The 57671-nt window shown below is 73.7% G+C and carries 51 protein-coding genes and 1 pseudogene (1 of these 52 only partly in view); 42 read left to right on the top strand and 10 right to left on the bottom strand.

The features are described 5' to 3' along the window. The 14 genes and pseudogenes from ACFQ8E_RS09790 to ACFQ8E_RS09725 form a co-directional block, all read left to right on the top strand. On the top strand, positions 1-821 hold the 3' portion of the coding sequence (locus ACFQ8E_RS09790; protein ID WP_430550368.1) for a DUF6986 family protein. Its footprint begins 436 nt before the window's first position; 821 of the gene's 1257 nt are visible here — the last part of the coding sequence; its start codon lies beyond the left edge, outside the window; it ends in the stop codon at positions 819-821. Between the two features lie 203 nt (positions 822-1024). Further along, on the top strand, positions 1025-1828 hold the full coding sequence (locus tag ACFQ8E_RS09785; RefSeq protein WP_430550386.1) for a hydroxypyruvate isomerase family protein: 804 nt from the start codon (positions 1025-1027) through the stop codon (positions 1826-1828). A 49-nt stretch (positions 1829-1877) separates the two neighbouring features. Then, a pseudogene (locus ACFQ8E_RS09780) lies at positions 1878-2768 on the top strand (2-hydroxy-3-oxopropionate reductase); the annotation flags it as partial. A gap of 38 nt (positions 2769-2806) precedes the next feature. Further along, entirely contained in the window at positions 2807-4594 is a 1788-nt protein-coding gene (gene gcl / locus ACFQ8E_RS09775) for a glyoxylate carboligase (RefSeq protein WP_430550367.1), read from the top strand. Positions 4595-4681: 87 nt separating this feature from the next. After that, entirely contained in the window at positions 4682-5848 is a 1167-nt protein-coding gene (locus ACFQ8E_RS09770) for a glycerate kinase (RefSeq protein ID WP_430550366.1), read from the top strand. Further along, the gene (allB, locus tag ACFQ8E_RS09765; protein WP_430550365.1) at positions 5845-7176 is read left to right on the top strand and encodes an allantoinase AllB; all 1332 of its coding nucleotides are present in this window, start codon (positions 5845-5847) and stop codon (positions 7174-7176) included. The genes ACFQ8E_RS09770 and allB overlap by 4 nt, the downstream gene beginning before the upstream one ends. A 62-nt stretch (positions 7177-7238) precedes the next feature. Continuing rightward, positions 7239-7715 (top strand): thioredoxin-dependent thiol peroxidase, encoded by a 477-nt coding sequence (gene bcp, locus ACFQ8E_RS09760; protein WP_430550364.1) that lies wholly within the window; start codon positions 7239-7241, stop codon positions 7713-7715. 62 nt (positions 7716-7777) lie between these two features. After that, positions 7778-9400 carry a malate synthase A gene (aceB, locus tag ACFQ8E_RS09755; RefSeq protein WP_430550363.1) on the top strand — a complete coding sequence of 541 codons (1623 nt, stop codon included), beginning with the start codon at positions 7778-7780 and terminating at the stop codon, positions 9398-9400. A gap of 171 nt (positions 9401-9571) precedes the next feature. Beyond that, positions 9572-9868, top strand: a complete 297-nt coding sequence (gatC, locus tag ACFQ8E_RS09750; protein ID WP_429731461.1) for an Asp-tRNA(Asn)/Glu-tRNA(Gln) amidotransferase subunit GatC — start codon at positions 9572-9574, stop codon at positions 9866-9868. A 1-nt stretch (position 9869) separates the two neighbouring features. After that, positions 9870-11375, top strand: coding sequence for an Asp-tRNA(Asn)/Glu-tRNA(Gln) amidotransferase subunit GatA (gene gatA, locus ACFQ8E_RS09745; RefSeq protein WP_430550362.1), 1506 nt, complete (start codon positions 9870-9872; stop codon positions 11373-11375). 22 nt (positions 11376-11397) lie between these two features. Beyond that, a complete protein-coding gene (gene gatB / locus ACFQ8E_RS09740) occupies positions 11398-12912 on the top strand; it encodes an Asp-tRNA(Asn)/Glu-tRNA(Gln) amidotransferase subunit GatB (protein WP_430550361.1) in 1515 nt (504 codons plus the stop codon). Then, positions 12912-13496 (top strand): GNAT family N-acetyltransferase, encoded by a 585-nt coding sequence (locus tag ACFQ8E_RS09735; protein ID WP_430550360.1) that lies wholly within the window; start codon positions 12912-12914, stop codon positions 13494-13496. Before gatB ends, ACFQ8E_RS09735 begins: the two co-directional genes overlap by 1 nt. 146 nt (positions 13497-13642) lie before the next feature. Next, positions 13643-14476 (top strand): bifunctional allantoicase/(S)-ureidoglycine aminohydrolase, encoded by an 834-nt coding sequence (locus tag ACFQ8E_RS09730; protein ID WP_430550359.1) that lies wholly within the window; start codon positions 13643-13645, stop codon positions 14474-14476. 88 nt (positions 14477-14564) lie between these two features. Then, positions 14565-16085 (top strand): peptide MFS transporter, encoded by a 1521-nt coding sequence (locus ACFQ8E_RS09725; RefSeq protein ID WP_430550358.1) that lies wholly within the window; start codon positions 14565-14567, stop codon positions 16083-16085. A gap of 46 nt (positions 16086-16131) precedes the next feature. Here ACFQ8E_RS09725 and ACFQ8E_RS09720 read toward each other — a convergent pair whose 3' ends face one another. Beyond that, positions 16132-16707, bottom strand: coding sequence for a DoxX family protein (locus tag ACFQ8E_RS09720; protein ID WP_430550357.1), 576 nt, complete (start codon positions 16705-16707; stop codon positions 16132-16134). A gap of 259 nt (positions 16708-16966) precedes the next feature. On the opposite strand from ACFQ8E_RS09720, the gene ilvD (ACFQ8E_RS09715) reads away from it, so the two are divergent. The 14 genes from ilvD (ACFQ8E_RS09715) to ilvC all read left to right on the top strand — a co-directional run bounded on the left by ilvD (ACFQ8E_RS09715) (position 16967) and on the right by ilvC (position 32832). Continuing rightward, positions 16967-18829 carry a dihydroxy-acid dehydratase gene (gene ilvD / locus ACFQ8E_RS09715; protein WP_430550356.1) on the top strand — a complete coding sequence of 621 codons (1863 nt, stop codon included), beginning with the start codon at positions 16967-16969 and terminating at the stop codon, positions 18827-18829. Between the two features lie 85 nt (positions 18830-18914). Beyond that, the gene (locus ACFQ8E_RS09710; protein ID WP_430550355.1) at positions 18915-19823 is read left to right on the top strand and encodes a tryptophan 2,3-dioxygenase; all 909 of its coding nucleotides are present in this window, start codon (positions 18915-18917) and stop codon (positions 19821-19823) included. Then, on the top strand, positions 19820-20872 hold the full coding sequence (locus ACFQ8E_RS09705) for an amidohydrolase (protein WP_430550354.1): 1053 nt from the start codon (positions 19820-19822) through the stop codon (positions 20870-20872). Before ACFQ8E_RS09710 ends, ACFQ8E_RS09705 begins: the two co-directional genes overlap by 4 nt. After that, a complete protein-coding gene (locus ACFQ8E_RS09700) occupies positions 20869-22131 on the top strand; it encodes a kynureninase (protein WP_430550353.1) in 1263 nt (420 codons plus the stop codon). The genes ACFQ8E_RS09705 and ACFQ8E_RS09700 overlap by 4 nt, the downstream gene beginning before the upstream one ends. Positions 22132-22174: 43 nt before the next feature. Then, positions 22175-22618, top strand: coding sequence for a hypothetical protein (locus ACFQ8E_RS09695; protein ID WP_430550352.1), 444 nt, complete (start codon positions 22175-22177; stop codon positions 22616-22618). A gap of 51 nt (positions 22619-22669) precedes the next feature. Next, entirely contained in the window at positions 22670-24406 is a 1737-nt protein-coding gene (ilvD, locus tag ACFQ8E_RS09690; RefSeq protein WP_430550351.1) for a dihydroxy-acid dehydratase, read from the top strand. A 58-nt stretch (positions 24407-24464) separates the two neighbouring features. Then, entirely contained in the window at positions 24465-25031 is a 567-nt protein-coding gene (locus ACFQ8E_RS09685) for a pyridoxamine 5'-phosphate oxidase family protein (RefSeq protein WP_430550350.1), read from the top strand. Positions 25032-25070: 39 nt separating this feature from the next. Next, positions 25071-25385 (top strand): 4a-hydroxytetrahydrobiopterin dehydratase, encoded by a 315-nt coding sequence (locus ACFQ8E_RS09680; RefSeq protein WP_430550349.1) that lies wholly within the window; start codon positions 25071-25073, stop codon positions 25383-25385. A gap of 45 nt (positions 25386-25430) precedes the next feature. Further along, positions 25431-26759: a VOC family protein gene (locus tag ACFQ8E_RS09675; protein ID WP_430550348.1), complete on the top strand. Its 1329-nt coding sequence runs from the start codon at positions 25431-25433 to the stop codon at positions 26757-26759. Between the two features lie 132 nt (positions 26760-26891). Continuing rightward, on the top strand, positions 26892-27953 hold the full coding sequence (locus ACFQ8E_RS09670; RefSeq protein ID WP_430550347.1) for an ABC transporter ATP-binding protein: 1062 nt from the start codon (positions 26892-26894) through the stop codon (positions 27951-27953). Then, a complete protein-coding gene (locus ACFQ8E_RS09665; RefSeq protein ID WP_430550346.1) occupies positions 27950-29038 on the top strand; it encodes an ABC transporter permease subunit in 1089 nt (362 codons plus the stop codon). Before ACFQ8E_RS09670 ends, ACFQ8E_RS09665 begins: the two co-directional genes overlap by 4 nt. 289 nt (positions 29039-29327) lie before the next feature. After that, the gene (locus tag ACFQ8E_RS09660; RefSeq protein ID WP_430550345.1) at positions 29328-31166 is read left to right on the top strand and encodes an acetolactate synthase large subunit; all 1839 of its coding nucleotides are present in this window, start codon (positions 29328-29330) and stop codon (positions 31164-31166) included. A gap of 29 nt (positions 31167-31195) precedes the next feature. After that, complete coding sequence (ilvN, locus tag ACFQ8E_RS09655; RefSeq protein WP_430550344.1) at positions 31196-31717, top strand: acetolactate synthase small subunit; 522 nt, start codon at positions 31196-31198, stop codon at positions 31715-31717. Positions 31718-31803: 86 nt separating this feature from the next. Further along, positions 31804-32832, top strand: coding sequence for a ketol-acid reductoisomerase (gene ilvC / locus ACFQ8E_RS09650; protein ID WP_429763836.1), 1029 nt, complete (start codon positions 31804-31806; stop codon positions 32830-32832). Between the two features lie 169 nt (positions 32833-33001). On the opposite strand, the gene ACFQ8E_RS09645 is transcribed toward ilvC, so the two are convergent. Continuing rightward, positions 33002-33436, bottom strand: a complete 435-nt coding sequence (locus ACFQ8E_RS09645; protein ID WP_430550385.1) for an NUDIX hydrolase — start codon at positions 33434-33436, stop codon at positions 33002-33004. Positions 33437-33463: 27 nt separating this feature from the next. On the opposite strand from ACFQ8E_RS09645, the gene ACFQ8E_RS09640 reads away from it, so the two are divergent. The 4 genes from ACFQ8E_RS09640 to ACFQ8E_RS09625 all read left to right on the top strand — a co-directional run bounded on the left by ACFQ8E_RS09640 (position 33464) and on the right by ACFQ8E_RS09625 (position 37740). Further along, a complete protein-coding gene (locus tag ACFQ8E_RS09640; RefSeq protein WP_430550343.1) occupies positions 33464-33991 on the top strand; it encodes an ASCH domain-containing protein in 528 nt (175 codons plus the stop codon). A 101-nt stretch (positions 33992-34092) separates the two neighbouring features. Next, positions 34093-35136 (top strand): 3-isopropylmalate dehydrogenase, encoded by a 1044-nt coding sequence (locus ACFQ8E_RS09635; protein ID WP_430550342.1) that lies wholly within the window; start codon positions 34093-34095, stop codon positions 35134-35136. 216 nt (positions 35137-35352) lie between these two features. After that, positions 35353-36540, top strand: coding sequence for a branched-chain amino acid aminotransferase (locus tag ACFQ8E_RS09630; RefSeq protein ID WP_430550384.1), 1188 nt, complete (start codon positions 35353-35355; stop codon positions 36538-36540). Between the two features lie 21 nt (positions 36541-36561). Then, positions 36562-37740 carry a winged helix DNA-binding domain-containing protein gene (locus tag ACFQ8E_RS09625; RefSeq protein WP_430550341.1) on the top strand — a complete coding sequence of 393 codons (1179 nt, stop codon included), beginning with the start codon at positions 36562-36564 and terminating at the stop codon, positions 37738-37740. Here the strand turns inward: ACFQ8E_RS09625 and ACFQ8E_RS09620 are convergent. Further along, on the bottom strand, positions 37688-38176 hold the full coding sequence (locus ACFQ8E_RS09620; RefSeq protein ID WP_430550340.1) for a DUF6069 family protein: 489 nt from the start codon (positions 38174-38176) through the stop codon (positions 37688-37690). The two genes, ACFQ8E_RS09625 and ACFQ8E_RS09620, sit on opposite strands and share 53 nt — an antisense overlap. A gap of 382 nt (positions 38177-38558) precedes the next feature. On the opposite strand from ACFQ8E_RS09620, the gene cimA reads away from it, so the two are divergent. Next, positions 38559-40208 (top strand): citramalate synthase, encoded by a 1650-nt coding sequence (gene cimA / locus ACFQ8E_RS09615; protein WP_430550339.1) that lies wholly within the window; start codon positions 38559-38561, stop codon positions 40206-40208. Positions 40209-40220: 12 nt separating this feature from the next. Here the strand turns inward: cimA and ACFQ8E_RS09610 are convergent, their stop codons facing one another. After that, positions 40221-41108 carry a MurR/RpiR family transcriptional regulator gene (locus ACFQ8E_RS09610; protein ID WP_430550338.1) on the bottom strand — a complete coding sequence of 296 codons (888 nt, stop codon included), beginning with the start codon at positions 41106-41108 and terminating at the stop codon, positions 40221-40223. Further along, positions 41105-42145, bottom strand: coding sequence for an N-acetylglucosamine kinase (locus ACFQ8E_RS09605; protein WP_430550337.1), 1041 nt, complete (start codon positions 42143-42145; stop codon positions 41105-41107). The genes ACFQ8E_RS09610 and ACFQ8E_RS09605 overlap by 4 nt, the downstream gene beginning before the upstream one ends. Positions 42146-42283: 138 nt before the next feature. Between ACFQ8E_RS09605 and ACFQ8E_RS09600 the strand changes: the two genes are divergently transcribed. From ACFQ8E_RS09600 to murQ, 7 genes are all read left to right on the top strand, one after another. After that, positions 42284-43360 carry a lipoate--protein ligase family protein gene (locus ACFQ8E_RS09600; protein ID WP_430550336.1) on the top strand — a complete coding sequence of 359 codons (1077 nt, stop codon included), beginning with the start codon at positions 42284-42286 and terminating at the stop codon, positions 43358-43360. Positions 43361-43768: 408 nt separating this feature from the next. After that, complete coding sequence (locus tag ACFQ8E_RS09595) at positions 43769-45076, top strand: sugar ABC transporter substrate-binding protein (protein ID WP_430550335.1); 1308 nt, start codon at positions 43769-43771, stop codon at positions 45074-45076. A gap of 3 nt (positions 45077-45079) precedes the next feature. Continuing rightward, positions 45080-46051, top strand: coding sequence for a carbohydrate ABC transporter permease (locus tag ACFQ8E_RS09590; protein ID WP_430550334.1), 972 nt, complete (start codon positions 45080-45082; stop codon positions 46049-46051). After that, positions 46048-46875, top strand: a complete 828-nt coding sequence (locus ACFQ8E_RS09585) for a carbohydrate ABC transporter permease (protein ID WP_430550333.1) — start codon at positions 46048-46050, stop codon at positions 46873-46875. The genes ACFQ8E_RS09590 and ACFQ8E_RS09585 overlap by 4 nt, the downstream gene beginning before the upstream one ends. Next, positions 46872-48461 carry a glycoside hydrolase family 3 N-terminal domain-containing protein gene (locus ACFQ8E_RS09580; protein ID WP_430550332.1) on the top strand — a complete coding sequence of 530 codons (1590 nt, stop codon included), beginning with the start codon at positions 46872-46874 and terminating at the stop codon, positions 48459-48461. The genes ACFQ8E_RS09585 and ACFQ8E_RS09580 overlap by 4 nt, the downstream gene beginning before the upstream one ends. Next, positions 48458-49756, top strand: a complete 1299-nt coding sequence (locus ACFQ8E_RS09575) for an anhydro-N-acetylmuramic acid kinase (protein ID WP_430550331.1) — start codon at positions 48458-48460, stop codon at positions 49754-49756. The genes ACFQ8E_RS09580 and ACFQ8E_RS09575 overlap by 4 nt, the downstream gene beginning before the upstream one ends. Beyond that, a complete protein-coding gene (murQ, locus tag ACFQ8E_RS09570; protein WP_430550330.1) occupies positions 49753-50727 on the top strand; it encodes an N-acetylmuramic acid 6-phosphate etherase in 975 nt (324 codons plus the stop codon). The genes ACFQ8E_RS09575 and murQ overlap by 4 nt, the downstream gene beginning before the upstream one ends. A 38-nt stretch (positions 50728-50765) precedes the next feature. On the opposite strand, the gene ACFQ8E_RS09565 is transcribed toward murQ, so the two are convergent. Beyond that, positions 50766-51539: a YggS family pyridoxal phosphate-dependent enzyme gene (locus ACFQ8E_RS09565; protein WP_430550329.1), complete on the bottom strand. Its 774-nt coding sequence runs from the start codon at positions 51537-51539 to the stop codon at positions 50766-50768. A 92-nt stretch (positions 51540-51631) separates the two neighbouring features. Here ACFQ8E_RS09565 and ACFQ8E_RS09560 point away from each other — a divergent pair, with 92 nt between their 5' ends. After that, the gene (locus ACFQ8E_RS09560) at positions 51632-52030 is read left to right on the top strand and encodes a YccF domain-containing protein (protein ID WP_430550328.1); all 399 of its coding nucleotides are present in this window, start codon (positions 51632-51634) and stop codon (positions 52028-52030) included. Positions 52031-52051: 21 nt separating this feature from the next. Here the strand turns inward: ACFQ8E_RS09560 and ybaK are convergent, their stop codons facing one another. Beyond that, positions 52052-52552, bottom strand: coding sequence for a Cys-tRNA(Pro) deacylase (ybaK, locus tag ACFQ8E_RS09555; RefSeq protein WP_430550327.1), 501 nt, complete (start codon positions 52550-52552; stop codon positions 52052-52054). A gap of 41 nt (positions 52553-52593) precedes the next feature. On the opposite strand from ybaK, the gene ACFQ8E_RS09550 reads away from it, so the two are divergent. Further along, the gene (locus ACFQ8E_RS09550) at positions 52594-53349 is read left to right on the top strand and encodes a sulfite exporter TauE/SafE family protein (protein WP_430550326.1); all 756 of its coding nucleotides are present in this window, start codon (positions 52594-52596) and stop codon (positions 53347-53349) included. Positions 53350-53359: 10 nt separating this feature from the next. On the opposite strand, the gene ACFQ8E_RS09545 is transcribed toward ACFQ8E_RS09550, so the two are convergent. The 3 genes from ACFQ8E_RS09545 to ACFQ8E_RS09535 form a co-directional block, all read right to left on the bottom strand. Further along, on the bottom strand, positions 53360-53827 hold the full coding sequence (locus ACFQ8E_RS09545; RefSeq protein WP_430550325.1) for a hypothetical protein: 468 nt from the start codon (positions 53825-53827) through the stop codon (positions 53360-53362). Between the two features lie 89 nt (positions 53828-53916). After that, a complete protein-coding gene (locus ACFQ8E_RS09540) occupies positions 53917-56652 on the bottom strand; it encodes a DEAD/DEAH box helicase (RefSeq protein WP_430550324.1) in 2736 nt (911 codons plus the stop codon). Between the two features lie 104 nt (positions 56653-56756). After that, on the bottom strand, positions 56757-57500 hold the full coding sequence (locus ACFQ8E_RS09535) for a lytic polysaccharide monooxygenase (RefSeq protein WP_430550323.1): 744 nt from the start codon (positions 57498-57500) through the stop codon (positions 56757-56759). Between the last annotated feature and the right edge of the window lie 171 nt (positions 57501-57671).

Below are 57671 nucleotides of genomic sequence, written 5' to 3'. Positions count from 1 at the left end.
TCAAGTGCTTCGAGCGGCCCACGCGGGCCCGCGGCCTGCGCACGCTGGACGTTTTCGTCAGCACGCTCGCGGCGTCGGGGGGCCTGCCCGACGGGCTCGTGCTGACCCTGCCGAAGGTGACCGGCGTCGTGCAGGTCGAGGCGATGGTGGCGGTGTGCGAGCGGCTGGAGGAGGCGAACGGGCTGCCTGCCGGGCGCCTGCGCTTCGAGGTGCAGGTCGAGACGCCGCAGTCGATCCTCGACTCCGCGGGCACGGCGACCGTCGCGCGGATGATCCACGCCGGTGCGGGGCGCGTGAGCGGCCTGCACTACGGCACGTACGACTACTCGGCGTCGCTCGGGATCGCCGCGGCGTACCAGTCGATGGAGCACCCGGCGGCGGACCTCGCCAAGGAGGTCATGCAGCTCGCGGCGGCCGGCACCGGCGTGCGGCTGTCGGACGGTTCGACGAACGTGCTGCCGGTGGGCGACGACGCGCAGGTCCGCGCCGCCTGGGCGGGCCACGGACGCCTCGTGCGCCGCTCGCTGGAGCGCGGGTTCTACCAGGGCTGGGACCTGCACCCGGCGCAGCTGCCGAGCCGGTTCGCGGCGACGTACGCGTTCTACCGGGAGGGCTTCGAGCCCGCGGCAGAGCGGCTGTCGAACTACGTGAACGAGGTGGCGGGGGCGGTGCTCGACGAGCCCGCCACCGCCAAGGCGCTCGCGTGGTACCTCAAGCGCGGCGTCGACTGCGGTGCCCTGGGCGCCGACGAGATCGTCGAGCGCACCGGTCTGCAACCGGCCGAGCTCACGGCGATCGTGACGCGCCCGCTCGGGGGCTGACGTCCGGCATCGGCACAGCGCACGGCCACGACGGCCCGGCAGGACGACGTCCTGCCGGGCCGTCGTCGTGTGCGCGGCATCACGACCGCACCGCGGGACCGCCCCGGGCAGGGGTTGACCGATGCGGCCGACCCGGCGTAGCGTTTTCACTACAAGGAACCAAATTTCCATCTGGCGAAAGCGAGTCAGCGATGACGGACCAGATCCCCTACACCGTGAACTGCTCGATCCTCCTCACGGACCTGCCGCTCCTGGAGCGTCCGGCGGCCGCGAAGGCGGCCGGCTTCGACGGCGTCGAGTTCTGGTGGCCCTTCGCCACCCCGACGCCCGCGGCCGACGAGATCGACGCGTTCGTCGGGGCCCTGGCCGACGCCGGCGTGCAGCTCACCGGGCTCAACTTCGACGCCGGCAACATGCCCGGCGGCGACCGCGGCCTCGTCTCCTGGCCCGAGCGTTCCGCCGACCTGCGCGCCAACCTCGACGTCGTCGCCCGCATCGGCGAGCGCACCGGCTGCCGCGCGTTCAACGCGCTGTACGGCAACCGCGTCGAGGGCGAGGACCCGGCGGCGCAGGACGCGCTCGGCGCCGAGAACCTCGCGCTGGCGGCGAAGGCGGTCGAGCGGATCGGCGGCACGGTGCTGCTGGAGCCGGTGTCCGGCGCCCCCGCCTACCCGCTGAAGACGTCGGCCGACGCGGTCGCCGTCCTCGACCGCGTGCGCGACGAGCACGGCGCGGCCAACCTCGGCCTGCTGTTCGACGTCTACCACCTGTCGGTCAACGGCTCCGACGTGGACCTCGACCTCAAGACCTACGGCGACCGCATCGCGCACGTGCAGATCGCCGACGCCCCCGGCCGCGGCGCCCCGGGCAGCGGGGACCTGCCGATCCAGCGCTGGATCGGCGACCTGCGTGCCGCCGGCTACGCCGGCCCGGTCGGCCTCGAGTACAAGACGGCCGACTCCGACCCGTTCGCCTGGCTCCCGCGCGAGCAGCGCTCGGCCCGCTGAGCAGCCGGTCTGAGCAAGCCGGCACCGCGACCACCCTGACCTCCCCGGAAGGACACGACCAATGAGCACCATCGCCTTCATCGGCCTCGGCATCATGGGCAGCCCGATGGCCGTCCACCTGCAGGACGCCGGGCACTCCGTCGTCGGCTACAACCGCACGGCCGCCAAGGCCCAGCCCCTCGTCGAGGCGGGCGGCACCGCCGCCTCCTCGGTCGCCGAGGCGGTCAAGGCCGCGGACGTCGTGGCCGTCATGGTCCCGGACTCCCCGGACGTCGAGGGCGTGCTCACCGGTGACGACGGCGTCTTCGCGAACGCGCAGCCGGGCACGCTGATCGTCGACTTCTCCTCGATCCGCCCCGACGTGACGATCGCGCTGGCCGAGCAGGCGAAGGCCGCCGGCTTCCGCTACCTCGACGCGCCGGTCTCCGGCGGCGAGGCGGGCGCGAAGAACGCCGCGCTGTCGATCATGGTCGGCGGCTCCGCCGAGGACTTCGCCGCGGCGTCCGAGGTGTTCGACGCGGTCGGCAAGACCGTCGTGCACGTGGGCCCGTCGGGCTCCGGCCAGACCGTCAAGGCGGCCAACCAGCTCATCGTCGCCGGCAACATCGCCCTGCTGGCCGAGGCCGTGATCTTCCTCGAGTCGTTCGGCGTCGACACCGAGGCGGCCGTCAAGGTCCTCGGCGGCGGCCTCGCCGGCTCCGCGGTGCTGAACCAGAAGGCCGAGAAGATGCTGGGCCGCGAGTTCGCCCCCGGCTTCCGGATCGACCTGCACCACAAGGACCTGGGCATCTTCCAGGCCGCCGCCCGCGAGCAGGGCGTCGTCGCCCCCGTGGGCGCCGTCGTCGCGCAGCTCATGGCCGCGGCCCGCGCCGAGGGCGACGGGTCGCTGGACCACTCCGGCCTGTTCCACGCCATCGCGCGGCTGTCCGGTCGCGACTGACCGCCCGAAACGACCCAGAAGACTCGAAGGAGAGCACCATGCCCCGCATGCGCGCGGTCGACGCCGCGGTCGCCATCCTGGCGAAGGAGGGTGCCACCGAGGCCTTCGGCCTCCCCGGCGCCGCCATCAACCCGTTCTACGACGCCATGCGCCAGCACGGCGGGATCCACCACGTGCTCGCCCGGCACGTCGAGGGCGCGTCGCACATGGCCGACGGCTACTCGCGTGCCGAGCGCGGCAACATCGGCATCTGCATCGGCACGTCGGGCCCCGCGGGCACCGACATGATCACCGGCCTGTACGCCGCGTGGGCCGACTCGATCCCGATGCTGTGCATCACGGGCCAGGCCCCGGTGGCCAAGCTCGACAAGGAGGACTTCCAGGCCGTCGACATCGCGTCGATCGCCGCGCCGGTCACCAAGCTGGCGAAGACGGTCCTCGAGGCGTCGCAGGTGCCGGGCGTCTTCCAGCGCGCGTTCCAGCTGATGCGGTCGGGCCGCCCTGGCCCGGTCCTCATCGACCTGCCGATCGACGTGCAGATGACGGAGATCGAGTTCGACCCGGAGACCTACCAGCCGCTGGCGCCGGAGCGCCCGGAGGCGACCCGCGCGCAGGTCGCCAAGGCGATCGACATGCTGCTGGCCGCGGAGCGCCCGCTGATCGTCGCCGGCGGGGGCATCATCAACGCCGGCGCGGAGGCAGAGCTCGTCGAGCTGGCCGAGACGCTGGGCGTCCCCGTGGTCCCGACCCTCATGGGCTGGGGCGCGATCCCCGACGACCACCCGCTGACCGCGGGCATGGTCGGCATCCAGACGTCGCACCGCTACGGCAACGCGACGTTCCTGGAGTCGGACTTCGTGATCGGCGTCGGCAACCGGTGGGCCAACCGCCACACCGGTGGCCTGAAGACCTACACCGAGGGCCGGACCTTCGTGCACGTCGACATCGAGCCCACCCAGATCGGCCGCGTGTTCGCGCCCGACTACGGCGTGGTCTCCGACGCGGGCGCGTTCCTGCGCACCGCGCTCGAGGTCGCCGCCGAGCGCAAGGCCGCCGGGCAGGTGCCGGACTGGTCGGCGTGGGCCGCGTCGGCGCAGGAGCGCAAGGGGAAGCTGCAGCGCAAGACGCACTTCACCGAGATCCCGATCAAGCCGCAGCGCGTGTACGAGGAGATGAACAAGGCCTTCGGCCGCGACACGGTCTACGTCACCACGATCGGGCTGTCGCAGATCGCCGGTGCGCAGCTGCTGCACACCTACAACCCGCGGCACTGGATCAACGCCGGCCAGGCGGGCCCGCTGGGCTGGACGGGCCCGGCCGCGCTGGGCGTGTCCCGCGCGCTGCCCGAGGGCAACGTCGTCGCGCTGTCCGGCGACTACGACTTCCAGTTCATGCTGGAGGAGCTCGCCGTGGGTGCGCAGCACCACCTGCCCTACGTGCACGTGGTGGTGAACAACGCCTACCTGGGCCTGATCCGTCAGTCGCAGCGCGCGTTCGAGATGGACTTCCACGTGTCCCTCGCGTTCGACAACATCAACATGTCGAACGGCGCCGGGGAGCCCGAGGGCTACGGTGTCGACCACGTCAAGGTGGCCGAGGCGCTCGGCTGCAAGGCGATCCGCGTCAAGGACCCGGAGGACCTGGGCGCCGCGTTCGCCAAGGCGCAGGCCATGACGGCGGAGTTCCGCGTCCCCGTGGTGGTCGAGGTCATCCTCGAGCGCGTCACCAACATCGCGATGGGCGCCGAGCTCAACGGCGTGAACGAGTTCGAGGACCTGGCCATCTCGGCCGAGGACTCGCCCACGGCCATCGCGCTGCTGGACTGATCTGCTGGAGAGCAGTACCCGACGACGGCGACGGGAGAGACGATGGCGGAGACGGGCAGGCCCGGCGGACGAGGGGGTGGAGCGACGGTGGCGACGACAGGACGGACGACGGCGCGCGTGCTGCTCGCCCCGGACAAGTTCAAGGGTTCCCTGACCGCGGGCGAGGTGGCCGCGCACCTGGCGGCCGGCCTGCGGCGGGCGGCGCCCGGCGTCGTCGTCGACGAGCTCCCCGTGGCCGACGGCGGCGAGGGCACGCTGGAGGCTGCCCTCGCCGCCGGGTTCACCGCGGTGGACCTGGTGGCGACGGGGCCCCTCGGGCACCCGGCCGCCACCCGGTACGCGCGTCGCGGTGCCACCGCCGTCGTCGAGATGGCGGCCGTCACCGGCCTCGCCCAGGTGACCCCGACGCCGGGCACCGCCCTCGCCGCGACCTCCCGCGGGCTCGGCGAGGTCATCGCGCACGCCCTGGACGCCGGGGCGCGGGAGATCGTCGTCGGGGTGGGCGGCTCGGCGAGCACCGACGGCGGCGCGGGCATGCTCGCCGCGCTCGGCGCCCGGCTGGCCTCGGGCGCGGGGGACGTCGCCGACGGTGGCGGCCACCTGCACGAGCTGACCGACGTGGACCTCGCGGGGCTGCACCCCGCGCTCGCGGACACGGAGCTCGTCCTCGCGAGCGACGTCGACAACCCGCTGCTGGGCGCGCACGGCGCGTCCGCCGTGTACGGGCCGCAGAAGGGCGCCGACGCGGCGACCGTGGCGGAGCTCGAGCTCGGGCTGGAGACGTGGGTCGACGTGCTCGCCACGGTCGGCGTGACGGGCGCTCGCGGCTACGCCGCCGAGCCCGGCGCGGGGGCCGCGGGCGGCGTGGGCTTCGCCTGCCTGCTGCTCGGCGCCGAGCGCCGCCCCGGCGTCGAGGAGGTGCTGGCCCTCACGGGTTTCGCGGACCGCCTCGCCGGCGTCGACCTCGTCGTCACGGGGGAGGGCAGCCTCGACTCGCAGTCGCTGCACGGCAAGACGCCGGTCGGCGTGGCCGCCGCCGCGGCCGTGGCTGGCATCCCTACTGTCGCCGTGTGCGGCCGCACGACGCTGAGCCCCGAGAGGGCAGCCGCCGCCGGCATCACCGCCGTGCACGCCCTCACCGACGCCGAGCCGGACGTCGCCCGCTGCATCGCCCAGGCGGGCCCGCTGCTCGAGACCCTCGCGGCGCGGCTCGCCGACCACCTGCCGGCCCTGAACACCTTGGAGAACGCATGACCCACGACCTCGTCGTCCGTGCCGCCCGCGCCGTCACCCCCGAGGGGGAGCGCGCCGTCGAGGTGGGCGTGACCGACGGCCGGATCGCCGCCGTCGTGTCGCTCGGCACCGGCCTGGTCGGCGCCGAGGTGCTGGAGCTCGCCGAGGACGAGGTGCTGCTGCCCGGCCTCGTCGACTCGCACGTGCACGTCAACGAGCCCGGCCGCACCGAGTGGGAGGGCTTCGCCACCGCCACGCGCGCCGCCGCGGCCGGCGGCGTCACGACGATCGTCGACATGCCGCTCAACTCCCTGCCGCCCACGACCTCGGTCGCGAACCTGGAGGTCAAGAAGGCGCGCGCGGTGGACCAGGCGTTCGTCGACGTCGGGTTCTGGGGCGGGGCGGTGCCGGGCAACACGGCCGACCTGCGCCCCCTGCACGAGGCAGGGGTCTTCGGGTTCAAGTGCTTCCTCGCCGACTCGGGGGTGCCGGAGTTCGGGCACCTGGAGGACGCGGAGCTGCGCGGCGACCTCGCGGAGCTGACGACGTTCGGCGCCCTGATGATCGTGCACGCCGAGGACCCGGGCACCCTCGAGGACGCCCCGCAGGAGCCCGGCCCCACCTACAAGAACTTCCTCGCGTCGCGCCCCGCCAAGGCCGAGTCCACGGCGATCGCCGCGCTCATCGACGCGGCCCGCGCCACGGGCGCCCGCGCGCACGTGCTGCACCTGTCCGACGCCGACTCGCTGCCGATGATCGCGGCCGCCCGCGCGGAGGGCGTGCGCCTCACGGTCGAGACGTGCCCGCACTACCTGTCGCTGGACGCCGACCACGTGCCCGACGGCGCGACGGCCTACAAGTGCTGCCCGCCGATCCGCGAGCACGACAACCAGGACCGGCTGTGGCAAGGGCTGCGCGACGGACTGATCGACGTCGTCGTCACCGACCACTCGCCGGCCACCGCCGAGCTCAAGCAGCCGGCGTCGGGCGACTTCGCGGAGGCCTGGGGCGGCGTCGCGTCGCTGCAGCTCGGCCTCGCCGTCGTCTGGACCGAGGCGCGGCGCCGCGAGGTCCCGCTCGCCCAGGTCGTGGAGTGGATGTCCGCGGGACCGGCCGCGCTGGTCGGACTGGAGCGCAAGGGCGGCATCGCCGTGGGCAAGGACGCGGACCTGGCGATCTTCGCGCCCGAGGCGACGTTCGTCGTCGACCCGACCCGCCTGCACCACAAGAACCCGGTCACGCCGTACGCCGGCCGTGACCTCACGGGTGTCGTGCGGCGCACGCTGCTGCGCGGGCGTCCCGTGGGCGACGAGCCCGCCGGCACCTTGCTGCGCCGCGGCGAGGCCTGAGCCCCCAGGGCCGGCACCACCACGGTCCCCCCGTCACCGAGAAGAACGAACGAGGACGCACGATGACGCGACTCCAGCCGGGCGACACCGCCCCCGACTTCACCCTGACCGACTCCGCCGGCGCCGCCGTGTCCCTCGCGGACGTGCGTGCCGGGGCGGACAAGGGCGTGGTCGTGTACTTCTACCCGAAGGCGGGCACCCCCGGGTGCACCACCGAGGCGTGCGACTTCCGCGACAACCTCGCGTCGCTCGCGGGGGCGGGGTACGCCGTCGTCGGGGTCTCGGCCGACCCGGTCGAGGACATCCGCGCGTTCGTGGAGGCCGAGCACCTGACGTTCCCCCTGCTGAGCGACGCGGACCACGCCGTGGCCGACGCCTACGGCACGTGGGGCCCCAAGACGATCGGCGACCGGACGTTCGACGGGGTGCACCGCTGCACCTTCGTCGTCGAGCCGGACGGGACCCTGCGGTCCGCCGAGTACGACGTCGAGGCCACCGGGCACGTGGCCGCGCTGCGCGCGCAGCTCGTGGGTGCCTGAGCAAGGCTGGACCCGTTAGGGTTCACTCAGGCGATTCCGCTATGCGCAACCAGACTTTCACCATGCAACGCTTCGCAGAACAAGGAGGGACTGTCGTGGAGCTCCCCGACGGCCTGACCATCACCGCCGAGATCGGTGAGCGCGACACCGAGGTGCTCACCCCGGCCGCGCTCGACCTGATCGTGACCCTGCAGCGCGAGCTGGGCGCCCGCCGCCTCGAGCTGCTGGAGGCGCGGCAGCGTCGCCGCCAGGCGCTGGCCGACGGCGGCACTCTCGACTTCCTCCCGGAGACCGCGCACATCCGTGCCGACGACTCCTGGAAGGTCGCGGAGCCGGCCCCCGGGCTGGTCGACCGCCGCGTCGAGATCACCGGCCCGACCGACCGCAAGATGACCGTCAACGCGCTCAACTCCGGCGCGAAGTGCTGGCTCGCGGACCAGGAGGACGCCAACACGCCGCAGTGGAGCAGCGTGGTCGGCGGCCAGCTCAACCTGCTCGACGCGATCAACCGCACGATCGACTTCACGATCGAGGAGACCGGCAAGCGGTACGAGCTCAAGCCGGACGACGAGCTGGCGACGATCATCATGCGCCCGCGTGGGTGGCACATGAGCGAGAAGCACATCCTGGTCGACGGCGAGCAGACCTCGGGTTCCCTGGTCGACTTCGCGCTCTACGTCGCCACTGCGGGCCTGCGGCAGATCGAGAAGGGCCTCGGGCCGTACTTCTACCTGCCGAAGATGGAGTCGCACCTCGAGGCGCGGCTCTGGAACGACGCGTTCGTCCTCGCGCAGGACGCGCTCGGCATCCCGCGCGGCACCATCCGCGCCACCGTGCTCATCGAGACCATCCCGGCCGCGTTCGAGATGGAGGAGATCCTCTACGAGCTGCGCGAGCACTCCGCGGGCCTCAACGCCGGCCGCTGGGACTACCTGTTCTCCGTGGTGAAGAACTTCCGCACCCGGGGCGCGGAGTTCCTGCTGCCCGACCGCAACCAGATCACCATGACGGTGCCGTTCATGCGGGCCTACACCGAGCTGCTGGTCTCGACCTGCCACCAGCGCGGTGCGCACGCCATCGGCGGCATGGCCGCGTTCATCCCGAGCAAGGACGCCGAGGCCAACGAGCAGGCCTACGCCAAGGTGAGCGCCGACAAGGCGCGGGAGGCCGGCGACGGCTTCGACGGCTCGTGGGTGGCGCACCCCGGCATGGTCGCCACGTGCAAGGAGGCCTTCACCGCGGTGCTCGGCGACCGGCCGAACCAGATCGACCGCAAGCGCGAGGACGTGCGCGTCACGGCCGCCGACCTGCTGTCCGTCGACAAGACGCCCGGCACGGTCACCGAGGCCGGCCTGCGCAACAACGTGTCCGTCGGCATCCAGTACCTCCAGGCCTGGCTGGGCGGCCTCGGCGCCGTCGCCATCTTCGGCCTCATGGAGGACGCCGCGACCGCGGAGATCTCCCGGTCGCAGGTGTGGCAGTGGCTGCACAACGGCGTCGTCCTCGCCGACACCGGCGAGAAGGTGACGCGCGAGCTCGTCGACCGCATCGTCGAGGAGGAGGTGGCGAAGCTCCCGGGCGGCGCCGCCGCCTTCGACGAGGCGCGGACCACCTTCCAGGAGGTCGCCGTGGCCGACGAGTACATCGACTTCCTCACGACGGCCGCCTACGAGCGGATGGACTGAGGAACCCGGCACCGCTCGGCTGCGACGGGGGCGCCGAGCACCGCCGGTGCGTGACGGCCGGGACCACGTTCTGTGACGTGGTCCCGGCCGTTTCGTCCGCCCGGTTTCGTCGGCTGCGCCGACACCTGGGGACAACGTCCCCGACACATGCGTCCCACTAGACTGGCGGCCATGTCCACCATCTCCCGAGACGAGGTCGCGCGCGTCGCCGCCCTGGCCCGGATCGACCTGCGCGACGACGAGGTCGACCGGCTCGCCGGCGAGCTCGACGTCATCGTCGACTCGATCGCCCGCGTGCGCGAGGTCGCCACCCCCGACGTGCCGGCCACCAGCCACCCGCTGCCCCTGACGAACGTGTTCCGCGAGGACGTGCCCCAGCCGGCGCTGCCCGTGGCCGACGTGCTGGCCGCCGCGCCGGACGCGCAGGACGGGCGCTTCGCCGTCCCGCAGATCCTCGGGGAGGAGTGAGATGACGGACCTGACCCGCCTCAGCGCGGCGGAGCTCGCCGCGACCCTCGCGCGCAAGGAGGCCTCGAGCGTCGAGGCCACGCGCGCGCACCTGGACCGCATCGCGGCCGTCGACGGCGACGTGCACGCGTTCCTGCACGTGAGCGAGGACGACGCACTGGCCACCGCCGCCGACGTCGACTCCCGCCGTGCCGCCGGCGAGGAGCTGCACCCGCTGGCCGGCGTGCCGATCGCCGTCAAGGACGTCGTCGTGACGAAGGGCCTGCCCTCCACGGCGGGTTCCAAGATCCTCGAGGGCTGGATCCCGCCGTACGACGCGACGCTCGTCGAGAAGCTCCGTGCCGCGGGCCTGCCGATCCTCGGCAAGACGAACATGGACGAGTTCGCGATGGGCTCCTCCACCGAGCACTCCGCGTTCGGCAACACCCACAACCCGTGGGACCTCGACCGCATCCCCGGCGGCTCGGGCGGCGGCTCGGCGGCCGCCGTGGCCGCCTTCGAGGCGCCGCTCGCGATCGGCACCGACACCGGCGGCTCGATCCGTCAGCCGGGCGCCGTCACCGGCACCGTCGGCGTGAAGCCCACCTACGGCGGCGTCTCGCGCTACGGGCTCATCGCGATGGCCTCGTCGCTGGACCAGGCCGGCCCCGTCACGCGCACCGTGCTCGACTCGGCGCTGCTGCACGAGCTCATCGGCGGCCACGACCCGCGCGACTCGACGTCGATCCCCGAGCCGCTCCCGCCCCTGGTGGAGGCCGCGCGCCAGGGCGCGCTGGGCGACCTGTCGGGCCTGCGCGTCGGCGTCGTCACGCAGCTCCAGGGCGAGGGCTACCAGCCCGGCGTGCTCGCGCGGTTCCACGAGTCGCTCGAGCTGCTGACCAAGGCCGGGGCCGAGGTCGTCGAGGTCTCCTGCCCGAGCTTCGACTACGCGCTCGCGGCGTACTACCTGATCATGCCGGCGGAGGCGTCGAGCAACCTCGCGAAGTTCGACGGCATGCGCTTCGGCCTGCGCGTCGAGCCGGCCGACGGCCCCGTCACCGCGGAGCGCGTCATGGCCGCCACCCGCGGCGCCGGCTTCGGCGACGAGGTCAAGCGCCGCGTCGTGCTCGGCACCTACGCCCTGTCGGCGGGCTACTACGACGCCTACTACGGCAGCGCGCAGAAGGTCCGCACGCTCATCCAGCGCGACTTCGACGCCGCGTTCGCGCGGGCCGACGTGCTGGTCTCGCCCACCGCGCCGACGACGGCGTTCAAGCTGGGGGAGAAGCTGGACGACCCGCTGGCGATGTACCTCAACGACGTCGCGACCATCCCGGCCAACCTCGCCGGCGTGCCGGGCATCTCGGTGCCCAACGGCCTGTCCGACGACGGCCTGCCCGTCGGGTTCCAGATCCTCGCGCCCGCGAAGGCGGACGACCGCCTCTACCGCGTCGGCGCCGCGCTCGAGTCGGCCCTCGAGTCCACCTGGGGCGCCCCGCTGCTGTCGCGCGCGCCCGAGCTGGGCTGACGGAGAACAGGAGAACATCGCTGTGACCACGACCACCCACGGGACCCCTGCTCTCGTCTCCTACGACGACGCCGTGCGCCGCTACGACCCGGTGATCGGCATCGAGGTGCACGTCGAGCTCGGCACCCGCACCAAGATGTTCTGCCCGGCCGAGCAGTCGTTCGGCGCGGAGCCGAACACGCAGACCACGCCGGTGTCGCTCGGCCTGCCGGGCGCGCTGCCCGTCGTCAACGGCACCGCCGTCGAGTACGCGATCCGCATCGGCCTGGCGCTCAACTGCCAGATCGCGGAGAGCTGCCGGTTCGCCCGGAAGAACTACTTCTACCCGGACGTGCCGAAGAACTTCCAGACGTCGCAGTACGACGAGCCGATCGCCTTCGAGGGCTGGCTCGACGTCGAGCTCGAGGACGGCACGGTGCACCGCGTCGAGATCGAGCGCGCGCACATGGAGGAGGACGCCGGCAAGAACACGCACGTCGGCGGCTCCGCCGGCCGCATCCACGGCGCGGAGTACTCGCTGGTCGACTACAACCGCGCCGGCGTGCCGCTGGTGGAGATCGTCACGAAGCCGATCACCGGCGCGGGGGAGCGGGCGCCCGAGGTGGCGCGCGCCTACGTGCAGGCGCTGCGCGACATCTTCCGCGTGCTCGACGTGTCCGAGGCCCGCATGGAGCGCGGCAACGTCCGCGCCGACGTCAACCTGTCGCTGCGCGCGACCCCCGAGTCGCCGCTCGGCACACGCACGGAGACGAAGAACGTCAACTCCTTCCGTTCCGTGGAGCGGGCGGTGCGGTACGAGGTGTCGCGGCAGGCCGCGATCCTCGACGCGGGCGAGACGGTGATCCAGGAGACGCGGCACTTCCACGAGGAGGACGGCTCGACGTCGCCCGGCCGCGTGAAGTCCGACGCCGAGGACTACCGGTACTTCCCGGAGCCCGACCTCGTGCCCGTCGCGCCGTCGCGCGAGTGGGTCGAGGAGATCCGCGCGACGCTGCCCGAGCTGCCGCAGGCCAGGCGCCGCCGCCTCCACGACGAGTGGGGCTTCGCGGACGCGGAGATGCGCGACGTCGTCAACGCCGGGGCGCTCGACCTCATCGAGGCGACCGTCGCCGCCGGGGCCACGCCGGCCGCCGCGCGCAAGTGGTGGATGGGCGAGCTGGCCCGCCGGGCCAAGCAGGACGAGGTCGAGCTCGCGGACCTCGCGATCACGCCCGCGCAGATCGGTGAGCTCCAGCGGCTCGTCGACTCCGGCCGCATCAACGACAAGATCGCCCGCCAGGTGCTCGACGGCGTGCTCGCCGGCGAGGGGGACCCGGAGGCGGTCGTCGTGGCCCGCGGGCTGGAGGTCGTGTCCGACGACGGCCCGCTCCTCGAGGCCATCGACGCGGCTCTCGCGGCGCAGCCCGACATCGTCGAGAAGGTGCGCGGCGGCAACCAGGGCCCGGTCGGGGCCATCATCGGCGCGGTGATGAAGGCGACGAAGGGGCAGGCGGACGCCAAGCGCGTCCGGGAGCTGGTGCTGGAGAGGATCGGCTGATGCGGTCGCCCGTCCTGCACGGGGAGCTCGTGCGCCTGCGCCCGATCGAGGCGCGGGACGCCGACCGGCTCTGGGCGTCGCTGCGCGACCCGGACGGCGGCCGGCTGACGGGCATGGGCACGAACGCCGCGTCGTCCCGCGCCGAGGTGGACTCCTGGGCCGCGAGCGCGGCGGACCTCCCCGGCCGGTACGACTGGGCGATCACGTCCGCCGCCGTGCGGGACGGGGAGCTCGTCAGCGACGACCTGCTCGGCGAGATCTCCCTCGACCGGGTGGACCTCGAGCTGCGGTCGGCGAACCTGCGCCTGCGGATGATGCCGGACTACCGGGGCCGCGGGTACGGGCGCGAGGCCATCGGAGAGGTGCTGCGCTTCGCCTTCGACGGTGCCTCCGGCCCGGGCCTGCACCGCGTGAGCCTCGCGGTGATCAGCGTCAACCCGCGGGCCCGCGCCCTGTACGACTCGCTCGGCTTCCGGGAGGAGGGGCGCCTGCGCGACGCCTTCCGCGACGGGCAGGGCTGGGCGGACGCCGTCGTCATGAGCATCCTCGAGGACGAGTTCCGCGCGGGGGCCGGCACGGACTGAGCTCGTCGTCGGCCGATCCGTCCGGCACCTCTGCAGCGTCGAGGCCCTTGTCGGGCGGCGTTGACATGGTGCCCGCTCCGCTCTAAATTCGGATCGTAGAAACAGTATTCCGAAACATGGAATCGACGGCTCGATGAGGAGAGACGATGACGCAGCCCCAGACCACCCGCTACTACACGCCGCAGGGCGGGCTGCCCGGGCAGGAGGAGCTGCTCACCGACCGGGCGATCGTCACGGAGGCGTACACCGTCATCCCGCGCGGCGTGCTGCGCGACATCGTCACCTCCAACCTGCCCGGCTGGGACCGGACCCGCCTGTGGGTGCTCGCGCGCCCCGTCGAGGGCTTCGCGACGACCTTCGCGCAGTACGTCGTCGAGGTCTCCCCGGGCGGCGGGACCGACCGCGGCGAGGTCGAGGACACCGTGCAGTCCGTCGTCTTCGTCACGGAGGGCACGCTGACCCTCACGGTCGGCGGCGAGGAGCACACCCTCGAGCCCGGCGGCTACGCGTACCTCGCCGCCGGCGACGAGTGGTCGCTGCACAACCGCTCGGGCGCCAAGGCCGCGTTCCAGTGGGTCCGCAAGGTCTACGAGCGCGTCGACGGCTACGAGGCGAAGACCTTCGTCACCCGCGAGCAGGACATCGAGCCGCGCCCCATGCCGGACACGGACGGCGCCTGGGCCACCACGCGCTTCGTCGACCCCGACGACCTCGCGCACGACATGCACGTCAACATCGTGACGTTCCAGCCCGGCGGCTCCATCCCGTTCGCGGAGACGCACATCATGGAGCACGGCCTGTACGTGCTCGAGGGCAAGGCCGTGTACCGCCTCAACGGCGACTGGGTCGAGGTGCAGGAGGGCGACTTCATGTGGCTGCGCGCCTTCTGCCCGCAGGCCTGCTACGCCGGGGGCCCGAAGCCGTTCCGCTACCTGCTCTACAAGGACGTCAACCGCCAGGTGAAGCTCGACCGCCGCTGACCGCGGCACCACCTCACGACCGGGCGACCGGGTGCCCCTACCGGGGCGCCCGGTCGCCGTCGTCTCCCGCCGGTGCGAGAGTTTTTTCATGACCGATCAGGCAGCGGCGCCGTCGCACCCGGAGCACGAGGGCGACCGCGCGTTCTTCGGGCACCCGCGCGGCCTCATGACCCTGGCCGGCACGGAGCTGTGGGAGCGGTTCAGCTACTACGGGATGCGCGCCATCCTCCTGTACTACCTGACCGACACGGTGGCCAACGGCGGCCTCGGGATGGACGCCACCACCGGCGCCGCGTTCGTCTCGATCTACGGCACGTCGGTGTACCTGCTGTCGGTGGTCGGCGGCTGGCTCGCCGACCGGATGATCGGGGCCCGGCGCGCGGTGCTGTACGGCGGGATCGTCATCGCCGCCGGCCACGTGTCGCTCACCCTGCCCACGTACGGCTTCTCCATGCTGGGGATCGGCCTGGTCGCGTTCGGCACCGGCCTGCTCAAGCCCAACGTGTCGTCGATGGTGGGCGAGCTGTACTCGCGCGACGACGAGCGTCGCGACCCGGCGTTCTCGATCTTCTACATGGGGATCAACATCGGGTCGTTCTTCTCCCCGCTGATCGTCGGCGTCGTCGAGCAGGCGTGGGGCTACCACGCGGGCTTCGCGGTGGCGGCGATCGGGATGGCGTTCGCGCTCGTCTTCTTCGTCGGCGGCTACCGGTACCTCGGTGCCGCAGGGACGGACGTGCCGAACCCGATCACGCCCGAGGACCGCCCCGCCGTGGTGCGCCTCGGGCTCTACGTGGTCGGCGCCATCGTCGTGGCCGCCGCCCTGGCCGCGGTCGTCGCCGGGGGCTGGGCCGTCGAGACGTTCATCGACGCCGTGTCGTACCTCGCCCTCGTGACGCCGGTCGTGCTGCTCGTCGTGATGTACCGCTCGAAGCGCGTGACGGCGGCCGAGCGTCCGCGCGTCGTCGCGTACGTGCCGCTCTTCGTCGCCGCGATGCTGTTCTGGATGATCTTCGAGCAGGCGGCGACGACGCTCGCGGCGTTCGCCGCCGACCGCACCCAGCTCGAGCTGTTCGGCATCAGCCTGTCGCCCGCCTTCTTCCAGTCGGTCAACCCGGCGTCGATCATCATCCTGGCGCCGGTGTTCGCGTGGATCTGGACGAAGACGGGGGACCGGCCGCCCACGGCGTACAAGTTCGTCATCGGCCTGACGCTGGCGGCCCTGTCGTTCCTGTTCCTCGCGGGGATGTCGGCCGTCTTCGCCGACGAGCTCGCCCCGCCGTGGGTGCTCATCGGGGTCTACGTGATCCAGACGCTCGGCGAGCTGTGCCTGTCGCCGGTAGGGATCGCGGCGACGACGCTGCTGGCGCCGCGAGCGTTCCGCGGCCAGGCGATGGCCCTGTGGTTCCTGTCGTCGGCCGCCGGCCAGGCGATCACCGCGCAGACCATCGAGGCGACCGAGGGGGTCTCCGACACCGCCTACTTCGGCGGCATCGGCGTGGTGGCGCTGGCGTTCGCGGGGGTCCTCCTGCTGCTGGCCCCGTGGGTGACGCGGCACATCCGCCACGCGGACGAGCTGGAGCACACCCACAGCGCCGGCGCGTCCTGACCGCGCCGGCGCCGTGGGGGCGCCGGGTGCCTCGGGTGGCTCCGGGTCAGCGCAGCCAGCTCGCGCTGCCGGGCACCGGCGAGGCGGCCCACGCGCGGCCGAGGCCCCAGGTGTCGCCGGCGCGGGTGAGCGCGAGAGCGGCCAGCAGCGCCGTGAAGACGAGGTGCTGGTCGACCAGCGGGTTCTGCGAGCCGGCGGCGAAGGGCCACGTCGAGAGCCAGAGCGTGAGCATGAGCAGCCCGCCCGCCACGGCGGCCACGCGCAGCCCGATGCCGAGCAGGAGCGCGATCCCCGTGCCGAGCATCCCGAGCATGAACAGCCAGTCGACGGCGGGGCCGCTCAGCGCGGCGAAACCGGCGGCCAGCGGGCTCTCGATCGAGCTCAGGTAGCCCTCGGTCGGCGAGCTGCCCGCCACCCAGGCCCGCTCGTCCGGTGTGGCGTACCCGAGACCGAAGGTCTTGTCGGCCACGGGCCACAGGAACACCACGGCCAGGAGGATGCGACACAGCGCGAGGGCGCGTCGCGCGCCGGGCCGGGTGACGACGCGGTCGGCGTCCTCCCCGTTGCGGGCGTGGTCGGTGACGGTCGTGCCGGTCGTGCTGCCTGCGGCGGTCGCGGTCATGAGTGAGCTCCCTGATCGTGGTGCGCTGCGTGGTGCCTGCGAGATGGACGTGGTGCGTCCGATTTGGACGGATTACTGATGAACCTGGGACAACTTGCCAAGGTCTCCGGCGCGTCGCAACCATTTCGTGACCTTCGGATCGTTTCAGCAGGTGAACCGACCACTGGGCGGACGGATGCCCGCGATGCGGGACAGCGGGCGTAGCGTGCTCGTGCGCGTCGTCCGCGACGGCGCGGCAGAACTCGTCGAAGGAGCTGACATGAGCCGTCCCCTGCGCTCTCGGACGTCCACCCACGGCCGCAACATGTCCGGTGCCCGCGCGCTCTGGCGCGCCACCGGCATGGGCTCGGAGGACTTCGGCAAGCCGATCGTCGCGATCGCGAACTCGTACACGCAGTTCGTCCCCGGTCACGTCCACCTCAAGGACATGGGCGACCTGGTCGCCTCGGCGATCCGCGAGGCGGGCGGCGTGTCCAAGGAGTTCAACACCATCGCCGTGGACGACGGCATCGCGATGGGCCACGCCGGGATGCTCTACTCGCTGCCCAGCCGCGACCTCATCGCGGACTCGGTCGAGTACATGGTCAACGCGCACTGCGCCGACGCCCTCGTGTGCATCTCCAACTGCGACAAGATCACGCCGGGCATGCTCAACGCGGCGCTGCGGCTCAACATCCCGGTGATCTTCGTGTCGGGCGGGCCGATGGAGGCCGGCAAGGCCGTCGTCGCCGACGGCGTCGCGAAGACGCCCCTGAACCTCATCAACGCGATCAACTACTCGGCCGACGACAACGTGTCCGACGCGGCGCTGGCCCAGGTCGAGGAGAACGCCTGCCCGACGTGCGGCTCGTGCTCCGGCATGTTCACGGCGAACTCGATGAACTGCCTCACGGAGGCGCTCGGGCTGTCGCTGCCGGGCAACGGCTCCACGCTGGCCACGCACGCCGCCCGCAAGGAGCTCTTCCTCGAGGCGGGTCGCACCATCGTCGACCTCGCGAAGCGCTACTACGAGGACGAGGACGACTCCGCCGCCCCGCGCTCGATCGCCACGAAGGCGGCGTTCTCGAACGCCATGGCGCTCGACGTCGCGATGGGCGGCTCCACCAACACGGTGCTGCACATCCTGGCCGCGGCCCAGGAGGGCGAGGTCGACTTCGACCTCACGGACATCGAGACGATCAGCCGCCGCGTGCCGTGCCTGAGCAAGGTGGCGCCGAACCACCCGGACTTCCACATGGAGGACGTGCACCGCGCCGGCGGCATCCCCGCGCTGCTGGGGGAGCTGGACCGTGCGGGCCTGCTCGACCACGACGTCACCTCCGTGCACACGCCCACGCTGCGCGCGTGGCTCGACGACTGGGACGTGCGGGGCGGCAAGGCCACCGAGCGGGCGCAGGAGCTCTTCCACGCCGCCCCCGGCGGGGTCCGCACCACCCAGGCCTTCTCGACGTCCAACGTCTGGGAGAGCCTCGACACCGACGCCGCGAACGGCTGCATCCGCGACCTCGAGCACGCGTACACCGTGGAGGGCGGCCTGGCCGTGCTGCGCGGCAACCTCGCCGAGGACGGCGCGGTCTTCAAGACCGCGGGCGTCGACCCCGACGTCTTCCACTTCGTGGGGAAGGCCCTCGTCTGCGAGTCGCAGGACGACGCGGTCGAGAAGATCCTCACCAAGCAGGTCCAGCCGGGCCACGTCGTCGTCGTGCGCTATGAGGGCCCCGCCGGCGGCCCCGGCATGCAGGAGATGCTCTACCCGACGTCGTTCATCAAGGGCCGCGGCCTGGGCAAGGTCTGCGCCCTCATCACCGACGGTCGGTTCTCCGGCGGGTCGAGCGGCATCTCCGTGGGGCACGTGTCGCCCGAGGCGGCGGCCGGCGGCACGATCGGGCTGATCGAGGACGGGGACGAGATCGAGATCGACGTCGACACCCGACTGATCCGCGTCAACGTGCCGGACGAGGTGCTCGCCGAGCGGCGCGCCAAGATGGAGGCCCGCGAGAACCCGTGGCAGCCCCTGAACCGCGACCGCTACGTCTCCCCGGCGCTGCAGGCGTACGCCGCGATGGCGACGTCGGCCGACCGCGGCGCGGTGCGCGACGTGTCCCTCATCGCGCGCCGCTGACACCGGCGGACCCTCGACGGCGCCCGCCCCGACCCCGTGCCGGGGTGTGGGCGGGCGCCGCGCGCGCTGCCTTAGGCTCCGGGGCATGGTCGACCAGCCCGAGCCCCCCGCCGCGCCCCCTGCCCCGTCCAACGAGCGCGAGCTGGAACCGGGGATCGTCACGGACCTGCGCGAGCGCATGACCTACGGCTCGTACCTGCACCTGGACACGCTCCTGGCCGCGCAGGAGCCGATCAGCAGCCCCGCGCACCACGACGAGATGCTGTTCATCGTGCAGCACCAGACCACGGAGCTGTGGCTCAAGCTCGTGCTGCACGAGCTGGTCTCCGCGCGCGACCTGCTCGCCGCGGACGAGCTCGGCGCGGCGCTCAAGCGCATCGCCCGCGTCAAGCACGTGCAGCGCACGCTCACCGAGCAGTGGTCGGTGCTCGCGACGCTCACGCCCAGCGAGTACGCCCAGTTCCGTGGCTTCCTCGGGAACGCGTCCGGCTTCCAGTCGTGGCAGTACCGGGCCGTCGAGTTCCTGCTGGGCAACAAGAACGCCCGCATGCTCGCGGTGTTCGACGCCGAGCCCGAGGCGCAGGCAGAGCTCGCGCGGCTGCTCGGCGAGCCCAGCGTGTACGACGAGTTCCTGCGCTACCTCTCCCGCCACGGCCACGACGTGCCGCGACGCGTGCTCGAGCGCGATGTCACGACCGCGCACACGCTCGACGACGACCTGGTCGAGGTGTTCCGCCGGATCTACGCCGACCCCGAGTCGGACTGGTCGGCGTACGAGACGTGCGAGGAGCTCGTCGACCTCGAGGACAACTTCCAGCTCTGGCGCTTCCGCCACATGAAGACCGTGCTGCGCATCATCGGCACCAAGCGGGGCACCGGGGGCTCCAGCGGCGTCGGCTTCCTCCAGCGGGCGCTCGACCTCACCTTCTTCCCCGAGCTCTTCGCCGTGCGCACCGAGCTCGGCCCGACGGCCGGACCGGGCGCCCGGTCGTGACCGGAGCGCTGGTCGTGCCCCCGGGTGTCGCCCCGGTCGGCCTCCCTGCCGACGTCCCGCCCGAGGTGCGGCGCCGGCTGGGGGAGGGCGGCACGCTGCTGCCGCCGTTCACGGACGCGCACGTGCACCTGGGGCTGGTGGACCCGGCGCCGCTGCGTTCCCGCGGCGTCGCCGCGGTGCACGACCTGGGCTGGATCCCCGACGACGTCGCGGCCCTGGCCGCCGACCCGGCGCTGCCGCGCGTCGCGTACGCGGGCGCGTTCCTCACCGCGCCGGGCGGGTATCCGAGCGACCGGTCGTGGGCGCCCCCGGGAGCGGTCGAGGAGGTCGCCGACCCGGCCGCCGCCGTCGCGGCCGTGGACCGGCAGGTCGCGGCGGGCGCGTCGTTCGTCAAGGTCGCCCTGCACGGCGACGCCGGCCCGGTGCCCGACGACGTCACCCTGGCCGCCGTCGTCGGACGGGCGCACGAGCGCGGGACCGACGTCGTCGCGCACGCCGAGGGGCCGGGCCAGGCGGTGCGGGCGTTCGAGGCGGGCGTCGACCGGCTCGCGCACGCGCCGTTCAGCGAGCGCCTGCCCGACGAGCTGCTCGTCGCGATGGCCGCCGGCAGGGCGCCGGGTGGGCCGACGGGGCGACGGTCGATGACCTGGCTCAGCACGCTCGACATCCACGGCTGGGGCGACCCGACGCGCGAGCACGAGGTGGCGCTGGACAACGTGCGCCGCTTCGTCGCGGCCGGCGGACGGGTCCGGTACGGCACCGACCTCGGCAACGGCCCGCTGCCCGTGGGGCTGAACGCCCGCGAGCTCGCCGCGCTCGCGGCGGCCGGCCTCGGCCGGCGGTCGCTGCTCGTCGCGCTGGTCGGCGACGCGCCGCCCGCCGGCCTGGTGTCGTTCGTGCCCGGCCCGGCGCCCGCCCCGGCCGACCCGGGCGCCGTCCACGCCGCCTGGCTCGCCCGCGCGACCGTCCTCGACGTCGCCGACCTGCGGGACCCGGACTTCGTCCCGCCTGCCGACACCCACCCGCCCGCCGACGGAGGAGCCGCATGACCGAGAACGCCACCGCCCGCGCCGCCACGCTGGACGCCGCCGACCCGCTGGCGCGGTTCAAGGCCGCGTTCGTCGACTCCACGGAGGTGACCGCCTACCTCGACGGCAACTCGCTCGGCCGCCCCACGAAGGCGTCGGCCGAGCGGCTCGCCCGCTTCGCGCCCGACGTGTGGGGCGCGCGCCTTATCCGCGGCTGGGACGAGGAGTGGTACGACCTGCCCCTGCGCGTCGGTGACCGCATCGGCACGGTCGCGCTCGGCGCGGCGCCGGGCCAGACGTTCGTCGGCGACTCGACGACGGTGATCCTCTACAAGCTGGTGCGGGCCGCGCTGGCGTCCCCGCGCGTCGCCGGGCGCGACGAGATCGTGCTCGACGCCGGCAACTTCCCGACCGACCGCTTCGTCCTGGAGGGTGTCGCGCGCGAGCACGGCGCCACGCTGCGCTGGATCGCCCCGGACCACGACGGCGGCGTCACGCCCGAGCAGGTGTCCGCCGTCCTGTCCGACCGGACGGCGCTCGTGGTGCTCAGCCACGTCGCCTACCGCTCCGGGTACGTGAGCGACGCCGCGGAGATCACGCGGCGCGCGCACGGCGCCGGGGCGCTCGTGCTGTGGGACCTGTGCCACTCCGCCGGCGCGGTGCCCGTCGCGCTGGACGCGTGGGGTGCCGACCTCGCCGCCGGGTGCACGTACAAGTACCTCAACGGCGGGCCCGGGTCGCCCGCGTTCGGCTACGTCCGCGCCGACCTCCAGGAGGAGCTCACCCAGCCGATCCAGGGCTGGATGGGCAGCGACCAGCCGTTCGAGATGGGCCCCGCCTACGCGCCGCACGCCGGGGTGCGACGATTCCTGTCGGGCACCCCCGCGATCGTCGGGATGCTCGCGATGCAGGACATGCTCGACCTCCTCGCCGACGCCGGGCTGGACGCCGTCCGCGCGAAGTCGGTGGCGCTCACCCGGTTCGCCCTGGAGCTGGTGGACGACCTGCTCGTTCCGCTCGGCGTCCGGGTCGCGTCGCCGCGCGACGACGACCGGCGGGGGAGCCACGTGACCGTCGACCACGACGCGTTCGCCGACACCCTGCCGCTGCTGTGGGAGCGGGGCGTCATCCCCGACTTCCGACGGCCGAACGGGCTGCGCCTCGGACTCTCGCCGCTGTCGACGTCGTTCGACGAGCTGCGCGTCGGCGTCGAGGCGGTACGCGACGCGCTGGTCGAGGTCACCAGGGCGCGCGAGCAGGAGCCCTCCCGACCAGCATGAGGGCGAGGCGGCGCCGCGCCGCCCGGACCGAGGGAGCGCACGCATGCACGAGGTCGTCGCCCGGACGCCTCGTCAGACCCGGCTGTTCTGGGGGCTGCTGGTCACCTGGACCTGCGTGCTCGCGGTGAACACCGCGCGGCTGGCCGGCGGCGCGGACCGGTCGACCGTCGTCCTGGCCGTCGTGGCCGCGCTCGGGATGGTGGCCGCGCTGGCGCAGCTCGTGGCGTCCAGGAGCGGGCAGCTCGTCCTGACCGACGACGAGCTCCGGGTGGAGCGGCGTCGTCGCCCTCTGGCGATCCCCCGCGCCGACGTCCGCGCGGTGCGCGGCAACCTCCGGGACCGGCCCACCTGGTCCGACCAGGTCATCGTCGAGCACGCCGGGGGCGAGACGCGGCTGCCGCGGTACGACCTCGCGCCGGGCGTCGTGATCGCCCGCCTGCAGGAGTGGGCCCGCGTGGGCGAGCGCCCGGACGCCGCCCCCGGCTGAGGGACCGTCGTCCGCCGCGACCACGGGCGGCGCCGCTCCTACAGTGAGTCCATGAGCGCCGACGCCCCAGCCACCCCGGACCTCACGAGCGATCGCGCACCGGATCTCAAGCCCCGCTCCCGCCAGGTCACCGACGGCCTGGAGGCCACGGCCGCGCGCGGCATGCTGCGCGCCGTCGGCCTCGGGGACGCCGACTTCGCGAAGCCGCAGATCGGCGTCGCGAGCTCGTGGAACGAGATCACGCCCTGCAACCTGTCGCTCGACCGGCTGTCGCAGGCGGTGAAGCACGGCGTGCACGCCGGCGGCGGCTACCCGCTCGAGTTCGGCACCATCTCCGTCTCCGACGGCATCTCCATGGGGCACGAGGGCATGCACTTCTCGCTCGTGTCGCGCGACGTCATCGCCGACTCCGTGGAGACGGTGATGCAGGCCGAGCGCCTCGACGGCTCCGTGCTGCTCGCCGGGTGCGACAAGTCGCTCCCGGGGATGCTCATGGCGGCCGCGCGCCTCGACCTCGCGAGCGTGTTCCTCTACGCCGGCTCGATCATGCCCGGCTGGGTGAAGCTGTCCGACGGCACCGAGAAGGACGTGACGATCATCGACGCGTTCGAGGCCGTGGGGGCCTGCGCGCGCGGGCTGATGAGCGAGGAGGACGTCGGCCGGATCGAGCGCGCGATCTGTCCCGGCGAGGGTGCGTGCGGCGGCATGTACACGGCGAACACGATGGCGTCGGCCGCCGAGGCGCTCGGCATGTCGCTGCCCGGGTCGGCCGCGCCTCCGTCCGCCGACCGCCGCCGCGACGCGTTCGCGCAGGCGTCCGGCGAGGCGGTCGTGGAGCTGCTGCGGCGCGGCATCACCGCGCGGCAGATCCTCACCAAGGAGGCCTTCGAGAACGCCATCGCCGTGGTGATGGCGTTCGGCGGCTCGACGAACGCGGTGCTGCACCTGCTCGCCATCGCGCACGAGGCCGAGGTGGAGCTCACCCTCGACGACTTCTCCCGCGTCGCCGACCGCGTGCCGCACCTCGGCGACCTCAAGCCGTTCGGCCGGTACGTCATGAACGACGTCGACCGCATCGGGGGCGTGCCCGTGGTGATGAAGGCGCTGCTCGACGCCGGGCTGCTGCACGGCGACTGCCTCACGGTCACGGGCCGCACGGTCGCGGAGAACCTCGCGGACATCGACCCGCCCGACCCGGACGGCAAGATCCTGCGTGCCCTCGACCGGCCGATCCACCCCACGGGCGGCATCACGATCCTGCACGGGTCGCTGGCCCCCGAGGGCGCGGTCGTGAAGTCGGCGGGGTTCGACTCCGACGTCTTCGAGGGCACCGCCCGCGTCTTCGAGCGCGAGCGGAGCGCCCTGGACGCGCTGGAGGACGGCACCATCACCGCCGGCGACGTCGTCGTCATCCGCTACGAGGGCCCCAAGGGCGGCCCGGGGATGCGCGAGATGCTCGCCATCACCGGCGCGATCAAGGGCGCCGGCCTCGGCAAGGACGTGCTGCTCATCACCGACGGGCGGTTCTCCGGCGGCACCACCGGGCTGTGCGTCGGGCACATCGCGCCCGAGGCCGTCGACGCAGGGCCGATCGCGTTCGTGCGCGACGGCGACCGGATCCGGCTCGACGTCGCGAGCAAGACGCTCGACCTGCTGGTCGACGACGCCGAGCTCGCCGCCCGCCGGACGGCGGACTGGACCCCCGTGCCGCACGGCTACACCCGCGGGGTGCTCGCCAAGTACACGAAGCTGGTGCAGTCCGCGTCCAAGGGTGCCGTGCTGGGCTGAGCGCCCACCACCCGGTCGGCCGTCGACCGGCCGCGGCCCGCGCGGCAGGATGGCGCCCATGGGAAAGGTGCACGAACGTATCGACGGCCGGTTGCGGGGCTTCGTCGAGTCGCAGCACGTGTTCTTCGTCGCCACCGCCCCGCTCGCCGGGGACGGGCGCGTGAACGTCTCGCCCAAGGGGGTCGACGGGTCGTTCGTCGTGGTCGACGAGCACACCGTGGCCTACCTCGACCTCACGGCGTCGGGCGCGGAGACGATCGCGCACCTGCGCGAGAACGGCCGGATCACCCTCATGTTCTGCGCCTTCGACGGGCCCCCGAACATCGTCCGCCTGCACGGCCGGGGGCGCGTCGTGACGCTGTACGACGACGAGTACGCGTCGTGGGAGCCGCGGTTCACCGAGCGGCGCGGGGCGCGGGCCGTGATCGTGGTCGACGTCGAGCGGGTCTCCGACTCCTGCGGGTACGGCGTGCCCCTGCTCGACTACGCGGGCGAACGCGACCTGCTGCCGCCGTTCATGGACCGCAAGGGCGCCGACGGGCAGGCCGACTACCGCCGGCAGAAGAACCGCACGAGCATCGACGGCCTCCCGGCGTTCGACGACGACCCCCTGCCCGCCGGCTGACACCGCGCGAACGGTGCGCGGTCGGGCCATGCTGGGCGCATGACCGACTCGATCACCCCGCGACAGTTCGCCCACTCCGACGGCGTCGGCGACTGGCACGCGGACGAGGGCTCCGCGTGGGCCGTGTTCCGCAGCGGGTCCTTCGCCGCCGGGGCACGGTTCGTGGACGCGATCGCCGAGATCGCGGACGCCGTGAACCACCACCCCGACGTGGACCTGCGCTACGGCACCGTCCTGGTCCGCACCTCGTCGCACGACGCCGGCGGCCTGACGACGCGCGACGTGGACCTGGCCCGGCGGATCAGCGACGCCGCGGCCGAGCTGGAGCTGCCGGTCGAGACGTCGCGGCACTGACGCCGTCGGTCACCGCAGCCAGGACGCCGACGGACGGGGGAGGCCATGCCCGACGAGATCACCGCGGCCGGGTTCGAGGCCGCCGGGGGCACCGAGGACTGGCGTGCCCTCGCCCGCGGCGCGAGCGCCCTCTTCCGCACGCGTGCTCCCGGCGAGGGCGCCGTCCTCCTCGAGCGCGTCCGCGTGCTCGCGGACGCCGCGAACCACCACCCGGACGTCGACCTGCGGGCGGGCGGCGTCGTCGTGCGTGTGCTGTCCCACGACGTCGGCGGCCTGAGCGAGCGCGACGTCGCGCTGGCCCGGGAGGTCTCCGCCGCGGCTGCGGATCTCGGGCTCGACGCCGACCCTTCGGCCGTGCAGGACGTGGAGCTGACCGTCGACGCCGCCGACCGCGAGCAGGTCATGCCCTTCTGGGGAGTGGTCCTCGGGCACACCCGCTCCGGGGCGGACCTCCTCGACCCGCACGGGCGGTGGCCCGGCGTCTGGTTCCAGGCCATGGACGAGCCGCGGCCCCTGCGCAACCGGCTGCACCTCGACGTCTTCGTGCCCCACGACGTGCGGCAGGCGCGCGTCGACGCGGCGCTCGCGGCCGGGGGGCGGGTCACGACCGAGGAGTTCGTGCCGCACTGGTGGACGCTGGCGGACGCGGAGGGGAACGAGGCGGACGTCATCGCCTGGGAGGGGTTCGAGGAGGACCTGGCCGACGGCCTGCTCACGCCCGCGGAGTTCCGGGCGGCGGGCGGCGTGGAGGACTGGCGGGTGCTCCAGGGGGCCAGCGCGTACTACGCGACGGGCGGCTTCGACGCGGGCGTCGAGCTGGTCGCCCGGGCGGCCCGCGCGGCCGAGGAGGCCGGCGTGCCGCTGTTCGCCGACCTGCGGTACTCCGGCGTCACCCTGCGCGTCGGACCGCCCGAGGACGGCTGGATCGGCCCCGCCCGGCTCGGGGTGGCGCAGCGGGCGCAGGCCGCCGCCCGCGACCTCGGGCTGCGCGCCGAGCCCGCCGTCCTGCGCGACGTCCAGCTCACGTTCGACGCCCTCGACGTCGACGCGGTGCGCCGGTTCTGGGCGGCGGCGCTCGGCTACACCGAGCGCGGGACGACGGACCTGTACGACCCCCTGCTGCGCGGTCCCTCGGTGTTCCTGCAGCCGATGGCCGAACCGCGCGAGCAGCGCAACCGGGTCCACGTGGACGTCATGGTCCCCGCCGACGTCGCCGACGCACGCGTGGCCGCCGCCGTCGCGGCCGGCGGCACGGTCGTGCGGGACGCGGAGGCGCCGTTCTGGCGCACGGTCGCGGACCCCGAGGGCAACGAGGTGGACATCGCCGTGATCCCGGGGCGTGCCGAGGCGTGGGCGGGCGAGCCGGCCGGGTGAACCGTCGCAGCAGGGTCAACCTCGGGTAGCGGGGACCTTTCGCCCACGTCAAGGCTGCTCTATCCTCCCTGGCAGCGCCGTCGTCCGACAGGCGCGACCGACAGGCCGCGCCGCGGCCACGAGGAGGTGGCGGTGGCCGTGCTCGACGGTGCCCGGGGTGGTGGAGAGCTCGCGATCGAGACGCGAGGGCTCCGCAAGACGTACCGGAGCGTGCGAGGGAGGTCGGTCGGGGTCGAGGGCCTCGACCTGCAGGTGCCCGTGGGCGGCGTGCACGGGTTCCTCGGCCCCAACGGGTCCGGGAAGACGACGACGATCCGCATGCTCCTGGGCCTGGTCCGGCCCGACCGCGGGACCGCGACGATCTTCGGGCACGAGGTGCCGAAGCGGCTGCCCGAGGTGGTGGGACGGGTCGGCGCCATCGTCGAGAGCCCCAAGTTCTTCCCCGCGTTCAGCGCCCGCCGCAACCTGCGCCTGCTTGCCGACGCGATCGACGCCCCCGCCGGCCGGGTGGACGCCGTCATCGATGAGGTCGGGCTCACCGGGCGGGCACGCGACAAGTACAAGGGCTACTCGCTCGGCATGAAGCAGCGGCTCGCGATCGCGGCGACCCTGCTCAAGGACCCCGACCTGCTCATCTTCGACGAGCCCACCAACGGCCTCGACCCCGCGGGCATCCGGGAGATCCGGCAGACCATGCGAGGCCTCGCCGACCAGGGCAAGACCGTGCTGGTGTCCAGCCACATCCTGGCCGAGGTCGAGCAGATCGCCGACACGGTCTCGATCGTGGCCCGCGGGCGGCTCGTCGCCTCGGGCCGGGTGGCCGACCTCATCGGTGCCGGCTCCGCGACCGGGTCGGTCCGGCTGCGCGTCGCGCCGACGGACCTGACCATCGCGACCAGCGTGCTCGAGACCAGCGGGCTGCTCGTGCGGCGCGAGCACGACGCGCTGCTCGTCGACGGCGCCGCCGACCCCGCGGCCGTGAACCGCGCCCTCGGCGAGCGTGGCGTGTGGGTGCGCGAGCTCACCCCGCTCCAGGCCGACCTCGAGTCGGTGTTCCTGGGCCTCACGGCGCACGAGACGCCCGGCGGTCACACGCACCAGGGCGACCGCACGCGTCGTGGTGGCCCGCCGCCCGAGCCGGCGCACTCCGCGACGACGCCGGCCACCCCGGCGGCCCCGGAGGCGGACGCATGAGCCGCCTGCTGCGCGTCGAGCTGCGCCGGTTGTGGGCGCGCCAGATCACGCGTTGGGCGTGCGTCGGAGTTCTCGCGCTGGTCGCCCTGAGCGGCGCGGCGACGTTCCTGTCGGCGCCCCCGCCGAGCGCCCAGGAGGTCGCGAACGCGCAGGAGATGTTCGCGTCCGACCAGGAGGAGTGGGAGAAGGACGGGGAGCAGCAGGTCGCCGACTGCGAGGCCGGGGCCGAGGCCGAAGGCCTCACCCCGCAGGAGTGGGGCTGCGACCAGCTGGCTCCCCGCCTGGACTGGTACCTGCCGCCCACGCAGACCTTCGTCCCCGACGAGGCCCAGGTCGAGATGCTGTACGGGGAGCCCGAGGTCAACGCGCAGGACGGCGCGACCCGGGCCGCCGTGACGGAGATCCAGGCCTCGGTGTGGAACGGGTGGTCGGGTCTCGCGTCGCTCGACGACCTCGCGGTGCTGCTGCTCCTCGTCGCGCTGGTGGTCGGGGTGAGCTTCGTGACCGCCGAGATCAACAGCGGGTCGCTGGGGATGTGGCTCACGTTCGAGCCGCGTCGGCAGCGCGTGTACTGGTCGAAGGCGGTGGCCACCGCGCTCGGCACGGTCCCGCTGGTGCTGGTCGGGTTCGCGCTCCTGGTCGGCGCCTCGTACGCGGTGTACGCCTCGTTCGGCACCCTCGGCGACCTCACGGGCGCCGTCTGGCTGGAGGTCGCCGCGTTCACCGGGCGCCTCGTCGCAGCCGGGGCCGTGCTCGCCGCGCTCGGCGTGGCGCTCGGCACGCTGTTCAAGCATGCCGCCGCCGCCGTCGGTCTGGTCGGCGTGGTCGCCTGGGCCTGCGTGGCCTTCGCCTACTCGTTCGGCGAGGTGCAGCGCTGGCTGCCGACGACGGCGCTGTCGGCCTGGTTGCAGGGCGGGTACGTGTACACGACGGAGCGGTGCACCCCGGACGCCGACGGCGTGTTCTCGTGCGTCCCGGTGGACCACGTCGTGACCACCGCGCAGGGCGGGCTGACCGTCGCGGCGCTCGCCGTCGTCGTCACTCTGCTCGCGCTGCTCGTGTTCCGGCGTCGCGACGTGAGCTGACCGTCGCCGTCGCGGCGCAGGTCGTGAGCCCGGTGACCCCCATGTTGTCCGCATGATGGGACACCGGGCTCACGACGTGACATCGGTGAACCGCGGGCGTAACGTTCGATCCGTGCAGACGATCCTCGTAGTACTTCTTCCCGGGCGCGCCGACTAGGCCCACGCACCAGGCTTCGTCAGCGCGCTCACCCCTCGTCAGTCCCGTCATCCCGGGACCGGGGGGTTTTTCATTGCAGCGACACCCCTCGCCAGACCCTTCGCCCGCAAGACCGACCGGCAGGAGAGACCGATGGTCCAGCCGAACCCGACCCCCGCCCAGGTGGCCGCCCGCACCGCGTCGCGCAGTGCCGACGGTGCCGCCGGCCGAACCGTGTCCGGTGAGGAGGTCACCGGCGCCGAGTCGATCGTCCGCTCGCTCGAGTCGGTCGGCGTCGAGAACGTCTTCGGCATCCCGGGTGGCGCGATCCTCCCGCTCTACGACCCGCTCATGGACTCGAAGCAGATCCGCCACGTCCTGGTGCGGCACGAGCAGGGCGGCGGGCACGCGGCCCAGGGCTACGCCCACGCGACCGGCAAGGTCGGCGTGACGATGGCGACCTCGGGCCCCGGTGCGACCAACCTCGTGACGCCCATCGCCGACGCGCACATGGACTCCGTCCCGCTGGTCGCGATCACCGGCCAGGTGGCGCAGTCCCTCATCGGTACCGACGGGTTCCAGGAGGCGGACATCGTCGGCATCACGATGCCGATCACCAAGCACTCCTACCTGGTCACCGACCCGGCGGAGATCCCGCGCACGATCGCGGAGGCGTTCCACATCGCGTCGACGGGCCGGCCCGGCCCGGTGCTGGTCGACATCGCGAAGTCCGCCATGCAGGCCACCACCGAGTTCTCCTGGCCGCAGGAGCTGTCGCTGCCCGGCTACCACCCGGTGACCAAGCCGCACGCCAAGCAGATCCGCGAGGCCGCCAAGCTCCTCGCCACCGCCCGCCGCCCGGTGCTGTACGTGGGCGGCGGCGTCGTCCGGTCCGGCGCGTCGGAGGCGCTGCGCCGGCTGGTCGACACCTCCGGCGCGGCCGTCGTCACGACGCTCACCGCCCGCGGCGCGGTGCCGGACAGCCACCCGCAGCACCTGGGCATGCCGGGCATGCACGGCACCGTCCCGGCCGTCGCCGCGCTGCAGAAGGCCGACCTCGTGGTGGCCCTCGGCGCCCGCTTCGACGACCGCGTGACCGGCCGCCTGTCGAGCTTCGCCCCGCACGCCGCCGTCGTGCACGCCGACATCGACCCCGCGGAGATCGGCAAGAACCGCCCGGTGGACGTGCCGATCGTCGGCGACCTGCGCGAGGTCATCGCGGACCTGGTGCCCGCCCTCGAGGCCGAGCACGCCAAGGTGGGCAAGCCCGACCTGGCGGCCTGGTGGCACCAGCTCGACACGTGGCGCGAGACGTACCCGCTGGGCTACTCGCCCACGGACGACGGCCACCTGTCCCCGCAGCACGTGATCTCCCGCCTGGGCGAGCTGGCCGGCCCGGACGCGATCTACGCCGCGGGCGTGGGGCAGCACCAGATGTGGGCGGCGCAGTTCATCCGCTACGAGCGCCCGCGCACCTGGCTGAACTCCGCGGGCCTGGGCACCATGGGCTTCGCGGTCCCCGCCGCGATGGGCGCCAAGGTCGGCGAGCCCGACCGCGAGGTGTGGGCCATCGACGGCGACGGCTGCTTCCAGATGACCAACCAGGAGCTCGCGACCTGCGCGATCAACGACATCCCCATCAAGGTGGCGCTGATCAACAACAGCTCGCTCGGCATGGTGCGGCAGTGGCAGACGCTCTTCTACGACGAGCGCTACTCCAACACCGACCTGCACACCGGGCACGGGACCCGGCGTATTCCGGACTTCGTGAAGCTCGCGGACGCGTACGGCTGCGAGGGCATCCGCGTGGAGCGCGAGGACGAGGTCGACGCCGCGATCAAGCGGGCGCAGGAGATCGACGACCGCCCCGTGGTCATCGACTTCCAGGTCTCGCGCGACGCCATGGTGTGGCCGATGGTCGCCGCCGGGGTGCCGAACGACGACATCCAGTACGCGCGCGGCATCTCGCCCGCGTGGGACCGCGAAGACTGACCGGCCGACGAGCAGAGACGGAGCCACCCATGTCGCGTCACACCCTGTCCGTGCTGGTCGAGAACAAGCCCGGCGTCCTCACCCGCGTCACCGCGCTGTTCGCCCGCCGGGCGTTCAACATCCACTCCCTGGCCGTCGGGCCCACGGAGCACGAGGAGATCTCGCGCATCACCGTGGTGGTCGACGTCGAGGAGCACCCGCTCGAGCACGTGACGAAGCAGCTGAACAAGCTGATCAACGTCATCAAGATCGTCGAGCTCGACCCCGAGTCGTCCGTGCAGCGCGAGCTCCTGCTCGTCAAGGTGCGGGCCGACCAGGCCACCCGCGCGGGGGTGCTCGAGGTCGTCGACCTCTTCCGCGCCCACGTCGTGGACGTCGTCCCCGACACGGTCGTCATCGAGGCGACCGGCACGGCCGCCAAGCTGTCCGCGCTGCTCGCGGCGCTCGAGCCGTACGGCGTCCGCGAGATCGTGAAGTCCGGCACGCTCGCCGTGGGCCGCGGCTCGCGGTCCATCACCGACCGAGCGCTGGAGCGCGTGCGCACGGCCTGACGCCGTTCGCGTACCGTCATCCCCGCGGGTGACCACATACCGACCTGTAGTGACGAACGCAGTACCGAGAACCGAGGAGCATCACCGTGGCTGAGCTGTTCTACGACGACGACGCCGACCTGTCCATCATCCAGCAGCGCAAGGTCGCGGTCATCGGCTACGGCAGCCAGGGCCACGCGCACGCGCTGAACCTGCGCGACTCGGGCGTCGACGTCCGCGTCGGCCTGCGCGAGGGCTCCGGCTCCGCGAAGAAGGCCGAGGACGAGGGCCTGCGCGTGCTGACCGTCGCCGACGCCGTCAAGGAGGCGGACGTCGTCGTCATCCTCGCGCCGGACCAGGTGCAGCGGCACGTGTACCGCGACGAGATCGCCCCGAACCTCAACGAGGGCGCGGCGCTCGTCTTCGGGCACGGCTTCAACATCCGCTTCGGCTACATCAAGCCCGAGGCCGGCCACGACGTGCTCATGGTCGCCCCCAAGGGACCGGGTCACCTCGTGCGCCGCGAGTACGTCGACGGCCGCGGCGTGCCGGTGATCGTCGCCGTCGAGCAGGACGCGTCGGGCTCCGCCTGGGAGCTGGCCCTGTCGTACGCGAAGGGCATCGGCGGCCTGCGTGCCGGCGGCATCAAGACCACCTTCACCGAGGAGACCGAGACCGACCTGTTCGGCGAGCAGGCCGTGCTGTGCGGCGGTGCCTCGCAGCTGGTCCAGTACGGCTTCGAGACGCTGACCGAGGCGGGCTACCAGCCCGAGGTCGCGTACTTCGAGGTGCTGCACGAACTGAAGCTGATCGTCGACCTCATGGTCGAGGGCGGCATCGCCAAGCAGCGCTGGTCCGTCTCCGACACGGCCGAGTACGGCGACTACGTCTCCGGCCCGCGCGTCATCGACCCGCGCGTCAAGGAGAACATGAAGGCCGTCCTCGCGGACATCCAGAACGGCGCCTTCGCCGAGCGCTTCATCGCGGACCAGGACGCGGGCGCCCCCGAGTTCACCGCGCTGCGCGAGAAGGGCGAGGCGCACCCGATCGAGACCACCGGCCGCGAGCTCCGGAAGATGTTCTCGTGGATCAAGCCCGCTGACTCCGACTACACGGAGGGCAGCGCCGCTCGCTGACCCACACCGTCAGCAGCGACGCGCGCGGCCGTCGTCCCCCACCCGGGGGCGGCGGCCGCACGTGCGTCCGGACGCCCGCGAGCCCGGGTCGCGTCGAGATAGCACCCGTCGTGCCGAGGTAGTCGGGTCGTGCCGAGGTAGTACGAGGAACGGCGAGGTGGTCCGTCCGTCAGCCGAGCAGGCCCGCCCACCCCCGGACGACGTCGACGAGCTCGACGCGGTCGAGCGCGTCCACGTCGGACAACCGGTGCCACGCGACGTCGTCGGTGGTGCCGTCGGACTCCCTGGTGAGCTCGCCGCCGACGACGTGCGCGCGGTAGACGATGCGGATGCCCTGCAGCGCCACCGCGTGGTCGGTGCCGTCCACGACGACGCGGCCCTCGGGCGGGATCACGATGCTGTCGACGCCGAGCAGGCCGTCGAGCGCGACGTCGTACCCGGTCTCCTCCCGCAGCTCGCGGACGGCTGCGTCCTCCGGGTGCTCGCCGGGGTCGATGCCGCCCCCGGGCATGGTCCAGCCCGACCCCACGTCGCTCGACCAGTGGGGGAGGAGGATGCGGTCGCCCTCGACGACCAGGGCGTATGCGGCGACGCGGGTGTCCATGCTGGTCATCCTGGCAGGATGGACCCCATGAGCGACGACGCGAACCCCGGGCTGGATCCCGAGCAGGCCGACAGCATCACGCAGTTCTGGGACGTCGCGCGCCCGAGCGCCGGCCGCACCAGCCACGGCGGTGCCGTGGGAGAGCGGTCCGAGAACGTGGTGCCGCCGCCGGCCTGGGCGTTCGGGGACTCGTCCGAGCTGGCGGACGAGCTGCTGGGCCTCGTCCTCGACGGCGTGAAGACCGGCACCGCCGCCGCGGTCTGGGAGTACGAGGCCGCCGACGAGCCGCTGCCGCGCAAGGGCGACCTGTCGATCGTGCTCGACGGCGAGGGCGCGCCGCGGCTGCTCGTCAGGACCACGCAGGTGGAGACGGTCCCGTTCGACGAGGTCACGGCCGAGCACGCGGCGGCCGAGGGCGAGGGCGACCGGTCGCTGGCCGACTGGCGCGAGGGCCACGAGCGCTACTGGCGCCGTACGCTGCCGCAGATCGGACGCGAGTTCGACCCGTCGATGCCGGTCGTCTGCGAGCGGTTCAAGGTGCTCTACCGCGCCTGACGCCGGCACCGCGGTCCCATGACCAGGGAGGTCACGGCCGCGTCTGTCCAGCACATGAGATTCGTGTCCGCATCATGATTCGACGGGCTTAGGCTCGGCCCATGACGCGGAGCATCGACCTGGCAGTGGTGGCCGGCGACGGCATCGGCACGGAAGTCGTGGAGCAGGGCCTGGCGGTCCTCGAGGCGGCCGTGGCCGGCTCGGACGTGAAGATCTCCACCACCGAGTTCGACCTGGGCGCGCGCCGCTGGCACGCGACGGGCGAGACGCTCACCGATGCCGACCTCGAGGCCATCAAGCAGCACGACGCGATCCTGCTCGGCGCCATCGGCGACCCGAGCGTGCCGTCGGGCGTCCTCGAGCGCGGCCTCCTGCTCAAGCTCCGCTTCTCGCTGGACCACTACGTGAACCTGCGCCCGGGCAAGCTGTACCCCGGCGTGACGAGCCCCCTGGCGAACCCCGGCGACGTCGACTTCGTCGTCGTGCGCGAGGGCACCGAGGGACCGTACGTGGGCAACGGCGGCGCGCTGCGCGTCGGCACCCCGCACGAGATCGCGACCGAGGTGTCCGTCAACACGGCCTTCGGCGTGGAGCGTGTCGTGCGCGACGCCTTCACCCGGGCCCAGGCCCGCCCGCGCAAGCACCTCACGCTGGTGCACAAGCACAACGTGCTGGTCCACGCCGGGCACCTGTGGCGCCGCACCGTCGAGGCGGTCAACGCGGAGTTCCCCGACGTCACCACGGACTACCTGCACGTGGACGCCGCCACGATCTTCCTCACGACGAACCCGTCGCGGTTCGACGTGATCGTCACCGACAACCTGTTCGGCGACATCCTCACGGACCAGGCCGCCGCCATCACCGGCGGCATCGGCCTGGCCGCGTCGGCGAACATCAACCCCGACCGCACCGCGCCGTCCATGTTCGAGCCGGTGCACGGCTCCGCGCCGGACATCGCGGGCCAGGGCAAGGCCGACCCGACCGCCACCGTGCTGTCGGTGTCCCTGCTGCTCGACCACCTCGGACTCGCCGAGGAGAGCAAGCGGGTGGAGGCTGCCGTCGCGGCCGACCTCGTCGAGCGCGGCGACCGAGTACGCACGACGGCCGAGGTCGGGCGCGACCTTGCCGCACGCGTCAACGGCTGACGACAGCCTCACCGTCGTCGCCGGACGGCGCGGCGCCACCCGCGCCGCGCCGTCGGACGTGTCGTCCGAGCCACCGCCCGCCCCGGCCGTCATCCCCCCTGTCGATCACCCGACGTCCCATTCCGTCCGGGTGGCCGCTGTGGTCGGAGCGACGCCGGTGCCCACGAGGTGCACGGTCGTGGAAAACTACAGGGGTCACCCGGTGAAAGGCCCCCGATCATGACCACATCCAGCACCTCTCCGTCCGCCGCCGGCGCTGCGTCGAGCACCGCCTCGACCACCGGCACGCCGGGCATCCTCCCGGCCGAGCTCGAGGACCTCGTCGCCCTGTTCGACGTGCGCGCCACGGACAGCCCCACCCCGGACGCCGACCGTGAGGCCGCGCTGCGGTCCCCGAAGTTCGGCACCGTGTTCACCGACCACATGGCGCGCATCAGCTGGCGCCGGGGCGACGGCTGGCTCGACCGGCGCGTCGAGAAGTACGGCCCGTTGCAGCTCGACCCGGCGACCGCCGTCCTGCACTACGCGCAGGAGATCTTCGAGGGGATGAAGGCGTACCGGCACGCGGACGGCTCCGTCTGGACCTTCCGCCCGGACGCCAACGCGGCGCGGTTCGCGCGCTCGGCGCACCGCCTGGCGCTGCCCGCTCTGCCGGTGGACGACTTCATCGGCTCCATCGCGGCGCTCGTGCGCACCGACATCGACTGGGTCCCCTCCGGCGAGGACTTCAGCCTCTACCTGCGGCCCTTCACGTTCGCGTCGGAGGCGTTCCTCGGGGTGCGTCCCACGAACGAGGCCGAGTACCTCGTCATCGCCTCGCCCGTCGGCCCGTACTTCGCGGGCGGCGTGAAGCCGGTGTCGATCTGGATCGACGAGCACTATCACCGCTCCGGGCCCGGGGGGACGGGCGACGCGAAGTACGGCGGCAACTACGCGGCGAGCCTGCTGCCGCAGCAGCTCGCGGCCGAGAAGGGCTTCGACCAGGTCTGCTACCTCGACGCGACGACCAACACCGCGCTCGAGGAGCTCGGCGGCATGAACGTCTTCGTGGTCATGGCGGACGGCTCGGTGCACACGCCGGAGCTCACCGGCTCGTTCCTCGAGGGCGTGACGCGCTCCTCCATCCTGCAGCTCGCCGCGGACCGCGGGCACCAGGCGGTCGAGCGTCGTCTCCCGCTCGCCGAGGTCGTCGCCGGGCTCCGGGACGGTACCGTGCGCGAGATCTTCGCCTGCGGCACGGCGGCCGTCATCACGCCCGTCGGCCGCCTCGCGGGCGACGAGTTCGACGTGCAGGTCTCGGGCGGGGAGCCGGGCGAGCTCACCATGGCGATCCGCGACGAGCTCACCGACATCCAGTACGGCCGGGCCGCGGACCGGCACGGCTGGATGCGCCGGCTCGCCTGACGGAGGGAGGCCCGTCGCCAGATGGTCACCCCGATCACGGCCGACGAGCTCAACCGGACCACGCTCGCGCGCCAGCAGCTGCTCACCCGCTCCGACGACGACGTCCCCGCCGTCGTCGGGCGGGTGGGCGGCCTGCAGGCGCAGCACGCCGACATGCCGTACGTCGCGCTGTGGGCGCGGCGGGCCGGGCAGACCGTCGGCGCTCTCGAGGAGGCCCTCACCGGCGGCGAGGTCGTCAAGGCGACCGTCATGCGGTCCACCCTGCACGTGGTGCCGAGCGTCGACTGGCCGCTGCTCGACGCCGTCTCCGCGGAGCAGCGGCTGGCGGCGTGGCGCGCGAGCGCCCGGCGGGCGGGCGTCGACCTCGTGGGCCTCAACGCCGCCGTGCGCGGGTTCTGCGCCGAGCCACGCACGCTCGACGAGGTGGAGGAGTTCGCCGGCGAGCAGTACCCGGGCGTCGACGCCGTCGCGGCGATCCCCGGGGGTGTGAGCCGTGCGTGGTGGCGGCTCGCGAGCGCGGGCGGCGGCCTCGTGCACGTGCCGCCGAGCGGCCTGTGGGGCTCCCACGTCGCGGCGCGCTACCAGGACGGGTCGCGGTGGCTCGCCGACCGCGTGCCGCACCCGTTGCCCACGCTCCCTCCGGACGAGGCGCGGGCCCGCGCCGTCGAGAAGTACCTGCGGGCCTTCGGCCCGGCGTCGCCGCGCGACGTCGCGCGGGGCGTCGGCGTCCGCGGCGTCGGGGCGCTGAAGCGTGCGCTCGCGCTCCTGGAGCTGCGGCCGTACGCCGCGCCCGACGGTCGCGAGCTCGTCGACCTGGCCGACGCGGACCTCGTCCCGGCGGACGCGCCGGCGCCGGTGCGGCTGCTGCCGCGCTGGGACCAGCTGCTGGTGGCGCTCGACGAGCGGTCCCGGATCGTCGACCCCGAGCACGCGGGGCTCGTCTACCGGCGCAACGCCGACGTGCTCCCGACCCTCTGGGTGGACGGCCGCGTCGCCGGGACGTGGGCCCTGGACGTGGACGCCCGCCGCGCCACCGTGCACCTCGAGCCCTTCACCGGCGACGCCTGGGCGCACCACCGGTCCGAGCTGGAGGAGGAGGCCGCCTCGCTGCTCGACCTCGCCGCGCCCGACGCGCCCGAGCGCGAGGTCACCTGGTCGGCCGAGCCGGCCGCACGAGAGTCCGGCCGAGCACGCCGTTGAGCATCGCCGAGACGGCGATGCCGACGACGATCCACACGAGGGCGGTCACGACCGCCGAGGCGCCGTCGCCCGAACCGGTGAACGCGAGCGCGGCGAGGATCACGGTGACCAGCGCGACCAGCCAGCCGAAGAACATCCGCGGTCGCGGCACGACCCGCACGAGCAGCTGGAGCACCATGGCCGCGAGCAGGGCGAACAGGGCGCCGGTCAGCGCCCACGCGAGCCCGGGGGCGTCCGGGACGAGGCGGGAGGGGCCGAGCAGCCCGACGTCGAACGCGCTGTCGAAGACGACGGACGCCGCGAGCCCCAGGACGGCGCAGACCACCACGGTCACGGCGGCGCCGGACCAGAAGCGGCCCCGGTCCAGCTCCAGCAGCCCGCGCGACGCCGGGGCCGGGGCGTCCCAGGCGTCCGCGGGCTCCGCCGTCGGCACCACGGACGGGGGCTGGGTGATGCCGCCTGGACTCACATCGCCCGGAGTCACCCCGGGCGTCGGGCCGGTCGGGCCGCCTGGTGGGCGCGTGTCGGTCATCGGTACTGCCTCCTGACCTCGGTGACGAGTGCCAGCCGACCACACCCCGGGTCAGGTCGCACGGGCGGGCCGTCCGGTGCCAGCCGTGGACGCCCTGTCCGGCCGGGGGGCGGGTGTGGCACCATGTGGCCCATGACACGCCTCGCGCACCTGCGTCGCTCGCTCATCATTCGGTAGCGCGTCCGGCACACCCGCCGGACGCGCAGACCTTCCGTACCCCGGGGGGTCTTTTTTGTTGACCAGAACGCCCAGAGCTTCTCGATGCTTCTCGATGTGGGAGTCCCGCATGACCGCCACCCCGTTCCACGTGTACGACACCACCCTGCGCGACGGTGCGCAGCAGGAGGGCATGAACCTCTCCGTGGCGGACAAGCTGGCCATCGCGCCGCTGCTGGACGAGCTGGGCGTCGGCTTCATCGAGGGCGGCTGGCCGGGGGCGGTGCCCAAGGACACGGAGTTCTTCCGGCGCGCGGCCAAGGAGCTCGACCTGAGGAACGCGGTGCTCGCGGCGTTCGGGGCCACCCGCAAGGCGGGCACCCGCGCGTGGGACGACCCGCAGGTGCGCGCCCTGCTCGACTCCGAGGCGCCGGTCGTCACGCTGGTCGCCAAGTCGGACGTGCGGCACGTGGAGCGCGCGCTGCGCACCACGCCCGACGAGGGCCTGGCGATGATCGCCGACACCGTGGCGTTCCTGGTGGGCGAGGGGCGCCGCGTCGTGGTGGACGCCGAGCACTTCTTCGACGGCTACCGGTTCGACCCGGCGTACTCCCTGGCCGCGGCGCAGGCGGCGTTCGAGGCGGGCGCCGAGGTGGTCACGCTGTGCGACACCAACGGCGGCATGCTGCCGCACTGGGTGACCGACGTCGTGAGCGAGGTGCGCGAGTCCCTGGGGCTGCCGCACGGGCGCGACGCCGTCGCAGGGGACCGGCTGCTCGGCATGCACGCCCACAACGACTCGGGCTGCGCGGTCGCGAACACGCTCGCCGCCGTGGCCGCCGGCGCATGGCACGTGCAGGGCACCGTGAACGGCTACGGCGAGCGCACCGGCAACGTCGACCTCGTCACCGTCGTCGCGAACCTCGAGCTCAAGCACGGCCTGCGCACCCTCGTCGGAGGCGGCCTCGAGGACGCGACGCGCATCGCGCACGCCGTCGCCGAGATCACCAACATCTCCCCGTACGCGCGCCAGCCGTACGTCGGGGCCAGCGCGTTCGCCCACAAGGCGGGCCTGCACGCGAGCGCGATCAAGGTCGACCCGGACCTCTACCAGCACATCGACCCCACCGCGGTCGGCAACGACATGCGCATGCTCGTGTCGGACATGGCCGGGCGCGCGTCCATCGAGCTCAAGGGCCGCGAGCTGGGCTACGACCTCAGCGGTCAGGGCGAGCTGCTCACCCGCGTCACGACGCGGGTCAAGGACGCCGAGGCGCAGGGCTACACCTTCGACGCCGCCGACGCCTCCTTCGAGCTGTTGCTGCGCGAGGAGCTCACCGGGACCCGGCAGACGTACTTCCGGGTCGAGAGCTGGCGGACCATCGTCGAGACGGTCGCCGGCGGTCCCGGCCACGACGCGTCGAGCCGCGAGGCCGACGCCGTCGCGGAGGCGACGGTGAAGCTGCACGCCGGCGGGGAGCGCGTCGTCGCGACGGGCGAGGGCAACGGGCCCGTGAACGCCCTCGACCAGGCGCTGCGCAGCGCACTCACCCGCGTGTACCCGCAGATCGAGAAGTTCGAGCTCATCGACTTCAAGGTGCGCATCCTCGATGCCCAGCAGGGCACCGACGCCACCACGCGGGTGCTGGTCGAGACCACGGACGGGCAGCACTCGTGGTCCACGGTGGGCGTGGGCCCGAACGTCATCGAGGCGGCGTGGGAGTCGCTCATCGACGCGTACGTCTACGGCCTCCTGCACGCGGGCGTCGAGCCGCGCTGAGGCGCCGCACCGTCAGCGCGCGCCGCGGCTGCCGTTGGTCAGGCGGTGCGGCCGGACCGCCTCGTACGTCGCCTTGAGGGCGGCGGTGGTGCGGTCGTAGCGACGCTGCGCCACGCGGACGAAGAGGAAGTCGACGACGGCGAGCTGGGCGATGCGGCTCGACATCGCCCCCGAGCGGAACTGGGTCTCGCGCGCCGTCGTCGCCAGCACGACGTCGGCGAGCTCCGCCAGGGGGGACGCCGGGAAGTTCGTGACGGCCACGGTGGTGGCGCCCGCGTCGCGGGCCAGCGTGAGCGCCTGCACGGTCTCCACGGTGGTGCCCGTGTGCGAGACGGCGACGGCGACGCAGCCCTCGCCCAGCAGGGCCGCCGACTGGAGCTGGCCGTGCAGGTCCACGGGGGCGAAGCAGGCGATGCCGATGCGGGTGAGCTTCTGCCCGAGGTCCTGCGCCGTGAGGCCGCTGGACCCCACGCCGTAGACGTCGACGCGCGGGGCGGACGCCACGGCGTCGACGGCGTGCTCCAGCGCGTCGAGGTCGAGCATGCGCGCCGTCTCCTCGATCGTCCGCGCCTCGTGGAACGCGATCTTCGACACGACGTCGGTGGCGGTGTCGGTCCGGTTGATCTCGCCCTCGGCGATGCCGGAGCGCTCCAGCTCGACGGCGCGCCGGCTCGTGGCCTGCGCGAGGTCGATGCGGAACTCGGGGTACCCGGCATAGCCGACGGCCCGGCAGAACCGGACGACCGTCGCCTGCGACGTCCCGGCGCGGGCGGCGAGCTCGGTGATGGTGGCGCCGACGACGCCGGGCGGGTCGTCGAGCACGACCGCGGCGATCCGCGCCTCCGCGGGGCGCAGCGTGGGCAGCGCCTGGCGGAGCCGGACGAGGACGTCACCGTTCATGCGCGGATCTCCTTCCCGGCAGGCGCCGGAGACGGGTGGGTGGTGGCTCGAACCGTGAGCCAGGTGTCGTGGGGTTCCACGAGCTCGCCGTCGCGAGGGTCGACGAGGGAACGGGCGAGGCGCAGCGCGCCGTCGATCGGGCTCCCGTCGGCGGGGACGAGCCGCACGTCGGGGCGCAGGGCGGACAGCCGGGCCTTGAGGGGCGTGGTCACGGGCGCGCCGATCTGCAGGACGCCGCCGGTGACGGCCGCGAGCGGTGGGATCCCGGGGCGCAGCGCGGCGGCGACGCTCTCCGCGAGGTGGGTCCCGGCGTCGTGCAGGATGCCGTTCGCGACGAGGTCGCCCGCCGCGGCGGCGTCGGCGACGGCCGGGGTGAAGGAGGCGAGGACGTGCGCGCGGTCGGGGCGCCCGTACAGGGCGGCGGGCCAGCCCTCGACGGGGCCGAAGCGCTCGAGCGCGGCGGCGAGCAGCGTGGGGGAGGCCGGCCCGGGGCGCCCGTCGTGGGTGGCGACGGCGGCCCGCAGGCCGTGGGCTCCGATCCACGAGCCGGAGCCGAGGTCGCCGAGCAGGTGCCCCCAGCCGTCCGCGCGGTGCCACCGGCGCCGCAGGTCCGTGGCGAGGACGATGGCGCCCGTGCCGACGGCGGCGACGGCACCGGGGCGACCGCCGAGGGCGCCGAGGTGGGCGGCGAGCGCGTCCGCGGCGACCGCCGTGACGGAGGCGCCCGCGGCGTGCAGCACGTCGTGCAGCGCGCCGGGGTCGGGGACGAGAGAGGGGAGTCCGGTGACCGACACGGCGGCCGCGGCGACGCGCAGCCCGGGCCGGCGACCGGCGAGGGTGTCCACCAGCTCGGCCACGACGTCGGCGGCGTCGCTCCCGGCGGTGGTGATGCGGACCGGGCGCCCGCTGAGGGTGATCGCGGTGCCCCCGGCGCCGCCGGGGCCGTGCACGGGCGTGGCGACGAGGCGGGCGCCGCTGCCGCCGACGTCCACGGCGACGACGTGCTCGGGCGCGAGGGGGACGTCGGGGCCGGTCACGGGACCCAGTGTGGCAGCGATTTTCTCTGGTTGGGCACCTCACAAAAAGAATCTCGCCCGAGCCGTCGGCGGACCCTGCGCGCCCGGGTGTGACCGACGCCGCCTCCGCGACGGCCGCTGCGCGGCTACCGTGGAGACGTGCATGGTGAGTACAAGGTTCCCGGTGGCAAGCTCGTGACGGTCGACCTCGACGTGCGCGACGGGTTGCTCGCCGACGTCAGGCTCAGCGGCGACTTCTTCCTCGAGCCCGACGACGCCCTCGAGGTCATCGACGCCACCCTCACCGGGCTGCCGCGCGAGACGTCCACGAGCGAGCTCGCGCGGGCCGTCGACGACGGGCTGCGCATCGCCGAGCAGGACGGCCGTGTGGCGGGCACCGTGACGATGATCGGCTTCGACGCGTGGGCGGTCGCGGTCGCGGTCCGCCGCGCGCTCGGCCTGGCCACCACCTGGGACGACCACACGTTCGAGGTGCTGCGCCCCGGCCCGCTGCCCCCGGCGACCCTCGCCGCCCTGGACCAGGTGCTCACCGAGGAGCTGGCCGAGGGGCGTCGCGGTCCCACGCTGCGGTTCTGGGACTGGAACGAGCGCGCCGTCTTCATCGGCTCGTTCCAGTCGCTGCGCAACGAGGTGGACCCGGCGGGCGTGCGCGAGCACGACGTCACGGTGGTGCGTCGTATCTCCGGCGGCGGCGCCATGTTCATGGAGGCCGGCAACTGCGTGACGTTCTCGCTGGTCGTGCCGGCGTCGCTCGTCGACGGCCTGTCGTTCGAGCAGTCGTACGCGTTCCTCGACTCGTGGGTGCTGGGCGCGCTGCACGACGTCGGCGTCGAGGCCTACTTCTCCGGCATGAACGACGTCGCGTCGCCCGGGGGCAAGCTCGCGGGCTCGGCGCAGAAGCGGCTGGCGGGCGGCGCGGTGCTGCACCACATGACGATGGCGTACGACATCGACAACGCGAAGATGCTCGAGGTGCTGCGCATCGGCCGCGAGAAGCTCTCCGACAAGGGCACCACCAGCGCCAACAAGCGGGTGGACCCCCTGCGCTCGCAGACCGGCATGTCGCGCGACGAGATCGTCGACGCGTTCGAGGCGCACTTCAGGGCCCACCACCGGACGGTGGGCTCCGAGCTGCGACCCGACGAGCTGGCGCGGGCCGAGGAGCTGGTCCGGACGAAGTTCGCCGACCCGGCCTGGATCAACCGAGTGCCCTGAGCGACCTCGCGGGCACCCCCGCGCACCGCCCCCGCACCGACCGCGACGCGCCGACGAGGTCACCGTCCCGTCACGAATTGGTGCGGGGGCTTTCGTTATCCGCGTTCGGTCAGTAATCTCCCTCACAGCGCGATGCTCGGGAACTTCCTTTCAGGGCCGGGGTGTCGCCCGCACGACAGCGATCACCTCAGGGATCACCTCAGGGATCACCTCAGGGATCACCTCAGGGATCACCTCAGGATCAGCACAGCGATCAGCAAGGCAGCGAGACGACGACGTCACGCCGGACGACGAGGACGTCGGCAGGACATGACCGCGAGAACGGCGCGCGACCGCGACAACGGCGGCGCCGCGCACCAAGGAGGGCGGCCCAGCGGCCGCCGGGGGAGGACGACGATGCGTCGAGACATGTGGACCCGCAGGAACGTGGGGGCCGTGGCCACCGCGGCGCTGGTGGCGCTCGGCGTCGCCGCGTGCGGCAGCGGCGGCGGCTCCGGCGACGGGGGCGGGGACGGGACGGTCGACGGCGAGGGCAAGACCCTCGACGTCTGGATCATGCAGGGCACGAACCCCAGCGCCGACGCCTTCTTCGACGAGGTCGGCACCGCGTTCAAGGAGGAGACGGGCGCGGAGCTGAACGTCGAGTTCGTCGAGTGGGCGGACGCCCACGACCGCTTCGTCACCTCGATCGCGGGCGCCACCACGCCCGACGTGGCGGAGACCGGCACCACCTGGACGCCGGAGTTCGCCGACGCCGGCGCGCTCGCGCCGCTGGACGACTACGTGGCGGAGGCCGGCCTGGGCGACGACCTGGTGGACGGCCTCGTCGAGGCGGGCACGTACGACGGGCAGCTGTACGGCATGCCCTGGTACGCCGGCGTCCGCTCGCTGGTGTACAACACGGAGATCTTCGAGGAGGCCGGCGTCGAGCCGCCCACGACCTGGGCGGAGATCGAGTCGGCGGCCAAGGCCATCAAGGAGAAGTTCCCGAAGAAGACCGCGATCGCGGTACCGGGCGACGCCGAGTTCACGGTGTACCCGTGGGTGTGGGGCGCCGGCGGCGACGTCGCGACGCTCGACGGCGACACCTGGACGTCGGGGCTCGACAGCCCCGAGTCGCAGGAGGGCCTGAGCTTCTGGACCGGGCTCGCCGCGGACGGCTACTCGTCGGCGGGCGCCACCACCTGGCGCGAGACCGACGTGCTCGACGCCTTCGCCCAGGGCGACGTCGGCATGGCGATCATGGGCTCCTGGACGCCCGGCGCCATCGTCGAGGCGAACAAGGACATGGACGGCAAGTTCGCCGCCGTCCCGATCCCCGGCAAGGACGGCGGGATGTCGCCGTCGGTGCTCGGCGGCTCGCACCTGTCCGTGTTCGAGACGGCCGAGGACAAGGACCTCGCGTTCGCGTTCGTGGAGCTCATGACGACGGGTGAGTTCGCCACGAAGTGGGGCGAGCAGGCCGGCTACTTCCCGGGGCAGAAGTCGCTCCTGGACGAGACGCTGAAGAGCACCGACCCGCTCGTGGCCCCGTTCGCGCAGCAGTTCGTCGAGGGCGGCGCGTCCGTGCCGGTGTCGCCGAACTTCGGGGCCGTGCAGGCCAAGCTCACGACGAGCACGATGATGCAGTCGATCCTCTCCGGGAGCGAGGACGTCCCGACCGCCAGCAAGAAGGCGGCCGAGGAGATGACGTCGCTGCTCAACGGTGGCAGCTGACGCATGACGAGCACCCTCCCCGTCGCGGTCCCCGCCGGGCCCGGGCAGCAGCCCGGGCCCGGCGGGCGCCGCCCGCTCGGCAAGTCGCTCCTCGCGCGGGTGCGGCCGTGGATGCTGCTGACGCCCGCGCTGCTCGTGCTGGCGGTGCTGCTCCTGTGGCCGCTGGTGCGGGTCGGGCTGTTCTCCCTGCAGGACTACGGGCTGCGCGAGATCGTCTCCGGCGAGCCCAACTGGATCGGCCTCGGCAACTACGTCGAGGTGTTCACCTCCGAGCAGCTGTGGGCCGTGGTGCTGCCGAACACGGTGGTCTTCGCCGTGCTGTCGGTGGCGTTCACGGTGGTCTTCGGAACCGCCGTGGCCGTGCTGCTCGCCTCGCTCGGCCGCGTCTGGCGGACCATCGTGTCCAGCGCGATCATGGCGGCCTGGGCGATGCCCGCCGTCACCGGCACGTACGTGTGGGTCTGGATCTTCGACGCCGACCGCGGCGTGTTCAACCACGTGCTGCAGTCCCTCGGGCTGCAGGACGCGCCCGTCAACTGGTTCACCGACCGCTGGTCGTTCTACGCGATCGTGCTGCTCAACGTGGTGCACCACGGCTTCCCCTTCGTCGCCATCACCGTGCTCGCGGGCCTGCTCGGCGTGCCGAAGGAGCTGCTGGAGGCCGCGGAGATCGACGGCGCCGGCGCCTGGCGGCGGTTCTTCTCGGTGATCGTGCCGCAGCTCAAGCAGATCTTCGCGGTCGTGATCATCCTGTCGACCATCTGGGACTTCAAGGTCTTCGCGCAGGTCTACCTCATGCCCGGCGGCGCCGGCAGCAACCGCGAGGTGCTCAACCTCGGCGTGTGGTCGTACACCGAGTCGTTCGGCCAGAACCGGTACGGCTTCGGCTCCGCGATCGCGGTGCTGCTGACCCTGCTGCTGCTCGCCATCACCGTCGTGTACGTCCGCACGATCCTGAAGGAGGAGGAGCTGTGAGCCGGCCGACGACCGCGACGCGGGTGGGCAAGGGGGTGGCCGTCGCGCTGCTCCTGGCGTTCACCCTCTTCCCGGCCTACTGGATGCTCGTCAGCGCGTTCGACGGGAAGGCGGGGCGCGGGTCGTCCTTCGTGCCCGCCGACCCGACGCTCGAGCACTTCGAGTTCGTGCTCACCGACGGCGGCTTCGACGTCTTCCTGCGCAACTCCCTGCTCGTGGCGCTCGGGACGGTGCTGATCTCGTCGCTGCTCGCCCTGCTGGCGTCGGTGGCCGTGGCGCGCTTCCGCTTCAAGCTCCGCACCCAGGTGCTCATGCTCGTGCTGATCGTGCAGATGGTGCCGCTCGAGGCGCTCGTCATCCCGTTGTTCGTGCAGGTGCGCAACCTCGACCTGCTCGGCACGCTGACCGGCCTGGTCGTGGTGTACGTCGCCCTCGCGCTGCCCTTCGGCATCTGGATGCTGCGCGGCTTCGTCGCCGCCGTGCCGGTGGAGCTGGAGGAGGCCGCCTACCTCGACGGCGCCACCTGGGGCCGGATGTTCCGGTCCATCCTGCTGCCGCTGGTCGCGCCCGGCCTGGTGGCCACGAGCATCTTCAGCTTCATCACGGCGTGGAACGAGTTCGTCTTCGCGATGACGCTGCTCGGCGGCGAGACGCAGAACTACACGGTGGCCATCGGGCTGCGCTCGTTCTTCGGGCAGCACTCCAACGACTGGGGCGCCATCATGGCGGCCTCGACCATCATCACCGTGCCCGTGATGGTCTTCTTCATCCTCGTCCAGCGCCGGCTCGCGTCGGGGTTGACCTCCGGGGCGGTGAAGGGGTGACCGGGCACGGCGCCGCGGCCGGCGCCGGCGCGGTCCGGCGGGCCGTGCACGGCGTGCTGCTGCCCGGCTTCACCGGCACGACGCCGCCCGCCTGGCTCCTCGACGCGGCGCGCGACGGGCTCGCCGGGGTGGTGCTGTTCGCGCACAACACGCCGGACCTGGCCACGACGGCCGCGCTCACGGCGCGCCTGCACGACGCCGCGCCCGACCTGGTCGTCGCGACGGACGAGGAGGGCGGCGACGTGTCGCGGCTCGAGGCCGCGACCGGCTCGTCGCTGCCCGGCGCCGCGGCGCTCGGCGTGGTGGACGACGTGCGGCTCACCGGGGACGCGGGCGAGGCGCTGGGCCGCCTGCTCGCGGCCGTTGGCGTCGACCTCGACCTCGCGCCGGTGCTCGACGTCGACACCCCCGGCAACCCGGTCATCGGGGTGCGGGCGTTCGGCACCGACCCGGAGGCGGTCGCGCGGCACGGTGTCGCGTTCGCCCGCGGCCTGCAGCGCGGCGGCGTCGGCACCTGTGCCAAGCACTTCCCGGGCCACGGGTCCACGACCGTCGACTCCCACCTCGCGCTGCCCGTCGTCGAGGCCGACCTCGACACCCTGCGCGGGCGCGACCTCGTGCCGTTCGCGGCGGCCCTCGCCGACGGTGGCACCGACGACGGGCACGCTGCCGACGCGCTCATGACGGCGCACGTCGTGGTGCCCGCGCTCGGGCCCGCGCCGGCCTCCCTCGAGCCGGCCGTCGCGGCGCTGGCCCGGGAGCTCGGCCACCCCGGACCGATCGTCACCGACGCCCTCGACATGCGCGCCGTCTCCGACGGCGCGGAGGTCGGAGAGACCGCTGTCCGCGCGGTCGAGGGCGGCGCGGACCTGCTGTGCCTGGGCACGACGACGGGGCGGGACGACGAGGCGCTGTTCCGCTCCGCGGTCGACGCCCTCGTGGCCGCGGTCGGCGCCGGCCGGGTGACCCTGGACCGGCTCGCGGCCTCCGGACGACGCACGGACGCCCTGGTGCGCCGGCTGCGCGCCCGGCAGGCCTCCGCGGGTGCCGTCGTCGGCGCCGCGGAGGCGGCACGGGCGCAGGAGGCGCTCGCGGAGGTGGGCGCCGAGGCAGCCCGGCGCGCGGTGCGCGCCGTCGGCCCGCACCCCGCGCTCGGGAGCGCACCCGACGTCGTCGACCTGCGGCTCCGCCTCGACCACGCGGCCGGGCGCACCGCGCAGCACGTGCAGCGCGCCGTCGCCGCCCGCTGGCCCCACGCCGTCGTGCACCCCGCCCTGGACGACGACGGGTTCGCCGCGCTGCTGCGCGGGCTGCCGGGCGGCGCCCGGCCGCTCGTCGTCGTGACCCGCGAACCGGTCCCCGGCGGGGCCGAGCACGCGCGCCTGGCGCGGCTGCAGCGGGCGCGCCCGGATCTCGTCGTCGTGCACACGGGCGTGCCGGCCGCGGGGGAGCGGTGGCTCGCCGCGCTCCCGGGCGGGCTGCCCGCGACCGTCCTGGCCTGCGGCACCGGCCGGGCCAACGCCGAGGCCGCCGTGGCTCTCCTCGCCGGAGAGCTCGCGCCCGAACCCACGGAGGTGGCGCGATGATCGTCATCGGCATCTCGTCCGGCACCAGCGTCGACGCGATCGACGCGGCGGCCGCGGACCTCGACCTGCGCCCCGACGGCACGCTGTCGCTGCGCCCGCTCGGCCACGCCGAGTACGCCTGGCCCGACCACCTGCGCCGGCGCATCCTCGCGGCGCTGCCGCCCGCCACCGCGGACCTGGGCGAGGTGTGCCAGCTCGACACGCTCGTCGGGCAGGAGCTCGGCGCCGCCGCCCGGCGCGCCGTCGACGACCTCGCGGGGGGCGACGCCGACCTCGTGGCGTCGCACGGGCAGACGCTGCACCACTGGGTGGTGGCGGGTCGCGCGCGCGGCACGCTGCAGCTCGGCAACCCGGCCTGGATCGCGGAGCGGACCCGACGGCCCGTGGTCAACGACTTCCGGGTCGCCGACGTCGCCGCCGGCGGGCAGGGTGCGCCGCTGGTGAGCGTGCTCGACGCGCTCTGGCTCGGGCACGACGGGCCCTCCGGCACGCGGTACACCGCGGCGCTCAACGTGGGCGGCATCGCCAACGTGACCGTCGTCGGCGCGCACGACGAGCCCGTGCTCGGCTGGGACACCGGGCCCGGCAACTGCCTGCTCGACGCCGCGGTGCAGCGGCTCACCGGGCAGCCGTTCGACCGCGACGGGGAGCTCGCCGCCCGCGGCGTCGTCGACCCCGAGGCGCTCGACGCGCTGCTCGACGAGCCGTACTACGCCCTGCCCGTGCCGCGGTCCACCGGCCGCGAGCTCTACGACGGGGAGTACGTGGCGACGCGCCTCGCCGCCGCGGGGGTGCGGGCCGACCGGCTCAGCATCCCCGACCTGGTCGCCACGCTCACCGAGCTCACCGCGGCCACCGTGGCGCGGTCCCTCGCCGACCACGCACCGGGCGGGGGAGTCGAGCGGGTCGTGATCTCCGGCGGCGGGGCCCGCAACCCGGTGCTCCGCGACCGCCTGCGCGCGCTGCTCCCGGCCGGGACCAGCCTCGTGACGGCGGACGACCTCGGGCTGCCGGCGGACGGCAAGGAGGCGTACCTCTTCGCGCTGCTCGGCTTCCTCGGCGTGCACGGGGTGCCGGGCACCGCACCCGGCCCGCACCGGCGGCAGGCCACCGGCGCCCGCCGACCGGTGGTGCTGGGGTCGCTCACCCCGCCGACCCCGCTGCCCGTGGATGTCGTCCGCGGCCCGGTGCGGCGCCTCGCGCTCACCACGGCACCGAGCGGGGCCGCGCCCCGCGACCCGGCGCCGGGCGTCCCGACCACTGCGCGCGACCTGACGAGAGGAAGCACCCGATGAGCGGAGCGACCGTGCCCGACCCTGCCGTGCCTCCGGACGCGGGCCCCCCGGACGACGTGCTCGACGTCGCGCGCCTCGTCTCGCCGACGGAGGAGCGCAACCCGCGCACCACCGACATCGACCTGCTCCCGCCCGCCGACGTCGTGCGCCTCATCATGGACGAGGACGCGGGCGTCGCCAGCGTGGTGCGCGCCGAGCGGTTCCGCGTCACGCAGGCCGTGGAGCTGGCGGTCGAGGCGATCCGGGCGGGTGGGCGCGTGCACTACGCGGGCGCGGGGACGTCGGGACGTCTCGGCGTGCTGGACGCGGTGGAGCTGCTGCCGACGTACGGCGTCGGCCCCGAGTGGTTCGACGCGCACCTCGCCGGCGGGCCCGACGCGATGACCGTCTCGGTGGAGGGCGCGGAGGACGACGCCGAGGCCGGCCGGCGCGACCTGGACCACGTGGGCCCGCACGACCTCGTCGTCGGGCTCGCTGCCAGCGGCCGCACGCCCTACGTCGGCGGCGCGCTCGACCTGGCCCGCGAGCGGGGGGCGCGCACCGCGCTCGTCAGCGCCAACCCGGCCGCGCCCCTGGCCGACCGGGCCGACGTCGCGATCCTGCTCGACACGGGGCCCGAGGCCGTCACCGGCTCGACGCGGATGAAGGCCGCCACCGCGCAGAAGATCGTGCTCAACACGTTCTCGACCGCCACGATGATCCGGCTCGGCAAGACGTACTCGAACCTCATGGTCGACGTCCGCGCGTCCAACGCCAAGCTCCGCGCCCGGCTCGTGCGGCTGCTGAGCCAGGCGACCGGGCTCGCGCCCGAGGTCTGTGCGCCGGTGCTCGCCGACGCCGGCGGGGAGGTCCAGGTCGCCCTGGTCATGCTGCTGGCCGGGGTCGACGCCGAGCCTGCCCGTGCCGCCCTGGACGGCGGCGACGGCGTCCGCGGCGCGCTCGCCCGTCTCGGGGCCGCACCGCCGAGGTAGCGCCGAAGCCCGGGAGGAGGACGAGACGGGCCGAGGTGCTACCTCGTGGGGGTGGGGCGGGCGCCGAAGACGGCGGTCCCGACGCGCACCACGGTCGCGCCCTCGGCGACGGCGAGCTCGAGGTCGCCGGTCATGCCCATGGAGAGCTCGCGGGCCTCGGCGGTCCCCGGCGCGCCGCTCGCGAGGACGGCGTCGCGGACCGCGCGCAGCCGGGCGAAGCCGGCCCGCACGAGCGCTTCGTCGCGATGCTCGCCCAGGCGCGCGCCGATCGTCATGAACCCCGTCAGCCGCAGTCCCGGCAGCGCGGCGACGTCGACGGCGAGCGCCGCCGCGTCGTCCGGCGCGACGCCGGACTTGCTCTCCTCTCCGGAGACGTTGACCTGCACCAGGACGTCGAGCGTGCGGCCGTCGCGCGCGCACCGCGTCGACAGGGCGCGGGCCAGGGCGGGGGAGTCCACCGAGTCGACGGCGGTGGCGACGCCGAGCACCTGGTTGACCTTGTTCTTCTGCAGGTGGCCGATGAGGTGCGCCTCGACGCGCCCCGCGGCGACGAGGTCCGCCAGCGCGGGGGCCTTCGCGACGAGCTCCTGGACGCGGTTCTCGCCGACCAGCACCGGCCGGTCGTCGCCCGCCGCGTCGGCGAGGTCGAGCGCGGCCCGCACCCCCGCGAGCACGGTCTCGGCGTCCTGGGTCTTGGTGGCCAGCAGGACGCGGACCTCCCGCGGGTCGCGCCCCGCCGCGCGGGCGGCGGCCGCGACGCGGTCGTGGACGGCGGCCAGGCGTGCGGGGATCCCGGGACAGTCGGTGGGCATGGTGGCCAGTCTACGAACGTCGCACCGGACCAGGGTCGCGTCAGGGGGTTCCCGGGTGGTGCCGCGCTCGCGCGACAGGCGAGGATGGACGGGTGAAAGCCCTGCTCAACATCATCTGGCTCGTCTTCGGCGGCTTCTGGCTCGCGCTCGGCTACGCCGCGGCGGGCATCCTGTGCTGCATCACGGTCGTCGCGATCCCGTGGGGCATCGCCTCGTTCCGGATCGCGGGCTACGCGCTGTGGCCGTTCGGCCGCACGGTCGTCGACAAGCCGGGCGCCGGCGGCTGGTCGGTGCTGGGCAACATCATCTGGATCGTCTTCGCCGGCATCTGGCTCACCATCGGGCACATCACGACGGCGGTCGCCCAGGCGATCACGATCATCGGCATCCCGCTGGCGATCGCCAACCTCAAGATGATCCCGATCTCGCTGCTGCCGCTCGGCAAGGACATCGTGCCCAGCGACGCCCGGTACCCGACCTACCAGCACTGACCGAGCCGACGGGCACCGCCCTCACGGGCGCGCGATCGGCGCCGCCGTCCCGCCCGTGAGGCGCAGCAGGTCGTCGGGGGCGAGGGAGACGTCCAGCCCGCGCCGCCCGCCGGAGACGTAGACGACGTCGAAGCCCGCCGCGGACCCGTCGAGCACGGTCGGGTGCCGCTGCTTCTGCCCGATCGGCGAGATGCCGCCCACCACGTAGCCCGTGGCGCGCTGCGCCGCGGCCGGGTCCGCCATCGCGGCCCGCTTGCCGCCGACCGCGCGGGCGAGCGCCTTGAGGTCGAGGCTGCCGTCCACCGGCACGATGCCGACGACCAGGCGGCCGTCGACGTCCGCCAGGAGCGTCTTGAAGACCTGCGCCGGGTCGGCGCCGAGCGCCTCGGCGGCCTCCAGGCCGTAGCTCAGGTCGGACGCCGGGTCGTGGTCGTAGGTGTGCAGCCCGTAGGCGACGCCGGCGCGGTCGAGCGCGACGACGGCGGGCGTCCCGTGCGAGGCGTGGGTCTTCTTCTTCGGCACGCTGCCGATTGTGCCCTGAGGAGCCCCGGTACGGTGGAGCGGTGCTCCTCCTCCTCGTCCTCGCGATCCTGGTGGGAGGGGCTCTCCAACGGGTCACGGGGATGGGCTTCGGCCTCGTGGCGGGCCCGTTCATCGTGCTCCTGGTCGGCCCGCTCGAGGGCGTGCTGTTCGTCAACCTGGCCGGCTCGATCGCGTCCGCGCTCATCCTGGGGCGCGTCGCGCGGGACGTGGACTGGCGGCGCTACGCCTGGCTGGCCGTCACGTCGGTCGTCGTCATGGTGCCCGCGGCCCTGCTGCTGCGCGACGCGAGCCGCGCGGCGCTCGAGGTCGCCGTCGGGGCCCTCGTGATCGTCGCGATGACGCTGGCCGTCGTCACGACCCGGCTGCGGCGCGGCGGCCGCCACCCGGTGCGGCCCGAGTCCCGCACGCCGCTGGTCGTCACCGGCGTCGCGAGCGGCGTGGGGAGCGTGGCCGCCGGCATCGGCGGTCCACCGGTGGCGATCTACTCCGTGCTCAGCGGCTGGGACCCGCGCGGCTTCGCCGCCACGGCGCAGCCCTTCTTCGCGACCAACGCGCTCGCCGCGCTCATCGCGAAGCTCACGCTCACCGACGCGTCCTTCCCGCCCTTCGCGGCGTGGCAGTGGCTCGTCGTCCTGGTGGCGATCGTGGCGGGGCTCGTCGTCGGCGACTGGCTCACGCCGCGCCTCCCCGCGGCGACCGTCCGGCGCGGCCTGATCGTGCTCGCGTACGTCGGCGGTGCCGCGACCCTGGCCCAGGGGCTCGCGGACCTGGGCTGAGGCGGCGGGTTCAGAGAGGCCGGTCGCCCTCGTCCCGGTGCGGGGCGTCCGCGGGGCCGTCCGCGCGGTGCTCGGGCGCGTGCCGCCCGGGCGTACCGGGGTCGTCCCCGCCTCGGTCGGGGTCCAGCTCGTCCGCGCGGCGCAGGCGGTCGTCGACGTCGGCCCGGCGCTCGTCGAGGCTCGCGTCGCGGCGCCGGGCCTCCTCCTGCAGGCGCGCCGCCTCGGCGGCCTTCTGGTCGGCCTCGGCCTGGGACATCCTGGCCTCGGCGTCGAGCTTCGCGGACGCCGCCTCGCGCTCCTGCACCGCGATCCGGTCGTGCTCCGCCTCGCGGCGCAGCTCGGCAGCCTCGTCGCGCCGTTCCTCGCGCCGGCGCGCCTCGGCGGCCCGCGACCGGCGGGCGAGGGCCACGGCGACGAGCACGAGCAGCAGCACGACGACGACGGCGACGACGATCCAGACGATGGTCGTGGTGTCCACGGCGGGCTCCTGACGTCGGGGGAGCCGGGGTCGGCCCCCTGCGTCGATCACACGGCCGACCCCGGTTGCTTGCAACCGACGCGGTCGGCTCAGATCCGCCCGACGTCCACCACGGTGAGCGACACGGCCCCGGCCTCGTCGCTGGCGGCCAGGTCGACGACGGCGGTGATCGCCCAGTCGTGGTCGCCGTCGGCGTCGTCGAGCACCTGCCGCACCCACCACGTGCCCGCGGGCACCTCGGCGACCTCGACGCCGTCGCGCGTGGTCGTCGTCGCGCCGCCGGGCAGCTCGGCGCCCGGTTCGAGGATCGTCAGCAGGCCCGCCGCGCGGGCGGCGGGGCCGATGCCGACCGCGTCGTCGCCCTGCGCGTCGAACAGCGGGTCGAGGGCGGTCGCCCACGCGTCGCCGTCCCAGCCGTGCCCGGCGTCGAGCGCCCCGAGCGCGTCGTAGTCCTCGCGGGCGGCGAGCTCGACGCGGCGGAAGGTCGCGTTGCGCACCAGGCGGCGGAAGGCGCGCGGGTTGCCGGTCACAGGGCGCGCGGGCGCCTCCGCGCCCGCCTCGGCGAGCTCGCCCTCGACGACGGTGTCGGCGTCGTCGTCGACCGGGTTCTGCAGCCGCTCCCACTCGTCCAGCAGCGACGAGTCGACGCCGCGCACCAGCTCGCCGAGCCACTCGACGACCTCCTGCACCTCCTCGGTGCGGTGCTCCTCGGGCACCACCTGGCGCAGCGCGCGGTAGGCGTCGGCGAGGTAGCGCAGCACGACGCCCTCGGTGCGCTCCAGCCCGTACACGCTGACCAGCTCGGCGAAGGTCATGGCCTGCTCGAGCATGTCGCGCACCACGGACTTGGGGGCGAGCTCGGCGTCGGCCACCCACGGGTTCGACCGCTTGTAGGTGGCGAACGCGGGCTCGAGCAGGTCGGCGAGCGGCCGCGGCCACGTGACGTCCTCGAGCGCCTCCATGCGCTCCTCGTACTCCATGCCCTCGGCCTTCATCGCCGCGACGGCCTCGCCCTTCGCCTTGCTCTGCTGGGCGTACAGGATCTGGCGCGGGTCGTCGAGGGTCGCCTCGATGACCGAGACGACGTCGAGCACGTGGGTGGGGCTCTCGACGTCGAGCAGGTCCATCGCCGCGAGGGCGAACGGCGACAGCGGCGCGTTGAGCGCGAAGTCGCGCGGCAGGTCGACGACGAGCCGCACGCTGGGCCGGTACCCGGCCGGCCGCGACGGGTCGGGCACGCGGACCTTCTCCACGACGCCCGCGACGCGCAGGGACCGGTAGATGCGGAACGTCTGGCGCACGTGCTTGGCCTGCTGCGCCTCGGTGTCGTGGTTGGCGACCAGCAGGTGGCGCATGGCCTCGACGGGGTCGCCGTCCGAGCCCGAGGAGTCCCGTGCCAGCACGTTGAGCACCATCGCGTGGTTGACGTGGAACTGGCTCGTCAGGGGCTCGGGGTCGGCGTCGCGCAGCCGCTCGAACGTGGAGTCCGTCCAGTTCACGGTGCCGGTGGGGGCCTTCTTGCGCACCACCTTCTTGAGCTTCTTCGGGTCGTCGCCCGCCTTGGCGAGCAGCTTGCGGTTCTCGATGACGTGCTCGGGCGCCATGACGAGCACCTCGCCCACGGTGTCGAAGCCCGCGCGCCCGGCCCGGCCGGCGATCTGGTGGAACTCGCGCGCGGTGAGGTGGCGCATGCGCTCGCCGTCGTACTTCACCAGCGACGTCATGAGGACCGTGCGGATGGGCACGTTGATGCCGACGCCGAGCGTGTCGGTGCCGCACACCACCTTGAGCAGGCCGCGCTGCGTGAGCCGCTCCACGAGGCGGCGGTACTTCGGCAGCATGCCCGCGTGGTGCACGCCGACGCCGGCGCGCAGGAACTTGCTCAGCGTCTTGCCGAAGCCGGTGCCGAACCGGAACGCGCCGATCTCGGCCGCGATCGCGGCCTTCTCGTCCTTGGACGCGAGGTTCGTGGACAGCAGCGCCTGCGCGCGCTCGACGGCGTCCTTCTGCGTGAAGTGCACGACGTAGACGGGGGCGCGGTGCGTCGTGACGAGCTCGGCGATGACGTCCGTCAGCGGCTCGACGACGTAGGAGAACGTCAGCGGCACCGGCCGCTCGGCGCCCGCGACCTCCGCGACGGGGCGGCCGCTGCGCTCGGCGAGGTCCTCCCGGAGCCGGGCCGTGTCGCCGAGGGTGGCCGACATCAGCAGGAACTGCGTGCGCGGCAGCTCCAGCAGCGGCACCTGCCACGCCCGGCCGCGCTGCCGGTCGCCGTAGAAGTGGAACTCGTCCATGACGACCTGGGCGATGGCGTCGTCGCCGGACGTGCCGTCCGCGCCGACACCGTCGTCGTCGGCCCCGCGCCGCAGCGCCAGGTTCGCGAGGATCTCCGCGGTGCAGCAGATGATCGGGGCGTCGGCGTTGACGGCGGAGTCGCCGGTCATCATGCCCACGTTGCGCGACCCGAACGCGGCGACGAGGTCGAAGAACTTCTCGCTCACGAGCGCCTTGAGCGGCGCGGTGTAGAACGTGCGGCCGCCGCGGCCCGACCGACGGTTCGCGAGCGCCGCGAACTGCGCCCCCATCGCCACCATCGACTTGCCGGAGCCGGTCGGGGTGGCCAGCACCACGTGCGAGCCCGTCATGAGCTCGAGGAGCGCCTCCTCCTGGTGGGGGTACAGCGGCCGGCCGGTGCCGGCGGCCCACTCGCCGAACCCCTCGAAGAGGACGTCGGGGTCCGGCGCGCCACCCGTCGGGGCGGGCAGGTACGGCAGCAGCGTGCCGGCGGGGCGGGGGGCGGGGTCGTTCGAGGTCGGGGAGGTCATCGCCGACCATTCTTCCAGGCCGTGCCGTGCGCAACGAGCGTGCCGGGACGCTCCCCGTCCGAACCGGACGAGGGCATCCCGGCACGCTCGAGGCGTCGGGTGGGTCAGCAGGCGCCGAGGTCGGTCCAGACCGCCCACTGGCCGGCCGAGGAGGACGGGGTGTCGCCCTGGGTCCACCACTTGGCCTGGTAGGTGCGGCCGTCGTGGGAGACCTGGGTGCCGCCCGTGTACGCGGACGACGGGTTCCAGGCGGGGGCCTCGCAGTCACCGGGCTCGGTGGGCGGGTCCGTGGGGTCCGGGCCGGGCCCCCCGGTGCCGCCCACGTTCACGTCGACGCACGCGTAGAACGCGTTGGCGGTGTCCGCGATGTTCCAGCGGGCGAGGATCGTGTGGTTGCCTTGCGGCAGGTTCTCGAGCGTGTGCGTGACGGTCGCCCCGGGCTGCCGGCCGCCGTCGTCGACGGTCTTGACCAGCGTGCCGTCGACGAAGTACTCCCACGTCGAGGTGGCGTGGCGGGCGGTGAGCTTCCACTGCATCGACACGCTGCTGCCGATCGTGGTGCGCGGCCACGGCTTGGAGCCGTCGTCGAGGACGGCGAAGCCGCTGCCGCCGGAGCACTGCATCGAGCCCTTCGGGGCCTCGACGCTCTGGGGCTCGTACTGGACGCCGCCGCAGTCGAAGGACACGGTGCGCGTGGCGCAGTGGTCCTGGCGGCTCGGCGGGCTGGTGATCCAGCCGTGTGCCGACGCGCTGGGCGCGACGGCGAGCGGCGCCGCGACGGTCAGGATCCCGACCGCTGCGGCGAGCAGGGCGGAGCGAAGCGTGGTCTTGCGACGCGTGGTCTTCATCGACTCGTCTCCCTCGTTGGTGCTCGGAGGTGCTCAGGTGTTGCTCCGTGGGTGGTGCGGGTCTGGCGGTGGGGGGGGGGGGGGGGGGCCCCCCCCCCCGGCCGGGGGGGGGGGGGGGGGGCCGGGGGGCCGGGGGGGCCCACCCCCCCCCGGGCCGCCGCCGGCCACCGG

Origin of the sequence: Isoptericola sp. NPDC056573 (assembly GCF_042793335.1) — a bacterium.
In the GTDB taxonomy this organism is placed as follows: domain Bacteria; phylum Actinomycetota; class Actinomycetes; order Actinomycetales; family Cellulomonadaceae; genus Isoptericola.
This window is presented reverse-complemented; position numbering and strand designations above follow the sequence as displayed.

Bases quoted from the DNA above. Each gene is read 5' to 3' on its own strand.
- gcl (WP_430550367.1), top strand. From the start codon at position 2,807: ATGCCCCGCATGCGCGCGGTCGACGCCGCGGTCGCCATCCTGGCGAAG.
- allB (WP_430550365.1), top strand. From the start codon at position 5,845: ATGACCCACGACCTCGTCGTCCGTGCCGCCCGCGCCGTCACCCCCGAG.
- bcp (WP_430550364.1), top strand. From the start codon at position 7,239: ATGACGCGACTCCAGCCGGGCGACACCGCCCCCGACTTCACCCTGACC.
- aceB (WP_430550363.1), top strand. From the start codon at position 7,778: ATGCAACGCTTCGCAGAACAAGGAGGGACTGTCGTGGAGCTCCCCGAC.
- gatC (WP_429731461.1), top strand. From the start codon at position 9,572: ATGTCCACCATCTCCCGAGACGAGGTCGCGCGCGTCGCCGCCCTGGCC.
- gatA (WP_430550362.1), top strand. From the start codon at position 9,870: ATGACGGACCTGACCCGCCTCAGCGCGGCGGAGCTCGCCGCGACCCTC.
- ACFQ8E_RS09735 (WP_430550360.1), top strand. From the start codon at position 12,912: ATGCGGTCGCCCGTCCTGCACGGGGAGCTCGTGCGCCTGCGCCCGATC.
- ACFQ8E_RS09730 (WP_430550359.1), top strand. From the start codon at position 13,643: ATGACGCAGCCCCAGACCACCCGCTACTACACGCCGCAGGGCGGGCTG.
- ACFQ8E_RS09725 (WP_430550358.1), top strand. From the start codon at position 14,565: ATGACCGATCAGGCAGCGGCGCCGTCGCACCCGGAGCACGAGGGCGAC.
- ACFQ8E_RS09720 (WP_430550357.1), bottom strand. From the start codon at position 16,707: ATGACCGCGACCGCCGCAGGCAGCACGACCGGCACGACCGTCACCGAC.
- ilvD (WP_430550356.1), top strand. From the start codon at position 16,967: ATGAGCCGTCCCCTGCGCTCTCGGACGTCCACCCACGGCCGCAACATG.
- ACFQ8E_RS09710 (WP_430550355.1), top strand. From the start codon at position 18,915: ATGGTCGACCAGCCCGAGCCCCCCGCCGCGCCCCCTGCCCCGTCCAAC.
- ACFQ8E_RS09700 (WP_430550353.1), top strand. From the start codon at position 20,869: ATGACCGAGAACGCCACCGCCCGCGCCGCCACGCTGGACGCCGCCGAC.
- ACFQ8E_RS09695 (WP_430550352.1), top strand. From the start codon at position 22,175: ATGCACGAGGTCGTCGCCCGGACGCCTCGTCAGACCCGGCTGTTCTGG.
- ilvD (WP_430550351.1), top strand. From the start codon at position 22,670: ATGAGCGCCGACGCCCCAGCCACCCCGGACCTCACGAGCGATCGCGCA.
- ACFQ8E_RS09685 (WP_430550350.1), top strand. From the start codon at position 24,465: ATGGGAAAGGTGCACGAACGTATCGACGGCCGGTTGCGGGGCTTCGTC.
- ACFQ8E_RS09680 (WP_430550349.1), top strand. From the start codon at position 25,071: ATGACCGACTCGATCACCCCGCGACAGTTCGCCCACTCCGACGGCGTC.
- ACFQ8E_RS09675 (WP_430550348.1), top strand. From the start codon at position 25,431: ATGCCCGACGAGATCACCGCGGCCGGGTTCGAGGCCGCCGGGGGCACC.
- ACFQ8E_RS09665 (WP_430550346.1), top strand. From the start codon at position 27,950: ATGAGCCGCCTGCTGCGCGTCGAGCTGCGCCGGTTGTGGGCGCGCCAG.
- ACFQ8E_RS09660 (WP_430550345.1), top strand. From the start codon at position 29,328: ATGGTCCAGCCGAACCCGACCCCCGCCCAGGTGGCCGCCCGCACCGCG.
- ilvN (WP_430550344.1), top strand. From the start codon at position 31,196: ATGTCGCGTCACACCCTGTCCGTGCTGGTCGAGAACAAGCCCGGCGTC.
- ACFQ8E_RS09645 (WP_430550385.1), bottom strand. From the start codon at position 33,436: ATGGACACCCGCGTCGCCGCATACGCCCTGGTCGTCGAGGGCGACCGC.
- ACFQ8E_RS09640 (WP_430550343.1), top strand. From the start codon at position 33,464: ATGAGCGACGACGCGAACCCCGGGCTGGATCCCGAGCAGGCCGACAGC.
- ACFQ8E_RS09635 (WP_430550342.1), top strand. From the start codon at position 34,093: ATGACGCGGAGCATCGACCTGGCAGTGGTGGCCGGCGACGGCATCGGC.
- ACFQ8E_RS09625 (WP_430550341.1), top strand. From the start codon at position 36,562: ATGGTCACCCCGATCACGGCCGACGAGCTCAACCGGACCACGCTCGCG.
- cimA (WP_430550339.1), top strand. From the start codon at position 38,559: ATGACCGCCACCCCGTTCCACGTGTACGACACCACCCTGCGCGACGGT.
- ACFQ8E_RS09610 (WP_430550338.1), bottom strand. From the start codon at position 41,108: ATGAACGGTGACGTCCTCGTCCGGCTCCGCCAGGCGCTGCCCACGCTG.
- ACFQ8E_RS09595 (WP_430550335.1), top strand. From the start codon at position 43,769: ATGTGGACCCGCAGGAACGTGGGGGCCGTGGCCACCGCGGCGCTGGTG.
- ACFQ8E_RS09590 (WP_430550334.1), top strand. From the start codon at position 45,080: ATGACGAGCACCCTCCCCGTCGCGGTCCCCGCCGGGCCCGGGCAGCAG.
- ACFQ8E_RS09575 (WP_430550331.1), top strand. From the start codon at position 48,458: ATGATCGTCATCGGCATCTCGTCCGGCACCAGCGTCGACGCGATCGAC.
- murQ (WP_430550330.1), top strand. From the start codon at position 49,753: ATGAGCGGAGCGACCGTGCCCGACCCTGCCGTGCCTCCGGACGCGGGC.
- ACFQ8E_RS09565 (WP_430550329.1), bottom strand. From the start codon at position 51,539: ATGCCCACCGACTGTCCCGGGATCCCCGCACGCCTGGCCGCCGTCCAC.
- ACFQ8E_RS09540 (WP_430550324.1), bottom strand. From the start codon at position 56,652: ATGACCTCCCCGACCTCGAACGACCCCGCCCCCCGCCCCGCCGGCACG.
- ACFQ8E_RS09535 (WP_430550323.1), bottom strand. From the start codon at position 57,500: ATGAAGACCACGCGTCGCAAGACCACGCTTCGCTCCGCCCTGCTCGCC.